Here is a 51,327-nt window from a genome sequence, read left to right on the forward strand (position 1 = left end):
CCAGGCTCCAGGATCAAAAAAGTATCAGTGCCAGGCGAAACCGGGGGTAGCGTATTGAATGCCTGTGCGCGTATTTTGAGGCGACTCAACAACTAAAAGAGGCATCACCATGCCCGTCAGTCGCGCCGAGCTGTTCGAGCACCGCCCCGCCGAACTGGAAGTCATCCTGCCCGAGCCGGACCACTGTTTCCGCTGGTTCGAACATGACTACCCGTATGACCTGGCACGCTGGAACCACCACCCCGAGTTCGAAATCCACCTGATCCGCCAAGGCAGCGGCAAGTTGGTGGCGGGCGACTATATCGGCGCGTTCGGTGCCGGGCATGTCGCGCTGATCGGCCCGGACCTGCCCCACGACTGGATCGGTGACCTGGCCCCCGGCGAATACCTGACCGGCCGCGACGTGGTGCTGCAGTTCGACGGCGCCGCCCTCCTCGCCCTGCGCAAGACCCTGCCGGAACTCGGCGATCTGCAGCCGCTGTTCGAACAAGCCCGGCGCGGCCTGCAATTCAGCGGTGACACCGCCGTGCAGGCGGCACGCCTGATGGAAAGCATCGGCAACGCCCATGGCCTGCAACGCTTGATCCTGTTCCTGCAACTGCTCGATACCCTCAAAAACGCTCCGCCACCGCACGTGCAGGCGCTGGCCAGCCCCTGCTATGCCCCCACCCTGGACGCACGCAGCGCCGAGCGCATCAATAAGGCTTTCGATTACCTGATGCGCGAGCTGACCGGCGACTTGCGCCTGTCGGTCATCGCGCGCCAACTGGAGATGAGCGAACCGGGCTTCTCGCGCTTTTTCAAACGCAACACCGGCCACGGTTTTATCGAGCTGATGCGCAAGTTCCGCGTGCAGCGCGCCTGCCGGCTGTTGCTGCAAAGCGAGATGTCAGTGGCGGATATTTGTTTCGAAGTGGGCTACGCCAACCTGTCCAACTTCAACCGGCACTTTCGGATCGAAATGAACCAGACCCCGAGTGAGTATCGGCGGGAAACCGCGATGCATCTGTTCAACCGCATCGCCGATCAGCCGTTGCCCTACACCATCGGCCATTGAGCCAACGCCCATTGCGCCAGCCCTGCTAACGAACGCTTTGGGTCGATATCAAGCCGCCGGCTGATGACTGGTCACACAGTGAATCCCCCCGCCACCCGCCGCGACGGCGTCGATGTTCAGCTGCACCACCTCCCGGTCCGGGTACAGCTGCGACAACAGCTCAAACGCTTTCGTATCCGCCGGCTTGTCACCAAACTCCGGCGCAATGACCGCGCCATTCACCAGGAAGTAGTTGATGTAACCGGCAGCAAAGTCCGGGTTGTCGCGGTTGAACTGGCTTTTGCGTGGATTGAGCGGTGGCGACAGGGTATGCACTTGCAGCTTTCGGCCGTCGGCATCGGTGGCGTTTTTGAGAATGTCCAGGTGCGCCAATGTCACTTCCCGATCGTATGACGCGGGGTCGTTGTCGAGATTGGCGACCACCACGCCCGGCTTGACGAAACGCGCATAGAAATCGACGTGGGCGTCGGTGATGTCCTTGCCCTTGATGCCCGGCAGCCAGATTATTTTGCGCAACCCCAAACGGTCTTTCAGTTCCTGCTCGACCTCGGCTTTGGTCCAGTCGGGGTTGCGGTTGCGGTTGATCCAGCTGCTTTCGGTCATGATCCCCGTGCCGTGGCCATCCACTTCGATACCGCCGCCCTCGCCCACCAGTTCGCTGCGCAGGTAACGGGCATCTGCCGTGTCAGCCACCAACGCGGCCAGTTGCGCATCCTTGTCATGCTGCTGCTTGTTGCCCCAGCCGTTGAAGTTGAAATCCACGGCGCCGAGCCCGCCTTCGCCATCGATGACGAAGTTGGCACCGATATCGCGCATCCAGATGTCGTCGAGCTCGGTGGTGACGTAGGTGATGTTGGTCGTGCCGCACTGTTGTTCGGCCAGACGCCGCTCGCGCTGGCGGCAGAACACGGTGACCGGTTCATAGCGCGCGATGGTGCGGGCGATCAGGCCAATGGCCGCTTGTACATCGGGCGTGAAATCCTCCCAGATGGCGCTCTGTGCGCCGAACGCGATGAAGGCTCGTTCGTGTCGGTCGCCCTCATCCGGCATGCGCCAAGGACCTTGTGTCGCCGCGTGCACGGGCGCAACGCTGAAACCGAGGGAGGCAGCGGCGCCGAGACCGGCAATGACCGACACCTGCTTGATGAAGTCCCGACGTGTCGGCCTGTGTTGATCTTTGTCTGAAGCACTCATTTTGCAGTGGCCGTCTTGAATTTGGTCCAGGTGCGCATCCGCGCCCGCATGTCGGATTGGGGAATGTCCTTGCCCGGAATCAGCCGCGCATAGGTCGCCTCATCGAGGTAAATGTCCGGGTTGTTGCGCATACTCGCATCGACACTGGGACGGGCCTTGGCGTTGGAAGTCGGGTAGCCGGTGAAGTTGCTGATGGCGGCCATGTTCTGCGGGCGCATGACGAAGTTGATGAACGCGTAGGCGTACTCCGGGTGTCTGGCGTCGACCGGGATCGCCATGGTGTCCATCCACACCGTCGTGCCTTCGCGGGGAATGCGGTACTCGAATCGGGTGTGCTTGCCGGCGCCGTCAGACGTACGTTGTGCCTGGGTCATGTCGCCGCTGTAACCGAGGGACAGGCACAGGTTGCCGTTGACCAGATCGGTCACGGGTTGCGACTGGAACTTGCGAATGTGCGGTCGCAGTTTCATCAGCAACTCACTCGCTGCGGCCAGGTCTTCAGGCTTGGCGCTGCGCGGTTCGCGCCCGAGGTAGTTGAGCACCACCGCCAGCACTTCGTCTGGCGAGTCGATCATCGAGATGCCGCAATCGGCAAATTTCGCCGCCAGTTCCGGTTTGAACAGCATGTCCAGGCTGTTGACCGGGGCGCTGGGCGAACGCTGTTTGACCTGTTCGTCATTGTAGGTCAGGCCGATGGTGCCCCAGGTGTAGGGAACGGTGGCCTGGCTCGACGTTTCGTACTGCCTGCGCAGCTTCTGCAAACCGGGTTCGATGTCGTCCACGGCGGTGAGTTTTGACTGGTCCAGCGGCAACAGACTGCCGGCGCGCATCAAGCGTTCGGCAACGGTGTCGCCGGGAAAAATCAGGTCATAGCCACTGCCGCCGGCGAGCATCTTGGCTTCCAGGGTTTCGCTGCCATCCATGACGTCGTAGATCACTTTGATCCCGGTTTCGGCGGTGAATTTGGCGAGGGTGTCTTCGGCGAAGTAATCGGCCCAGTTGTAGAGCCGCAGGGTTTTTTCTTCGGCGTGCAGCGACGACGAGGCGATTACCAGTCCCAAGGCGCCGAGCAACAGCTTGTAGGGAGTGCACATATCAAACTCCTTGAGTGTTCCAGCGTGCATGAAGGTGACGACCGTCCTGACTCAGCAACGCCCCGTACATGTCCGGGCGACGGTCGCGGTAGATGCCCCAACTCAGGCGTTCTTCGCGGATGGCGGCCAGGTCGAGGCTGCGCACCAGCACACCGCTGCTGTCACGGTCGGCTTCGGCGAGCAACTTGCCTTTGTGGTTGCAGATGAACGACGAACCGTAAAAGCTCATCTGCAACTCCGGATCGGTGGTCGCCACTTCCCGGCCGACGCGATTGGCCGCCACCACCGGCAAGATGTTTGCAGCGGCATGGCCGCGCATGGTCATCTGCCAATGGTCACGGGAATCCAGGGTTTCGCAGCCCGGCTCAGAGCCGATGGCGGTGGGAAACAGCAAGACTTCGGCGCCCATCAGCGCCAGGCAGCGGGCGGTCTCGGGGAACCACTGATCCCAGCAGATCCCCACGCCGAGGCGCCCGAACGCCGTGTCCCAGACACGGAAACCGGTGTCGCCGGGGCTGAAATACTCCTTCTCCTGATAACCGATGGCATTTGGGATGTGGGTCTTGCGATACACCCCCAGCAAGCGCCCGTCGGCGTCGGCCACACTCAGGGAATTGAAGTAGGCATTGCCGGCCTTCTCGAACCAGCTCAGCGGCAGCACCACCCCCAACTCCTTGGCCAGCCCAGCAAAGCGCTTGAGTAAGCCGCTGTATCGATACTCTTCGGCCAACGCCAAATGCTTATGGCTTTGTTCGATGCAGAAATACGGCGTGGCAAACAGCTCCTGCAACAGGATGACTTGGGCGCCCTTCGCCGCCGCCTCGCGGACCAACTGCTCGGCCTGATCGAGGTTCTTCGGCAAGTCCCAGGTGCACGGCATCTGGGTGGTGGCAATCGTCAAAAGGGTCATGGCATCACCCCTGCACTGGCCAGGCGGGCTGCTGCTGGGTGATGCAATGCACCCCGCCGCCGCCATGGGCCAGGTGATTGATCCGCACCGGCACCACTTCGCGTCCCGGGAACGCCCGGGCCAATACCTCGGCCGCCGCGTGGTCGGCGTCGATGCCATAGGCCGGCATGATGATCGCGTTGTTGGCGATGTAGAAGTTGGTGTACGAGGCACAGAACACTTCGGCTTCGGTGTCCACGGCGTCGGTGGCTTCATAGAGTTCGATCAGCTCGAACGTGCGCCCGAGGGCATCGGTGGCCAGTTCCAGCGCACGACGGTTTTCCCGTGCAACCTCGGCGTACACCGAATTTTTGTCGTGGGTGGCATCCACCAGCAACACGCCGGGGCGGGCGAAGGCGCAGACGCCATCGACGTGGCCGTCAGTCATGTCGCCGGTCACGTAGTCCGGGTCACCCGGCAGCCAGATGGTTTTCTTCACGCCCAATAACCGCGTGAAGATTTCCTCGATCTCGGCCTTGGTCATGCCCGGGTTGCGATTGGGGTTGAGCAACACCGATTCGGTGGTGATCAGCGTGCCCTCGCCGTCCACATGAATCGCACCGCCTTCGTTGCTCAGCGGAGTGCCGAAACATGGCACGCCGAGATGATTGAGTGCGCGGCGCCCCAGGCTTTCGTCCAGGTTATGCAGCGACTTGCCACCCCAGGCATTGAAACGCCAGCTCACCCCGCCCAGACCGTGTTGCGGATGGCAGACAAAGCTCGGGCCGGAGTCCCGACACCAACTGTCGTTGACCGCCAACGGGATGAGTTCGATGTTGGGTCCACACAGCGCTTTGGCACTCGCGACAGCCGTCGGGTCGACGACCATTTTCACCGGTTCGAACCGGGCGATGGCGTTCGCCACCCGGGCAAAATCCTCTTGCACCAACGGCAAGGTGACGCCCCAGCCCGACTCCCAAAGTGCCTGGTTGTGCGGCCAGACCATCCAGGTCGCGGCGTGCTTCACCCACTCTGCCGGCATCCACCAGCCACTGTTCTGAAGTTCGTTCTGCTGCATGACAAGCACCCTTGAGTTAAGTCATTGTGTTCAATGAAAACTGCCTTCGCGGTCTTGGCATGCATGCTACGGCCGTAAAACAAGGCCAACAAACGATGGATTTTGTAGACAAGTGATTAGAGGAACTTATCGATATGCTTAAGCACTGGCCTCCGCTCAGCACCCTTCGCGGCTTTGAAGCCGCTGCCCGCCTGGGCAGTTTTCACAAGGCCGCCGACGAGCTGCACCTGACCCAGTCGGCCATCAGCCAGCAGATCCGCACGCTTGAGGCGTACCTTGAGCAGCCGTTGTTCTTTCGCAGTGGACGCAGCGTCAGCCTGACCGATGCCGGTCACGATCTGCTCAGCACCACCCAGGCGTTATTGCAGCAACTGGCGGTCGGCATTCGTCGCCTAGGGCAGTATCAGAAACCCAACCAACTGGTGCTCAACACCACGCCGACATTCGCCCGTCATTGGCTACTGCCTCGACTGGGGGATTTTCGCCGGCAGCACCCGGAAGTCGACCTGTGGATTTTCAGCACCGATGAAGTCCCGGACATGACCACCCAGACCATCGACCTCGCGGTGCGCGATGACATCAGCTCCCAGGCCGAGTGCAGCTTCAAGGTGCTGCACGCCGACCGCCTCTACCCGGCCTGCCATCCAGACCTGCTGGCGGTGCCCGTCGAGCAGCGCACCACCCTTCACGGCGAGCGGGAAATGGACTGGAGTCATTGGGCGGTGGAGGCTGGGATTGATGTCGGGCAGAAGGATCAGGGGCTGAATTTCTCCGACCCCGGCCTGCTGCTGGACGCCGCATGCGCGGGGCTCGGCATCGCGTTGGTCAGCCAACTATTGAGTCGGCCAGCGAGGGACAGCGGACTGTTGCAACCGTTGGTGGAAGACACCATTCGCGGCCCGAACTGGGCCTTGCTGACCCACCGTGACAGCGAGAACAATCCGCTGGCGCGAAGCTTCGTCGAGTGGCTGTTGAGCAACCTGGGAGCAGCGAGCCAGACGCAGTAAGGGTCTTGAAGGCACCCGCGACCACCACTGGCTTTCCGCGCCGCGCGGTCTAACCGTTGATGAAGTTCATATTGAACAACAGAACACTCAGCCTAGTGCTATTGAGAGAAGTCGCTTACAAAAAACTTAATTAGTTCAAAAGAACTTCCAGTGCGCCATGACATTATTCAGGCGCCATTTAAGTGACTTGTATTTCACAAAAACCACTCGCTAATGCCGCCGACCGAGACTGCAACAATCATTCAAAAATTCAAACACACCGACGAATGGACTTTAAATATTAAAACCCTTTAAAAACAATAAGTTAATATTCTATTACCAACTAAAACAAAACCCCTTCAGAAAAACACAAAACCAAAAAAAGACAGGGATCAGTTATAAAAGTTTCAAACTCATTTAATAAATAATAAATCCCATGTAACGCTTTAAAACATCTCTCTTCAATGCTAATAATTCCGCCGCTTCCGGGCTTACAGGCGCTTTCCCCCTCACACGAAGTGAATATCAGCATCAACGCTGATCCCCGGCATTAATCAAATTCAAATAACACCGGCTTGCTCAAGTTCAATAAAACTTGGGCCTGCATTGTGCTGCGCACTGAAACTGCGCGAGGAAGGCATCATCGCTCGTCATCATTCAAGGATTAAAATCCTTTCGATCTTCGGTACCCGTCCAGAAGCCATCAAGATGGCGCCGTTAGTCAAAGCCCTCGCTGCGGAACCCGGCATTGATTCGCAGATATGCATCACCGGCCAACACCAAAGCATGCTCAAACAGGTGTTGGACCTGTTCGACCTCAAGGCCGATTACACCCTCGATGTCATGACCCCGCAGCAAACGCTCAACTCCCTGACGGCGGCGCTTTACGGGGCGATCGACCCGGTGCTGGAAATGACCTGCCCGGACCGGGTGCTGGTGCACGGCGACACGACCTCGGCCATGGTGGCCGCGATGGCGGCGTTCCATCGACGGATCCCGGTCGGCCATGTGGAAGCCGGGCTGCGAACCGGTGATATCTACAGCCCGTGGCCGGAAGAAATGAACCGTCGCTGCATCGACCTGGGGGCGGACATGCTGTTTGCGCCCACCCACGAGTCGCGCCAGAACCTGCTCGACGAACGCCTACAGGGTCGCACCTTCGTCACCGGCAATACGGTGATCGACGCGCTGCAGATGACCGCACGGCGCATTGAACAGGATGCCGACCTGCGCGCAAGCCTGGACCGGCAGTTTTCGTTCCTGCAGACCGGCCGCAAGGTCCTGTTGGTGACCGGGCATCGTCGGGAAAATTTCGGTGAAGGCTTCCTGGATATCTGCAAGGCCCTGAGTCATCTGGCTCGGCGTTCGGATATCCAGATCGTTTACCCGGTGCACTTGAACCCCAATGTCATGGGCCCGGTCACCGAGCATCTGGGCGGTCTGCCCAACGTGCACCTGATCCAGCCGCTGGACTACCTGGCCTTCGTGCGCCTGATGCAACGGGCCCATGTGATCCTCACCGATTCCGGTGGCGTGCAGGAAGAAGCACCGTCCCTGGGCAAACCGGTGCTGGTCATGCGTGATGTGACCGAACGCCCGGAAGCTGTGGCGGCGGGCACTGTGCGCCTGGTCGGTACCTCGCCGGGCTCGATCATCGCTGGCGTTAACGCGCTGTTCGATGACGACCTGTTGTGGCGCCGCTGCTCCCAGGCGGCCAACCCTTACGGCGACGGCAAGGCCAGTGCGCGCATCGTCGATGCCCTGATGGGCCGTCCGGTGGACGATTTCATCGTGGCCGGCCAGTCCTTGCCCAAGTTCCTGCAATACCCGTCTGCACAGCCTGCGCCCGAGAAGCATTACCCCGCTTTTACCTCTCGATAAACCAAACCGTTTCTCCCCTTATCAGCTCGAGATCTACCTGAATGAAGTCTTCCGTTGCCATCCATACGGGTGCCCTCAGCGCCCTTGCCTGTGGTGTGAGCCTGCTCGCGCTCATGCCGACCTTTGCCTTGGCCGCGGACAGTCCGCTCACCCAGGCGATCAACCGGCTCAACGCCGACACCCGACAAGAGCGTGAGGTGCGCTTGAGCGATCTGGGGATCGATGCACCGATCATCCTCGGCTCCACCGATGCCCGCCGCGAACTGTATCTGCCGGTGCCGGCAGGTGTTCCGCTGACGGATGCGACGTTGAATTTCGACGCCAGTTACCTCAATGGCGAAGGCGGCCGCAACACGCTGCTGCTGTCGCTGGACGGTTATCCGGTGCGTGCCGAAGGGCTGAGCGAAACCCAGGGTGACGCCAGCGTCACGCTGGGCGTGGACAAAAAAGCGCGGGACAGCGGCTCGCTGCGCCTGGGCATCGCCTGGTCGTCGATCGTGTCCCGTGTGCTGTGCGAAGACGAACGCGCCATCGGCAATGTTCTGCGTATCGAACCCGACACCCGCCTGACTTACAGCTATGACGCCAGCCAGTTGCGCGACGTCGGCGCTGCGTGGACGGCCTTGCCTGGCAAACCGGGGATCATGGTCGCGCCCGGCACCTTATCCGCTGAAAGCTACGATTCGGCATGGCGTCTGGGCGTGGCACTGGAGCGGATTGGCAAGCGCAGTCAAATCCTGCCCTTCCCTGCCGTACAAGACAGCGTCGACCTGAGCGGCCTGCGCATTCCGGCCGAACTGCAAGGTATTCCAGCGTTCGCCAGCCTCAACGGCAAAGGTCCGCACACGTTGGCAAACCCGGCGGAGATCGGCGCGTTGCTGGTATTGGGCCAGACGCCGAACGTCCAGGCGGATCTGGCGGTCAACGACCCGCAACTGCTCACAGCGATTAATGCGTCCCTCGACGCGCTGCAGAGCCAGATCCAGGGCTTCGATGCCACGGCGGCCAACGCGTTCACGCAATGGCGTGAGACGCATATCAATGCCGGCCTTGCCGCCGATGGCACTGACAATGTGCGCCTGGCCCTGGTGGGCACGCGCCCTGTTCTGATGATTGCGCCGCATGCCACCGGCAAGGCGCTGTCCTTGTTCAGTAGCGCCTGGAACAAACTGGCACGCAGTCGCCAATTGACCGTCAGCGAAGCGCAGCTGCCCTTGAGCAGCGACGGCCGTGTCGCCCTGTCTCGCCTGGGCGGCAATCCCGGCGCCATCGACGTGCTGGCCAAGTCTGACTGGAGCACGTCATTCCCTCTGGGCAGCGTGGCTTACGACGGTCGCTTGCCGGTGAAGGCTGTGGTCGACGTGTCTGCCGCGCCCGGCGCATCAGACACTGCGCCGGTGGCCTCGCTGTTTCTCAATGACTACCTGATTGGCGCGCAGCAGCTGGTGGCCAACGGTGAAAAACAACGCATCGAAGCGCGCATCCCGCGTTACGCCGTGGGCGCGACCAACGTGCTACGCGTGTCGTTCCAGCGCCAGCCCGTGAGTGATCGTTGCCTGGAAACGCCGCAAGCCTTCCCGGTTTCCGTGCTGCCGACCAGCCACATCGTGCTGGAAAAAACCGCGCTGGGTGATGACTTCTCCGGCATGGCCGCGCGCTTTGCCGTGGACACCCAACTCCTGGTGCCTCAGGCCTACCTCGATCATCCGGCGAGCAGCTTGCCGCAAGTGATTTCAGTCGCCGATGCCGCCGGGGTCTCGCCGCTGCGTTCACAATTGAAGGTCATCACAGATCCGAAAGCCTCGGTCACGCTGGACAAGGCCTTCCTCGCCTTCGAGCTGCCGATCAAAGACAGCAAGGAGTCCGTGCAGGTCGATGAGCAGGGGCGCCTGCGCATCAATCACAAGGATCAAGTGTTGCTTGACGTGCATCCGCTCAATCACCTTGCCTCGTTGCAAGTGGTCGATGCCGGCGGCCAGCGCGGTATGGTCTATCGCGCATTGGGCAATGACTCGCCACGCTTCGCCAAACAGATTCTGCTGACCCGCGGCGATGTGGCCATCCTGGGCGACAACGGTGCCCTGACCACCTTCGACACTCAGGATCCAAGCGGCAGCCAATTGATCGACAACGAAGAACCCAAGGGCCTCGACGCCTGGCGGACACCGTCGCTGTTGTGGCTGATTCCGGGTGGCATCCTGTTGGTTCTCATCCTGTTGCTGGCTGGCCGTAATGCCCGTCGCAATCGCCAGTAACGGAACCCTTCGATGACGTCGCTTTATTGGCCCTATTGGCTGGCTCACTACTACAGCTTTCTGGAGATCTCGACCATCGTGGTCGCGGTGCTGATCCTGATTTCCAGCCTGGACGATCTGTTCATTGACCTGTGGTACTGGTCGCGCCGCCTGTTTCGCAAGTTCACCGCCGACCGGAAATACCGGCCGCTGACCGCCGAGCAGTTGATGGCCCGGGATGAGCAGCCGCTGGCAATCATGGTCCCGGCCTGGCTGGAATATGACGTCATCGCGCCGATGATCGAAAACATGGTGTCGACCCTCGATTACCAGAACTATGTGGTTTTCGTCGGCACCTACATCAACGATCAGCGCACCATTGACGAAGTGGAGCGCATGCGTCGGCGCTACAAGCAGTTGCACCGCGTGGAAGTCCCGCATGCCGGGCCGACCTGCAAGGCCGACTGCCTGAACTGGGTGATCCAGGCGATCTTCCTGCATGAGAAAACCCACGGCATGACCTTCGCCGGCGTCGTGTTGCACGACAGCGAAGACGTGCTGCACCCGATGGAATTGCGACTGTTCAACTACTTGCTGCCGCGCAAGGACATGATCCAGTTGCCCGTGGTTTCGCTGGAACGCAACTGGTACGAATGGGTGGCCGGCACCTACATGGACGAGTTCGCCGAATGGCACGGCAAGGACCTGGTGGTGCGTGAAAGCATGACCGACACGGTGCCGTCTGCCGGCGTCGGCACCTGTTTTTCCCATCGCGCGTTGCGTGTGCTGGCCGGGGAAACCCAGAACCAGCCGTTCAACACTGACAGCCTCACCGAGGACTACGACGTCGGCGCACGCCTGGCCAAGGTCGGCATGAACGCGATCTTCGTGCGCTTCCCGGTGCAATTTCGCGTGCTGCGCAAATCCTGGTTTCGCAAGCCTTACGAATCGACGCTGAAGATGCCGTTGTGTGTGCGCGAATTCTTTCCCGACACCTTCCGCACCGCGTTCCGGCAGAAGGCTCGTTGGACGCTGGGCATCGGCCTGCAAGGCTGGGAGCAAATGGGCTGGAACGGTTCGCTGGCCAACCGATATCTGTTGTTCCGTGACCGCAAAGGCGTAGTGACGGCGTTTGTCAGCATCATCGCCTACGTGATTCTGGTCCAACTGTTGGGCCTGATCATCCTGCGCCAGAGCGGCCTGTGGGACGTGAGTTTCCCCACGCCGTTCGAAACCAACGGCTTCATCAAATACTTGCTGCTGGCCAACGGTGTTGCGCTGGCCTGGCGCATCGCGCATCGCTGTTACTTCACCACCGTGCTGTACGGCTGGCAGCACGGTTTGCTGTCGATCCCGCGCATGGTGGTGGGCAACTTCGTCAACTTCATGGCCGCGTCACGGGCCTGGCGCATGTTCCTGGTTGGCAAGGTCATGAACCGCAAACTGGTGTGGGACAAGACCATGCACGACTTCCCGTCCACCGACCTGGTCGCCGCCGCCCCGCGCAAGCTGGGCAGCGTGTTGCTGTCCTGGCAGGCGATCAACGAAACCGACCTGCAAAGCGCCCTCGCCGAACAGAAAACCCGGCACATGCCCTTGGGGCGGATCTTGCTCAGCAATGGCTGGCTGGACGACGAGACGCTGGCCGAAGCCATCGCCTTCCAGAATGACCTGCCGCGGGTGTTCGATGTGGCCCACAAGGCGCAGGCGTCAACCCTGACCCTGGACGATGAATTCGCCCTGCGCTGGCGGGTGGTGCCGGTGGGCTTGAACGCCGACGGCCGAGTGCAATTGGCCGTGGCCAGTCCGTTGCCGGCCGAAGGTCTGCAACAAGTCAGCGAGGTACTGGGCGGCGAGCCAGTGCAGCTGATTGCCCGTGAAAGCGAAATCGTTGCGCAGTTGCGCCTGATGAATGTGCGCGAAGGCCAGTCGGTACCAGATGCCCGCGCGCCACTGTTGGGTGACCTGTTGATCGAAATGGGCCTGCTGGATCGCGAAGTGTTCAACCGCACCATGTTGCAGTACCGCCCGCAGCGTCACGGTCGCATCGGCGACTATCTGGTCGACAGCGGCGTGCTGCCCCGCGCCACCATCGAAAAGGCCGTGGCACGTCAGCACAGCCACTACCCTGCGGAGCTTCCGGCATGAATCGCCCCTTGCTGACCCTCATGGCCACGGGGCTGAGCCTGATACCTGCGCTGGCTCATGCCGAAACACTGCCATTACCGTTGACCGGTCCGGCCTACGTCACCGCCAACGAGGCCTACAGCGCCTACGAGCGCAAAGACTACGACCTGGCCATCGCCAAGGCCCGCGAAGCGTTGCGTCAGCGCGCCGACATCACCCGTTTGAACAGGCTGATCGTGCTGGCTCAACGGGACAAGGATCTGCGTGATCAACCCAAGCGCTACCCACAGTCACGTCAGGCTCCAGGCTTCGGCGCCGCCGCCCAAGCCTTCAAGGCCTATGATCGCGATGATTTCGGCGCGGCGGCACAAGCGTCACGCAAAGCCATCGCTCAGGCACCCAAACGCATGGATTATCGACTGCTGCTGATCGAGTCGTTGCAGCGTCAACAACATCTTCAAGAAGCGGATCAGGCCACCACTCAGGCATTGGCCGTGTTCCCGGACGACGATACGTTGCTGATGCGCCGCGAAGCGATTCGTCGACAATTGGCCGCACCGCTGGCCGTCGAAAGTTATCGCGCCCTGGAGCAAGGCCAGGTGCCGTTGGCCGTGGATAAGGCCCGGAAAGCCGTCGCCTGGGCACCGGAAATCGGCGCCAATCAGCAACTGCTGATCAGCGCCCTGCTCGCAGCCAAGGATTACCGAGGGGCCGAGCTGGCCGCGTCTGGCGCACTGGCTCAGGACGATGGCGAAATCGCGCCGTGGATCCTGCGCAGCTACGCCCTTGATCGTCAGGGTAAAACAGCGGCAGCCGAGGCTGACCTGAATCACGCCCTGGCCATCGATGGCCTGCTGGAAACCGAAACCCGCGACATTCGCTTCTTCGCCGCCGACGCTGCGCTGGCCCATGGCGAGCCTCAGCGGGCGCTCGATCAGCTACAACCTTTGATCGATGACGAAGGCGGCGAAGTGGCCCGTCGACGCACTGCCGCCCGGATGGCCCTCAGGCAAAAAAACAACGGGTTGAACGCTGTCGCCCAGTTTCCGGCCCCGGCCCTGAACTGTCAGGAAACCGCTTTTGGCCTGGTCTGCGATATCTGGCCGGGCAACCAGCGCGACGGCGGCACCGACAAGGCCGGCCAGGCTTACGCCGCACTCGCCAGCAAGGACCCCGCCTCGGCCGTCGTCCTGGCCAACGAAGCCATTGCCCGTGCGCCGAAGAATCCGGCGTACCGACGGTTGCTCGTCAGCGCCTTGAGTGACCAGAAGCGAGTGCCCGAAGCCATCGCGGCAGCCAGCGAGGGCCTCAAGCTCAGCGGCGATGACGCCCGACTGCTGGCCCAACGCGGTCGTCTGCGCCAGCAATCGGGTGACGACGCTGGGGCTCGCGAAGACTTTACCCAGGCCTTGGCGCTGGGGAGCCTGCCTGCCTATGAAGAAGCCAGTTTGTATAGCGCCATCGGCCAGCGCCGAACCGCGCGCGAACGGCTGCAACAAGCGCGGGACACGGGTGAACTGGAATCGATGAGCGACCTGCAGATCGCATACTTATCGGTCCAGGCCGGCGACGATGACGGTGCCCACGCATCGTTCCGCAAGGCCGATGCCGAGACGCGACTGACGCCGACAGCCACTCAGGACGCGGCCTATAACGCGATGCGGGTCAATGATGACGAACAAGCCGTCAGCTACTTCAAGCGCGTCATCGACGCAAACAATGCCGGTGAACCGGACCTGTCCCCGCAGCAGCTGTTCGACACCCGTCGCACCGTGGCCGATGTGTCGCGCACCTGGGGTTTGACCAACACCACCAGTTACCGCGGCAACAGCACCAGCAGCGGCCTGAGCTCAGCGCCGAGCGGCGGCAATAGCAGCAATGACAGCCTGCAGAACAGCACCGAATTGTCCTGGCGCCCGTTGGGCTATCGCAATGCACGCTTTGTCGAACTCTACGGACGCGTCACCGACACGCTGTGGAGCAAGAACAGCGATTCGGACACCGGTTTCGATGCGCTGCAAGGCGCGGTGGGTGTACGGGTCAAACCCTTCACGTCGCTGAACGTGATGGCCGCCGTCGAGCGCACATTCCCCTTGGGATCGTCGGACGTCGACGGTGACTGGCTGCTGCGTCTGGGCTATGGCGCAAGCGTCGGGACCGATCTGCGGGTCGATGCCTCCAGCTGGTGGACTTCGCAGTTGTTCGCTGAAGCCGGACATTACGTCAACGACTCGCGGGACTATTTCAACAGCGAATGGCAGGTCGGCCGCAGCTATGCCATCGGTGGCGCGGGCTCACGCTGGGTGACATTCCCCCATGTGGTGGCCGCGTTCGATTACGACTCGAAGATGAACAGTGGCACCGACTCCGATGGCAAATCGGACTCATCGTCCGGCAAGGCCGGTGGCATCGGTGTCGGCAACAACGTGCGCTACTGGTTCCGCGAAGATGCGTACAACGCGCCCCGCTCCTATCTCGACTTCTCCCTGCAGTACCGCGTCAAGGTGCTGGGCGATGATCGCGCTCAAGGTGTCTTCGGTCGCCTGACTTATTCCTATTGAGGACTTGCATGAACATTCGATTCTGTTTGTGGTTGGGACTTGGCCTGATCCCGATGGGGGCAAACGCTGCCCCTGAAATTGCCCAGTTGTACGCGCCAAAACTGCCGGAGGGTTCGGCCTGGGTGCGGGTGGTCAACCCCTCCGACACTGCCATGCAGGTCCAGGTGGGCCAGGGCGCGAGTTTCGCCCTTTCGACCCAGGCGACGGTGGCCAGTCCTTTTCAGGTCGTGGACTCGCGACAGCCGCTGCAAGTGACCGTCAACGGTCGCGAAATAAAAGGCCTGAGCGCACCGAAAAGTGCGTGGGTCACGCTGATTCTCGACAGTGACCCGGCGCGGGCACCCCGTCTGGTCATCGACCCGCCGCTGCGCGGCAAAGACTTGCGCGCCGAACTCAACCTCTACAACCTGGCCAGCGGTTGCGAAAAGGCCGGGGTAAAACTGGCTAACCATGCCCCGGTGTTCAATCAAGTGCCGTTCAACGGTCAGGCCCAGCGCACGATTAACCCGGTGCAAGCAACGCTGGTTGCCAATTGCGAGCAGAACATCAGCCTGCCGTTCAAGCTGGCGCCCTTCAAGGCCGGCGATCGTTACAGCCTGTTCCTGGTCGGCTCCCGGCAGGCTCCACGCCTGATCGGCCTTGTCGACCAGACCGCGCCATGACCCTTCAATGGAAATCTCGCTGGCCGGTTTCCGCCCTGATCGCCGGTGTCTTGTTGAGCCTGTCGGGCACCGGCGTTGAAGCGGCCTCGGCGGTCATTACCGGCGAAGGTGGCTGGCTGTTCCCGGCCTGGGAAAGCCTGAGCAAGGTCGATAACCCCGGCATGACTCGCAACATTGCGCTGGTGAAACAACTCCAGCAGAACCTTGCGCGGGAACACATCAGTCTGGTCGTATTGGTAGTGCCGATGAAAGCGCCGTTTTATGCCTCGCGCCTGCCCGCCAATCAGCCCTTGAGCCCGGCCGTGATGCAGCGCTACGACCACTTACAGAGCGAGCTGACTCAGGCAGGCCTGACCACGCTGAACATCAAGCCCGTCCTGCAACGCACTGAACACGGCAAACAGACCGCGTTTTATCGCGCCGACTACCACTGGACCGCCTGGAGCGCGGAAAACACCGCCGACGCCACGGCGCAACTGATTACCTTGCGTTACCGCCTGCAAGGCGAACCCGGCGGTGGCGCGGCGCTGGGCGAGTGGTTCGACCGACGCGCGTTCGGCGATCTGGCGAGCAATTTCCTGCCGGCGATCAAACGTAAATCGATTGGTCGCGACATCTACACCGTTCGCCATCAGGCCCAGAACGACTTGCTGATCGATGACGCACCGGCACCGGTTCAGGTGATCGGCAACAGCTTTGTCCAACCTTACCTGGGCTTTACGCAAAAGCTTTCCAATGCCCTGGACCGTCCCGTCGCGCTGACCTGGAATCCTGGCGATGTCGGCCCATGGGCTACGCTGCTGCAATACCTGGAGTCTGCGGATTTCGCCCAACACAAACCGCAAGTGATCGTCTGGCAATTCAACGAGGGCCAGTTCCACCTCGGCCCCGATGCCGCAGCTAACTGGAACGCCAAAGGCGTCACCTCGCTGAGCCAATGGCATCAGCGCATCAATAAGGCGCTTCCGTGAACATTCTTGGTTACACCGCCAGTCGCGCGACCATTGCGGGTCTGTTGTTTGCCGCCATTCTCGGCACCGGGACCGGCGTGCTCTACGTGACGGACAAAAAGGCCCAGACCCCAGGGATCGTCGGCATCGTCTGGCAGCCGGACAACAAGACCGTCGGCATCAATGGCCACTGGGAAAAGCTGGGGGCCCGCGAGCTGCTGGTGCAATGGACTGTCGTCGACGATCAGGCATTCGTTGCCGGTTCCGGCCTGCCCAGCGTGCCGGTTCTGCCCGATTGGGCACGCATTGCCAAGGCCCCGTGGGCGCAAGACGTCATCCTCGGACTGGCCGGCTATTTCAGCGAAAACCGCTCACGGGACAACATCGAGCAACTGGCGGCAGTCTCGGCACACATCGCCAAATTGCCGACGCCCTTGCACGTCACCGGCTGGTATTTCCCCGCCGAAGTCGACCCCAGCTGGACCCGCGCCAAAGAACTGCCCGCCCTGCTGGCCAAGCTGCCACGACCGTTATGGATCAGCGTGTATGACGGTGCGAACATCGGCCCTGTCGCCACGGCAGAATGGCTCAAGCAGTGGCTGCCGAATGATATTGGCGTGTTCTTCCAGGACGGCGTCGGTGTCTACGCCCGCACCGCACCGGTCGCCAGGACCTACGCCGACGCGTTGCGCGAGCGTCTGGGCAAAGACCGGGTGCGCATCATCGTCGAAGCCTTTCGCCCCAACTTCGGCGGCGGATTTCGCTCCGCCACCGCCGCCGAGCTCAAGCCGCAATTGGCGGCCTATGACGGTTATCCGCTGTACCTGTTCCTGGGAGCAGCGAGCCAGACGCAGTAAGGGTCTTGAAGGCACCCGCGACCACCACTGGCTTTCCGCGCCGCGCGGTCTAACCCTTGACCGCCGCTTCGATCGCCGCGACGTCGATTTTCCCCATCTGCATCATGGCGTCGAACGCTCGCTTGGCCGCCGCTGGATCAGGATGGTTGATGGCGTTTGTCAGGACGCGGGGCGTGATCTGCCACGACAGTCCCCACTTGTCCTGGCACCAGCCACAGACGTTTTCCTGGCCGCCGTTTCCGACAATCGCGTTCCACAAGCGATCCGTTTCGGCCTGGTCGTCAGTCGCCACCTGGAACGAGAACGCCTCGTTGTGTTTGACCCCAGAGCCCCCGTTCAGGCCGAGACACGGGATGCCCATCACCGTGAATTCGACCGTCAACACATCGCCCTGCTTGCCCGCCGGATAGTCGCCAGGCGCGCGAAGGATGGTGCCCACCGCGCTGTCGGGAAACGTTTTGGCGTAGAACGTCGCGGCGTCCAGCGCGGCGCCGTCGTACCAGAGGCAAATCGTGTTTTTGCTGACCATTCTGGTTCTCCATCAATGGGGAATGAATGCTCATTCTAGCTGAGCGACCAGCGGGACCACGAAGAGGGCCCTGCCCCTTGTCGGCAGATCAATGCGGCGACGAAGTCCAGAGTGCTCATTACTGGAAACTCGGCTCGGCACAAACCGCTGACGTGGCGCGAAGTGTACGCAGCCCCAACAGTACGATCACCACCATCACCAGCCCCGCACCGATGGCGACGCCGAACCCTGCCCGTGCGCCATAGGCGTCGATGACCAGACCCGCGAGTACGCCACCGAGCGCCACGCCGATGCTGATGCCCGTCGTCATCCACGTCAGGCCTTCGGTGATCCTGGACGGTGGAACGATGATCGTACCAAGGTTCATGACGACGACCATCGTGGGTGCGAATGACATGCCTGCCACAAACAGCATCCCGGAAAGGATGTAGACGTCTGGCGAGAAAATAGGCAAGACGGCTGTAACTGCCGTGATCAGAACCCCAACGAAGAACTGCTTTTCAATCGCCAAGGAGACCCTCAACGCGCCGAACGTCAGGCCCGCGATCATTGAGCCGAGCGCATAGGCTGCGAGGATGAAACTGGCGGACGCTGGCCAGTCTTGTGCGTTGGCGAAGGCCACCACCGCCACATCGATTGATCCGCCAATCACCCCCATCGCCAGGAGTGCCAGAACGATGGTGCGAACGCCGGGAATCAGCAAGGTCGAGCCGGTGCTTTTCCTGACGCCCACGACGACCTTCGGTTCTGTCTGCTTTTGCAGAAGAAAAGCGCTCACGCCGATGACCAGCAACAAGACCGCCACAAGAGGTCCGGCTTCGGCGAAAAAGCTGACGCTCAGACCGATGGCCAGGGGTGGACCGATAATGAACGCGAGCTCAGTCAGCACCGTGTCCAGGGAGAAGGCCGTGTGCAGCTGCGGCTTGCCACGGAAAAGCTGTGTCCAGCGTGCTCTTATCATCGCGGGCATGCTGGGCATCGTGCCCGCCAGTGCCGCAAGAATAAACAACAGCGGGGTCGGCGCCCTCATAGAGACGGCAACGATCAGCGCCAGCAACATGCCAATGCTGAAGGTGGTCACTAAGGGCAGCACCCGACTCTGCCCCCGCTGATCGACGAGTTTTGACACGTGCGGGCCGATCAGCGCATTCGCCAGGGTAAAGGTACCGGCGACCGAGCCAGCCAGCCAATACAGACCCGTCTGCTGCACCAGCATGGTAATGATGCCGATGCCGATCATTGCCTGCGGCAGCCGGGCAATGGAACTCGCGATCACCAACCCCATGACCCCCGGGGTGGTGAGCAGTTCGCGGTAGGGATTTGCCATGATTTCTCCTTTTTATAATGCTTCGCTGATGGGTACCCCGCTGCACGCCCGCAAACTGTTGCGGGCGGTTTATCGGCGACTCAATGGCACATGTGAACCAGCAAGCGAGGCTGTTGTTCGCCATAGCTGAGCGTCTCACCCTCAAAGACCAGCGCCGTGGCTTGCGGACTGCATGCAACCTGGGCTTCGAATAGTTGATGAATACACAGATGAACAGAAAATTCAGACGTAACTTGGTCGTGCATCCTTGCCTCCAGAAGTGAATAAACTCACTTCTATCGATTGTTCGCACTTACATCATGCAAGTGCAGTCCTTGGAATATTATCTAATCAATCCAACCTGCCATCTGCCGCGAACTATCCAATGGCAACGCGTCGATCATTAGAACTAACTATTTAGGGCAGACCTATCCGCCAACCCCTCTTACCCGTGTTATCACACATAACTAACGTCAACCGAAACGCCCATCCCAGAGAGCTCGCAGCTAACAAATACGGTGTATTCATGGCGCATGAAAAACAACATTCACGGTCATAAAACCAGAATGTTTTTTTTCTGCACTAGAGATACACGATGATCTTTGAGTCTATTTGGCAAGAGCATTTCTTTCCGGTTTCAGCTACGGGGTCCAGCGACGCCAAGAGTCTACCCCTGAAACATCGAAGTCAATACCGGGGAAAAACTGACACATCCTAACGAAGTAAAACCGCCCCATTCGGCGGTTATCCAGTTCAATTATGAGTGTGGAAAATCATGGTTTCTTGAGTTTTTGTAGGTGCCTTCCTACATATAGATCGCCCTGGTACGCACGTCGCCTTGCTGAGGGTGGGTCCGAGCGTTTGATCGAAAGCCGCGCTGCGTTCAATGAAGTTCTCAGAAAAAATCTTCGGCGGACGATCAGGCTGCATCACGCAGCACTTCTCTTATGCCTAGCCGCGAACACCTGAGCCCTGCCTCCTTGAGGCCTTTTGTCGTTCAATGCCTTGACGTCGATAGCCACCATCAACACACTACTCGATGGCACATTCGGCCGGGGCCTCCGGGCTTTTTTACGCAAATGAAACCTATCTCCGCCTGATCTTTTTTTATCAAATTTAATTTGTCACTTATCGCAAAATGATATTAAAAACTGTCAGATTTAACAGGTTCCCACCTTAACATCATCGTCTACCCTCTCACTGAAAAAACCAATACCCAAAAGGCGCTACAACACAAGGACAATTCCAAATGAATTTAACTCCCGAACAACTCTCAACACTATCCCCCAAAGAACTTGAAACCTTATTATTATTAGAAGAACTTGAAGCCTTATCAAAAGCAAAAGAAAACCTACCGAAATCAAACATCCACCTCGAAGAGGTCGGATCCAACAAAGTTAGCGTAATCAAATCATTAAGAAGGTTGACTGAAATGGAAATGAGCTTGACCGACGCCAAGAATCTCGTTGACCGCGCACCGACTGTTGTATTGACCGTACCGACAGAGGAGGCTGAAAAGGCAAAAATCGAGCTTGAGGCGGCTGGAGCGAAAGTTTCGATTAAGTCCGTATGAACGCGAAGCGCGCCCCGTCTAAAGGTGAGAAAAGGAAATATCCAATTCGTCTCGCTGAGGTGCGCACCCACTGGCCACGACTGTGTGATAAACAAAACTCGGCGCCTGCCCCGGTACGTCATCGAGCACATCGACACGTTGCATACCGACCTTTTCCAACACGCCTATCGAGGCGGCGTGGGCAGGCCTGACCAGCGCAAAAACCTCAGTCACCCTCAGCTCTTCAAATCCATATTCAAGCGCCGCCCTGCTCAACTCAGTCGCGTAGCCCTGGCCCCAGGCGGTCACGGCAAATCGATAACCGAGGTTCAGCAGCTCGACCTCGCCAAACGCTCGCAAACCAACTCCGCCAAAACCAATGACATCATCCGGGTCAGTGCGGCTAGCGACGGTCCACAGCCCGTAGCCGTGGACGGACCAATGGCGAATCCAGTCATCCAGCAGCGTTTGAGCCTGGTCAATATGGATCAAAGGCCCGGCCGGGTTGTATCGGTTCGTCGCAAGGTCGCCGTAGATCGCGAACCCTTCCTACATATAGATCGCCCTGGTACGCACGTCGCCTTGCTGAGGGTGGGTCCGAGCGTTTGATCGAAAGCCGCGCTGCGTCAGTTCAGGGTGCCCTACTGCGGCTGAAAGGTCTGAAGATACGCCAACAGGTTTTCAATCTTCTCCGGATCGCTGAGCCCCCAGAAAATCATCCGGGTACCGGGTACTACTTCCTTTGGATCTTCGAGGTACGCGATCAGGGTTTCGCGGGTCCAGACGATGCCGGCCGATTTCATGGCGTCGGAATATTGATAATCCGTCGTGCTACCTGACGGGCGTCCAAAAATGCCATTGAGATGCGGCCCGAACGAACCCCGCGCCGACTCCCCCACTTGATGGCAGCCACCGCATATCCGTTTGAACAGTGTCGCGCCGGCTTCAGCATCGCCGACTGCTTGTGCCTGCGCGCTGAACAACCCGGCAGTGAGTAGCAAGACCAGGGTGAGTGCTGCGGCTTTCTTCATGTACTGCTCCAGATCTTCTGTGGCTTATCCCGTGTGAATCAACTCATACCCGATTGAAACTTCTTCCTGNNGCCCGACGCCCGCAGGCAGTCGAGGAGGTTTGAGGCTCCGCTGACAGCGGCAAGCGCAGGCTCTATTCTGTGCACCCCCGCGATTTCACCGGAGATACCTTGTGCCACCCCTGACCGCCCGCGAGGTTTACCAGCAATTGCGCGACGCCGCGCTGGAAGTCCGGCCTCTGATACGGCTCGGCGAACAACCCGAGCCCGGCCACGTGCACGTCGATATCGAAGGCTGGCGCCTGAGCCTCGGTGTCGACGGTAATCGCCTGCTGCATTGCCAACGTTGCCAAAGCCCGGACGGCCGCGAGGGTGAACTCGACCGCTGGCAACGTTACGGCACCGACCCGGTCAGTTTGCTCAGCACCTGGGAGCTGGCGCAGATCGAGCACTTGCTGTGCCTTCAGCGCCAGCCTTAGAGATCAACGATCACCGTTCCGGCAATGCTCTCGGCAAACCCCACACCGAACAGACGACCCGGCGTTTCGAANNCGCCGTTTGAACGTCGGGCGTGAAGGTGCGATAGGGCACGTTCAGTTGCCGGGCAAGCGCGGCCAATCTTGTCGCATCGCGTCCGGCGATTTCGAAGTCCAGCCCGGCTGCCTTCGCCTGTGCCGAGACCATCCGACCGGTGTACCCGGTTGCGCCATAAATCAGAAGTCTGCTCATTGTGGGTGCTGCCAGTTTTTATAGACGAACTCGAGGCTGTACCCATCCGGGTCCAGGACGTTGGCCGCGTAATAATTCGGGTCGTAATGCAACCGTGCGCCGGGAGCGCCGTTATCGGTGGCGCCTGCTTTCATTGCAGCGGCATAGGCCGCATCGACCTCGCCCCTGCTGTTCGCAACGAACCCGACATGCGCAGCCCGCCCCTCCACCACGCCTTCACGCAGCCAGAAAAACACCCGGCCATGCGCGCCGAACCCCTTGAGGTCCGGGTGGCCCGGCGGGCCATCCTTGCCGTCGTAATCCAGCCGGTCAGTGATGCCGAGCGGTGTGAGCGCCGAGGTGTAGAAATTGACGGAGCGTCGGGTGTCGCTGACTGAGATAAAAACATGATCAAGCATGGAATGCGCCTCGCTGATTCAGATGATGTAACCGCCGGAAACCTCAATGGATTGCGCGTTGACCCAGGCACTTTCTTCGGACATTAGCGTGGCGATTACTCGACCGACGTCGTCCGGTTCGCCGATGCGACCGAGCGCCGTTTGCGAGGCCAGCAGCGTCTCGAATTCTTCGCTCAAGCCACCGCCCAGTTCGGTGCGAATGGCGCCAGGCGAGACGGCATTGGCACGGATGCGCCGCTCACCAAACTCCTTGGCCATGTAACGGGTCAGTACTTCCAGCCCGCCCTTGAAAGCGGCATAAGGCGCTACGCCCGGGGTGACCACCCGTGTCGTCGCGCTGGTCAGGTTGACGATGCTCGCGCCCTCCTCCATCAGCGGCAACAAGGCCTGTGTCAGGAAGAACGGGCCTTTGAGGTGAACGTTCATGAGGTCGTCGAACTGCGCCTCGGTGACCGTCTCAAGTGGGTTGAACAGGCCGTGGCCGGCATTGTTGACCAGACCACCCAGGGTGGTGGTTTGCCAGTTCGATTGCAGCGCCTGCCGTACTGCATCGACGAACACGCGAAAGCTCCCGGCATGGCAGACGTCCAGTTCGAGGGCGACGGCATGACCACCTTCGGACTTGATGCGCTGAACAACCGAATCGGCCGCCTGCACGTTGCTCTTGTAGGTCAGGATGACGCCCATTCCACGCCGGGCACAGTGCACTGCGGCGCTGGCACCGATGCCTCGACTGCCGCCGGTGATGACGATAACGCTCATGGCTTGCTCCACTGTCAATCAGATGAGCAACCACGGTAACCATAGACCGTCGAGCGAGCGCAGCCGTTACTGCTCCAATCCTGCCTGTTTCTGCTTTTCGCTTGCGTCGTGCGTCACCCTGCGGTCAGATGTCTCCCCATGGAAAACCAACTGCATGAACTCAGAACCCTCGCCGCCAGGGCCGAAAACCGGCGTACAGAGACGGGCATCCCGCGCGTGGCGATGGTCCAGGGTGCGATTCCCGAGCATCAGTTGGCCGCTGTCTATGAGCCGATGATCAACCTGATCCTGCAAGGCAGTAAGTCGATGACCGTCGGCGATCGCACCCTGCGGTACGACCCGGCGACCTATTTCGTGATGTCGATTGAACTGCCTGCGGTCGGCAGTGTGCATCCAGCCACGTCCGGCGAACCTTACCTCGCCGTCGCCTTGACACTGGACCCTGCCGTTCTGGCGCCGTTGCTGACAGACCTGCCAAAACCTGCCGCTCCGCCTGAACAATCACGGGAGGCCGGTTTTTCGGTGGCCGCGGTCACACCCGAGCTGATGGACGCCTGGGTGCGCATGCTGCGATTGATGGACCGGCCGGCGGACATCCCGGCGCTGAGCCCGGTGTACGAGCGGGAGATTCTCTATCGGGTTTTGCAAGGACCGCACGGCTGGATGCTCCGCGAAATCGCCGCGCCCGATACGGCCATGGCCCGTGTCAGCCTCGCCATCCAGTGGATCCGCCGCGCCTTCGCCGAGCCGCTGCGGGTGGAGGACATGGCCCGCACAGCGTCAATGAGCGTGTCTGCGTTCCACCGCCATTTCAAAGCCGTCACCACGCTCAGCCCCTTGCAGTATCAAAAACGCGTGCGGTTGCTCCAGGCGCGGACTTTGTTGGTGGCGAACGCTAAAAGCGTCACCAGCGCCGCGTTCGATGTCGGCTATGAAAGCGCTACCCAATTCAGCCGGGACTACGTTCGTGTCTTCGGTTTGTCTCCGGCCCGGGATGCTGCGCGGATCCTAGCGCAAATACGCGGTCGTGCCGACTGAAGGCGCTTCAGTCCGACTTGTACCACCGACTTTGTTTCACGTCATAGCGTTGGCGAATGCGGGTACCGAGCGATGGCCATGAAAGCGCCGCCACTGGCACCCACCCAACCATTGCGCATACCATGCTGCGACTTCAAACCGTCAGGTATCGCCCATGATCAAAGCCAGTTTGCGAAGCCACCTGACACTCTGGTTTGCCGGTCTGTCGTTGCTCACGCTGGTGAGCGTGGGCTTCTATGTCGGTCAAATCGCCACAGAGCAGATGAAGCAGGCCAGTGGCAATACGCTGCTCAGCACGGCAAGGTCGGCGGCCGAGCTGTTGGGCGCGCAACTGCATGAGCGTCAGCTCGAAGTGTCCCTGCTCAGTCGAGCGCCGTTTTTCAAGCATGGCGACCTGGACGATCCGGATATCTTGTCGTCGATGGAGCTGCGTTCACAGTCCCGCGCCGAGTACGCCTGGATGGGCGTGGCTGACGCCAACGGGCGTGTACGGCAAGCGGTGAACGGCCTGCTGGTCAATCAATCGGTGAAGGAGCGCCCCTGGTTCCAGGCCGGGCTGCGCGGTGCCTATACCGGCGATCCTCATGAGGCGGTCCTGCTGGCCAAACTGCTGCCCGGAACCGCCAGTGGCGAGCCTTTGCGCTTCATCGATTTCGCCGCGCCGATCCGCAATGCCGAGGGCCAGGTAATCGGTGTGCTCGGCGCGCATGCCCATTGGAGCTGGGCGACGCGGATTGTCGACTCGGCCGTGCTGCGCAAGGACATGACGCCCGAAGTGGAGGCGCTGATCGTCGACCATGACGGCAAAGTGCTCTACCCGGAATCACTCATGGGGCAACGCGTGGCGGACATGCCGGTCGCCCGGGAAAATCATTCCGACACGGCCGGCTGGTCAGTGGGCAACGGTTACCTGACCAGCGTTGTCGCGGTGCCCACGCCATCGAGCACGGACCTGACGTGGTACATCGCGGTCCGTCAGCCACTGGATATCGCGCTTCAACCCGCACGTATCCTGTTTTACAAATTGCTGGTGTTGGGGGTCATTGCCGCGGTCGTGTTTGGTCTGGTGGCGTACTACCTGGCGCTGTACCTCAGTCGCCCGATCGAGCAACTGGCAAAGTCGGCCCACCGGGTACAGCACCATCAACCCGGCGTGACCTTCCCCCGGGATCATTCGGTGCGAGAAATCGCCCAACTGGGCCAATCCCTCCAGGGCATGACGGAGTCCTTGCTCGGCAAGGAGCGCGAGTTGCAGGAAGCCAATGCGTCGCTGGAAGCCACGGTCGCGCAACGCACCGCCGCCCTCACCCAGGCCAACGCCGATCTGTTGAAACTGGCCACCCACGACGCACTGACCGGCGTGTACAACCGGCGCCGATTCGACGAGAAACTGGATGAGTGCAACCTGCTGTTTCAACGCACCGGACGGCCCTTCGCGTTGCTGTTCATCGACGCCGACCACTTCAAGCAAATCAATGACACCCACGGCCACGCGATCGGCGATGAAGTGCTGCACCAACTCGCCCGGGTAATCCAGGACAATACCCGCGCCACTGACTTCGTGGCCCGTTACGGTGGCGAGGAGTTTGCGGTGCTGCTGCCGGAAGTCGAGGAACCCGAGAGCCCCGAGGTCGTTGCCGAGAAGATTCGCGCCGCGATTGCCGCAGCCACTTTTGCTACGGTCGGGCACGTCACGGTCAGCATCGGCATCGGCCTGGCCGAGTTATCGGACAGCAATACCACCGCGCTGATCAAACGCGCCGATCAGCAGCTCTATCAGGCGAAGTGGTCGGGAAGGAATCGGGTGGCACAGCAAGCCAGAGTGACGGAACGCCAATGACCTCCAGCTTCCACTGATGAAAACCCGGTTCAACCGCAAGGCCATTACTTAAGAACATCTTCAGAGGAGCAAAAACCTGTGGCTAGGGGAGTTATCCCCTCGCCACAATTGCGCATCCGCAATCAAGACCGGGTACTGGGCTTACTGAACGTTTTTCAGCTTGACCACATCACCGGAGATCTTGGTGGTGTAACCGCTCAATACCCATGCCCAGAACCAGTTTTCCTGCACTTGGGTGTTGATCAGCGCGTCGCCGCCCTTGGCTTTGATCGCCGCATTCTGAGCGCGAACAAAACGGTTGTTCTGCTGGATCGGGATCACGCCGAACAGCAGCAGGCCAGTGGCGCTTGCTTCACTGTGGCCCAAGACGGTGTATTGACTGCTTTCATAATGCTGGGTGTTCATCGGCGTGCCGGTGCAACCCGCCAGAACCAGACCGAACAGCGCAACCGCGACAACTTTACTAACGTACTTCACTGAAAAAACTCCATGAGATAGTGCCCGGGATCCATCTCTCGGGCGGCGCACACTCTAACGGATGAGATGGCCAATTGGTATCAGCTAAAGCAGGCAATTTGCCACCCCTTGGTTGGCGGCGGCTTTTGTTCGAGAGGTGTTGAGCGCGACGGCAGCGTTAATCAACGCCTTCAACGCTTTCTCATTAATTTCATCCCCTTCATGCACGTCTATCGCCCGTCTTGATAAACATCGCCAGCACCGGCCCCATCAGCACCACGGCGATGGAAGCGCCGAACGCCACGGCCCAGTTGTTCCCCGTGATGTCCAGCAACCAGCCGATCACCACCGGTGACACGGCGCCCGCCAAGGCCATGCCGGTGAAGGTGCACGCGCTGGAGGTCGCCGAATGTTCGTGGGACACCTCGGTGCCAATGACCCAGAGCGGCGAGTCGGCCAGTTCCGAGCAGAAGAACGAGAAGCTCAGGCCGCAGGCGCAGATGATCAGGTCGTGGGTGAACATCAGCGGAATCAAGCCGATGATCGAGGCCAGGAAGCCAAAGATGATCAAGTCACGGCGTGAGCGCAGACGGTTGCCGGTGACTTTGAAGCGCCAGTCCGAGAGCATGCCGCCGACCGCGGTGCCGACGGTCCCGCCGAGCAACACAAAGGTCGAAAACAACGCGGTGTGGGTCAGGTCCATGCCGTAGCGCTGGGTGAAGAACGATGGAATCCAGTTGAGGAAGAACCACAGCACCCAACCGTGACAGAAACAAGTGGCAGCGGCCGGCCACACTTTGCGCAGCATCTGCGGCCAATTCACCGGTTTGGCCGCCACGGGTGGTAGCGGCACGGCGGCGGTTTCGAGCAGTTTCTTCGATTCGCTCAGGCTGAAATACATGACGAACATGTAGATCAACGTCACCACGCCGAGAATGACGAAGGTCAGTCGCCACGAAAACTGAATGATCATGAACGTCACGATCAAAGGCGCCAGTGCATTGGCCAGGCGTCCCGACGCATGCATCATGCCCTGGGCCGTGCCGCGTTGGGTGATAGGGATGGCGCGGGCAATCATGCGCGCCGCTGTCGGGTAGATCGGCGCTTCGCCGATACCGACCACGAAACGTGCAATCACCAAGACCACCAGACCACTGACCAGCCCTGTGGCAATGGTCGCGGCCGACCAGATTATGCCGTACAGCAACATCGCCTTGCGCGAGCCGATACGGTCACTGAACCAGCCGCCGGGAATCATGAAGCAGCTGTAGGCGATGGCGAAGGCTGAAAACATCATGCCCAGGTTGGTGTTGCTGAAACCCAGCTCCTTGCTGATCGTCGGGGCGGCGACGGCCAGGTTGGTGCGGTCCACGTACATGATGAACGCCATGATGCAAAGCAACACGAACGTCAGCGTTGCCCTGCGTTTTTGCGCGAGCGTAGTCGGAATCATTTTTTCCACCTTTTTTTATAGTTCTAGTGGGCAGGCGGTCATCCCGGACCGCCTGTCATTGCGTTACTTGAAGAAGCCGTGCAACACCTCGTAGGTCTCGTCCGGGCATTCTTCCTGCAGGTAGTGGCCTGAGGGCACGGTGGCGGTCTGCACGATGTTGGTGGCGTAGCGGCTCCAGATTTCCGCGGCGTTATGGTTGCGCCCGACGCCACCCTTTTCGCCCCAGAGAATCAGTGCCGGATTGTCGATCCGCCGGCCCGCGTCGAAATCGGCGGTGTCCATGTCCAGGTCGATGCCGAAGGTGGCGCGATAGTCTTCGCACATGGCGTGGGTGGTGGCCGGATTCTTGATGCAGCGGATGTAATCGGCCAGCGCTTCGGGCCCAAAGAAACTGGTGCCCTGATCGGTCTTCGACAGCTTGCGGCGGATGAAGAACTCCGGATCGGCGTCCATCATTCGCTCTGGCGTCGGGGCGTCCTGGGTCATGAAGAACCAGTGCCAGGAAAACTTGCCCCACTGGCGTGTCACGTTATTCAACAAATAATGCTGCGGCAGCATGTCGACGAAACCGGCCTTGAGCACCTTGTCGCCGTGATCCAGGCACATGCGATGCAGGACCCGCGCGCCACGGTCGTGACCGGCGGCGTAGAACTGCTCGAAACCCAGCGATTGCATGACTTCAACCTGGTCCTGGGCCATGGCACGGAAGGAATAGGCCGAATGATCGCCACCGCCCTCGGGCTTGGAGCTGTCGCCGTAACCGCGCAAGTCGGTGCAGACCACGGTGAAATCCCTGGCCAGGCGCGGCGCGATCTTGTGCCAGGACAGGTGATTGAACGGGTTGCCGTGCATCAGCAGCAACGGTGGGCCTTCGCCGCCCACGACGGTGACAATCTCGGCACCGCTGGTTTTGGTAATGGTCTTGGTGAAATGCTCGAACATGGTGTCAGCCTCGATTTTCTTCTCGATCACTTGGCGGGTGTTTAGCGCTTGGATTTACGCGCGGCAGCGTTGTCAGCGGCGACCCGGAACGCAGCCGCCATCGCGCCGACGTCTGCAATGCCTTTACCGACGATGTCATAAGCCACGCCGTGTGCCGGAGTTGCGTAAACAGTCTTCAGGCCGCCGGTCAGGGTCACGCCGGACGAGAAGCCCAGCAGCTTGGTCGCGATCTGGCCCTGGTCGTGATACATGATCACCACTGCGTCGAAATCACCGTTGCGCGCCTTGATAAACACCGTGTCCGATGGGAACGGCCCCTCGCAGGCCAGGCCTTTGAGGCGCAAGGCTTCGAGCGTCGGGCGGATGATCGTGATCTCTTCATCACCAAACAGGCCGTTCTCGCCGCCATGGGGATTGAGTGCCGCGACGCCGATACGCGGCGCGTTGTTGCCCAGCGCTCGCAACGTGTCATGGGCCAGTTGCAGCGCCCCTTCGATGCGGTCCGGTTGCACCATGTCGACGGCTTTGCGCAGCGCTACATGGGAGGTCACGCGGAAGGTCGAAAACTGCGGGATGATGTTCACTTCGCCGAAGTAACCGACGTGTTCGGTCCAGGCGGCAAACATCTGGTGTTCGTCGTGGTACTTCCAGCCACCGCGATGCAGCCCGGCCTTGTTGAGCGGCGCGAAGCAAATGCCATCGAGCTCACCGGCCAGGGCCATGTCGGTCATGATCTTGAGGGTTTCGCCGGTCAGACGACCCGACTCCGCGTTGACCAGACCGCGCTCATACAACGCAGGATCCACGTTATGTAAATCGATCAAGGGCACGGCGGCCTGGGAATGGTCGGCCTCGCGCAGGTGCACAATCTTCTGGTAAGGAATGCGCTGCCCGGCGTCACGCATGCCGAGCTCGAGCACTCGCTCGTCACCAATGATCACCACATCCGCCCGCTCACGTGCTTCAGGCGTCGACAACAGCTTGACGACCAACTCAGGGCCAATGCCGGTGACATCGCCCAGCATAAGTCCAATCAGGGGTTTCATCAGTTCTTCTCCAGTCCAGGCAAGGTGTGTCTTTTATTGTTATGGGCAGCGCCGATGGCGGAACGCAGGCCAGAAGTCCGGTGCAACCACTGAGGCCCATCCTAGGCCGACGGGCCGGGCCTTCAAGGTGCAAAACGTGGGGTGGGGGTTCACAGCTCCTTGATTCTCGCGTCTATCAGCGAAGAGGCACTTTCTCCGTCTCCGTCCTTTGCACGGATGGCTTCCTTTGTCTGCCTTTGTCACGCTCTTTGATTACCGATGTATTTAACGCGAAAGCTATAGCCAAAAATTCTTAAAAACTGTTATTTGTTACAGTTGCCGATTCGCACATGCAGCTCTATCTTCTTTTACGTAATAAAAGAATTAGTCGTATGAATTATCAACTTCCTTGTACGTCTATTTTCCGGCAGAAATGCAGCAAGACCTCATTATCTACTTATAACTGGAGTCCATCATGACAGATAAAAAAAACGGCCAGATAGACCTGACCCTCGGGACGCCTATTACGTCAGACAACAAGTCCTTCGAAATCAATCCCAAATTTGACNNNNTATTAACTGCCGCCAGCCCAGAGTCAGCAGCCACGAAGATAGATAATGCCATTACTGCTATAGATGCAGCCATCGCATCGATAGGAGGTATTCGGGCAAGTCTAGGAGACTCTGAAAGTCGATATCGACCATTCAATCTTTCAGACGAAAACGGTGTAAACCATATAATCAGCCAGAAAAACAGCACCTACTCGCACCGATTCCCAGAAGGCTCGACACTCGAAGACGACAAAATTTACGCCATTGACATCCTCATCGAGTTAAAAAATGGAATTTACCAGGACGGAGAAGGCAAACCTTGCTTATATAAAGATTTTTTAAGAGACTTAGACAACATCAGCAAAAACAATAAAAACGATAATTGACAGTTGTGAAAGGACGACAGACTTATTGATAGCTACAAACACGTGACGGATTGATTTCAGGAGCACTAACTAAGCACTGCTTAGACGTCAGTTAAGCCGACACACGATCTGTTACAGCTGGCGAAGCCTGCTGCTACAAGAAGTGCGATTCATTGATCGAAATTAGTTCTTGCTCTCACTTCGCCGGTTTGGCACGCGCGGCCGCTCGCGAGGTGTTGAGCGCGACGGCAGCGTTAATCAACGCCTTCAACGCTTTCTCATTAATTTCACCCCCTTCATGCACGTCTATCGCCCGTCGCGTATTGCCTTCAAGACTCGCGTTGAAAAGCCCCGAAGGATCCTCCAGCGACGCCCCCTTGGCGAAGGTCATCTTCACGGCGTTCTTGTACGTCTCGCCAGTGCAGATGATGCCCGCATGCGACCACACCGGAATCCGCCACTTCCATTCTTCGACCACGTCAGGGTCGGCCTGTTGGATCAGCGCCCGGACCCGGGCGAGCGTTTCGCCCCGCCAATCACTCAGTTCCTTGATTCTCGCGTCTATCAACGAAGAGGCATCTTCACCCTCTCCGTCCTTTGCACTGATGGTTTCCTTCGTCATGGGGTACCGCCTCCTTCAGGATGGTTTCGCCCGGTTCATGATAGTTGGCATTCGCCCGCGCTTGAGTAGCGCTGACTGACGGCTTGCATCCCTGACCGATAATGACTGCAGTCAGTCGACAGCACCCCATCAGTGCCTGGCCATCAACCCATGAAGCACGCCGACCCTTAACCCCGCTTCGGAAGGTGTCATTTGCGAGATGCCAAAAACCTTGAACGCGGCCAGCATGACCACCAGACCGCCCGGCAAACTACTCAGCCGATGGGGTTGCAAGCTCGCCAACCTGAGCGAATTGACCTGCCCCGCTTCAAGCAGGCGCAATGACAAGCGCAGCAAACCGCCGTAGGTGATTCCGCTTTGGTCATCGTCGTTCAAGCCGTTGGCCTTGAGGACTTTGGCGAGCATCCGCGCGGTGCCTGAAGAGCCGATGGCCTGCTGCCAACCCAGTGCACGGTAACGACGCGCGACCTTTTCAAACTGCACAGTGGCGACACGCTCGGCTTCCAGCAGGGCCTGAGCCGTAATGCGCCCACCCTGGAAGTACCGCGTGCCAAAAGTGCTGCTGCCAATGGCAATGCTTTCGGTCAGCAGGGGCTGGGCGCCCTGCCCCAGAATCAACTCGGTGGACCCGCCGCCAATATCCACCACGAGCCGCATACTCGCGGCACTCGGTGTCGCGTGGGCAACCCCGGCATACACCAGCCGGGCTTCTTCATGCCCGGAGATAACGTCGATTCGAAAACCCAGATGACGCTCGGCGCTGGTCAAAAACAGTTGCGCATTGTCGGCTTCGCGCACCGCGCTGGTCGCCACGGCCCGCACCCGTCCAGCCTCAAAGCCGCGCAGCTTTTTGCCGAATCGCGCGAGCGCTTGCCACCCCCTATCCAACGCCAACTCATCCAGCGCGCCGCCCTGAAATCCTTCGGCCAAGCGGACGGGCTCGCGCAGGGTTTTGACTTCCTGGATCACGATCTGCTGGTTGCGTCTGACCGACTGGCCAATCATCAGGCGAAACGCGTTGGAGCCCAGGTCAATGGCCGCAAACAGAGAGGCGTCTCCTTTCATGGTGAGGATTCCTGGAAAATTCATCAGCCCGTGGGCGGGGGTTGCGCTGGGTGTTCAGGACGGTTTGCGATGATCTTGCCATGCCTTAGGTGACACCAAGATGACACCGCCCTTCACCGCGCCGGCGTGTATCACAGTGTGTACGACTATCCTCTTGATACATCCGTTTTCACCGGGCCTGGGTTTCGACACAGGCCAGATACGTCACCGCGTTGAAATGCATTCAAGGTTTCAAGGGGCTCAGCCAGATCCCCTGGCCAACGGCTTGCAACGGAGACATCACCATGAAGATGGCAATGCAAAACAACATCGGCAATACCCGCCGCCGCTTGGCCAGCTCGTCGATCCTGGCGTTTGCCCTGTTCGGCGCGCTCGGCGTGGCGCACGCGCAAACGCCTGCCGCCGCACAGCAGGCGGCAATCACGGCAGAAGCCACTTATTCAACACCCTCCCCGTTCGGCCCGCTGAAGCACATCAAGGCTGGACTGCTGAACGTGGCCTACGCCGAAACTGGCCCGGCCGACGGGCCGGTGGTGATTCTTCTGCACGGCTGGCCCTACGACATTCACAGTTATGACGAAGTCGCCCCGCTGCTTGCGGCGAAGGGGTATCGCGTATTGATGCCGTATGCGCGTGGCTACGGTGATACACATTTCCTGTCCGATAAAACCCTTCGCAACGGCCAACCGGCCGCGTTGGCCAGTGACGTCATCGACTTCATGGATGCCCTGAAGATCAAACAAGCGGTGCTCGGTGGCTACGACTGGGGCGCGCGCTCCGCCGACATCGTCTCGGCGCTGTGGCCGGAACGGGTCAAGGCGCTGGTTTCGGTCAGCGGCTATCTGATCGGCAACCAGGCTGCCGGCAAGAACCCGTTGCCGCCCAAAGCCGAATTGCAGTGGTGGTACCAGTTCTATTTCGCCACCGACCGCGGTCGCGCCGGGTATGAGAAAAACACCCATGACTTCGCCAAGTTGATCTGGCAACTGGCTTCGCCAAAATGGGCGTTTGACGACGCCACCTTCGAGCGCAGCGCCAAGGGCCTGGACAACCCCGACCACGTCGCTATCACGGTCTTCAATTACCGCTGGCGCCTGGGCCTGGTGCAGGGCGAGGCNCNCTACGACGCGCTCGAACAGAAACTGGCCATGGCGCCGTCCATCAGCGTGCCGACCATCACCCTTGAAGGCGATGCCAACGGTGCACCGCACCCTCTGCCGGAAGACTATGCGAAGCGCTTCACCGGCAACTACCAATTCCGCCTGATCAGTGGCGGCATCGGTCACAACTTGCCACAGGAAGATCCACAGGCGTTCGCCAAGGCGGTGATTGATGCGGATCACCTTTGAGGCCGATCTGAAATAGCCCTTTCACAACGACGGCTCGTTTTATCAACGAGCCGTTTTTTGTTAGAAAAAACCCCAGACATTATTCGAGCAACGAGACCAGACGCGGCTCCAGGGACATTTCGAATACATCCAGCACCGCCAACGTCACCGGCAACTTGAAACGCCGCCGCCCCGCACTGCCGGGATTGAGGTAAAGCTGTTCGCCACGCCACTCTATCCTTGGCTTGTGCGAATGACCGGTAATCACCAGTTTGATGGCTGAGTCGAGCGCGGCCGGGAGATCGGCGATGTCATGCACCAGCAGCGTTTCCCATCCGTCGAGATCGAAACGAAGAAGGTCGGGGATTTTTTCTGCCCATGGGGCGTCCAGGTCATTATTCCCGCGGACGACGTAAAGCGGGGCGATAGCGTTGAGTTGATCGAGAATGTCGGCGTTGCCAATGTCGCCCGCGTGAATGATCCGCTCACAACCCGCCAAGGCAGCCAGGGCTTCAGCGCGGAGCAAGCCATGGGTATCGGAAATCACACCAACTTTCATGCGCCGCTCCAGATCAGGTTCAAGGATGAGTTACAGCTCCGTCCCGCAACGTCCGCCTGACCTCAGCCTGTATGGCATAAGCCGGCGCCTCCACCGCATTGAAATCTTGTGTATAGCGCTGGGCAAATCCTTCTACCCCCCATTCCTGAAACTGCTGCACATGCTTGAGTTCGTGAGCCCAGAGCACGATGTTCTGTTCTGCGGTTTCAGCATCCCGGAAGAGGATGATGTCGATCAGCGTCACGGCACCGACATCGGGGTTTTGCAGCATGGCAGTGGCGGCGTTGAACTGGCCGTTATCGCTGACTTTGTAGCGTGCGGCATCGAGGACGCTGGGGTCGTACCAGCGCAGCAGTTGCTCCCGGATGTGCGGTGGAATGGGTTGCAGGCCGGTGATGGCGGCGTCAGCGCGGGCTTGGGTCAGCCACAGTGCCAAGGCCGGCGCGGCGATCTGGTAGAGGTCATCGGTCAGCCCCATGTCTGGCAGGCAAATGCAACTGTCCAGGCACACTTGCTTCTCGCCAGCCGGGCAGGTGCCGGTCTGGGCTGGCACTTCAAGCGTCAGGCACAGAACAAACAGCGCCACCAGGCGCGTGATGATGGGCGGCATTGGACGCTCCTGGGACGGATGCGGCGCGAACAGTGAATCGGCGTGCCGGCAAACAATCGCTGGACACGACAGACCGCTGTTTCCTGCAACTCACTCGCTCTCAGAGGAGGTGATGGGATCGAGACTGGATTCAGCCGCGAGCTTCAATCGGTCAGCCTTGCTGATGTATTTAGACTTGCTTGCCGGTGCCAGTTTGGCACTGGCCTTTTTGGCGTGCGCCTTTAATAGCTGCTTGATTTTTTTTTGACGATTCATGATTTTCCACTCGGTGTGTCAGCGCCCGAATGATATCAGCTTAAATGGCCGGACCCGATCCCCGGGGTGCGCACAGGGAGCACAACGCGGCAATTGACGGCAAATCGCAGGCGCTGGCAGAACCCGCCACCGAACGCCTGCCACCGCCGCAGTCAGTCTAAGGCTGCGTAAAGCATTACCCGAGTGAATAGGCGGGGAAGTCCGTATAACCGACCTCGCCGCGTCGGGTGTAATACGTTGATCGGTCCGCTTCGGCTAACGGCCAGCCGTGTTTGAGACGCTCTGCAAGGTCCGGGTTGGCGATAAAGGGTCTGCCGAAGGCAATCAAGTCCACCAACCCGGTATCGAGCGCAGCCTGCGCGTTGTTGCGATCAGTGAATCCGCCACACCAGATGATTGTGCCAGTGAACGCCGCCCGAACCTTGGCCAGCAGAGCGTGGTCGAGGTGGTTCGTTTTGAATTCGGCCAACTCCATGTTTTCCTCAGGCATCAGCTCGTAGACCAAGTGCAGATAGGCGACGCCGAGACGACCCAGACGCTCAGCCACGTACAGCAAGGTTTCCTCGGTCAGCGGGTCCGCCGGAATACCGTTGAACTTGCCGAACGGCGACAGGCGTACACCCACACGCCCCGGCCCCCATTCACGCACCGCCGCTTCAACGACTTCCAGCAGGAACCGTGTACGGTTTTCCACGCTGCCGCCTCCATATAAATCGCTGCGCGTATTGAGCACCGAGTTCATGAACTGCTCGAACAGATAGCCATTGGCACCATGGATTTCGACACCGTCAAACCCGGCCTCCCGAGCGTGGATGCAGTCCTGGGTAAACGTGTCGACCAACGCCATCACTTCCTCTGGCCTCAGGCGCCGAGGTTTACCTGCCGGGATATGGTCCAACTTGCCGTCCGGGCCGTGGGCAAACACCTGCGATTCAGCTCTTTCGTCGGTCACGCCCCAAGGCGCCTCGCCGTTCGGCATGAGCGATGGATGAGCCATCCTGCCGACGTGCCACAGTTGCAGAAATATCGTGCCGCCGTTGCGGTGAACCTGATCGGTGACCAGACGCCAGCCCTGCCGTTGGGCTGACGTGTAGATGCCGGGTGTCATGGCGTAGCCATTGCTGGACGGAGCAACGTCCGTTGCCTCGGCGACGATCAGGCCGGCACTGGCTCGCTGCCCGTAATAGGTGGCCATCAATTCATTGGGGACGTCCCCCTCGGACGTCCGCGTGCGCGTCATAGGGGCCATGACGATGCGGTTTTTCAGCAGTACGGTGCCACCAACCAACTGAGATTCAAACAGGTCTATCATTGGGCTTCCTTCGGGTCGGATCTGATCGGAGGGAAAGCGTACTGTTCGTAAATCGAGCCTATCTACACACCGTTTAGTCAGTGGTACCCAATGAAGACAATCAATAGACTGCCGGGCTTGCCGATCGAGCGCACGCTGGCTGTGCTCTCCGGGCGCTGGAAGGGAGTCATCCTTCATGTGCTGCTGGACGGACCGCAACGCACCTGTGATCTGGAGAAGCGCATCGTCGGCGTTTCACAGAAGGTGTTGATCGAGCAACTGCGAGCGCTTGAGGAACACGGGATGGTGAGCCGGCAACCCAGCGCCCAGGATCGTCAGGGGATCGAATACCTGCTCACCCCGCTGGGTGAAAGCCTGCGGCCCATCCTCGAATCGTTGATCGAATGGGGTGTCCATCACGCTATGGAACTCGACGAGGCCCATCGGCTGCTGCCCTGTGAGGCGGTCGTTCGATGAAACAGCTGCTGACTATTGGCAAAGCCAGGGCTGGCAGCTCAGGTCTGATATCGATCGGTACTCGTTTACCCGATCGGATAATGAAAACGTATGACCGAGAAACCCCGCTCGGCCTGCCTTGGCCTGAACGGAGGTCCGGCTCCCGCGAGCGATCAATAGTCCCAGATGGCCGCGATCCAGCGAAAGGCATCTCCGTCGATGGCCACTCGACCAACGGAGGGGAACGGCAGGTGCGTAGCGACAAACAGCTCGCCGCTCGCCGCCGCCTCGCGCATCAGGCGAACGCGCACGCGATACGCTTCCTCCGGGTCATGTTCAAAGCCGTTGTGCCATTCAGGGTGCTCGAAGGCGACCGGGAACAGCGCGTCGCCTGCGAACGTCAACCGCTCACCGCCGGAGTTCACGTAGACCACACTGTGCCCCGGAGTGTGGCCGCCGGTCAGCTTGACGACCACGCCCGGTGCCACCTCATATTCGTCTTCGAACGTCTTCAGCTGGTTGTGGAAGGCATCCATGAACTGCTGGGCCGTGGACCGCAAAACGTCGGGCACCGGCGTCGGCATGGTGGTTTGGGTGAAGTCGGGAGTCGCCCAGAAATCGACCTCGGTCGCCGAAACGTGAATTCGCACATCAGGACGCAACCGGTTCTTCACCTCATCGACGAGCAGCCCGCCGATATGGTCCATGTGCATGTGGGTGATCACCACGTCGGTCACCGACGCCAGGTCAATGCCGGCCGACTCCAGACGCTTGGGGAACTGCCCGGCCCGCGGAAAGCCGGGGAACTGCCCACCCAGCCCAGCGTCGACCAAGATTGTCTGGTCGCCGCTGCGCAGCACCAGAACGTTGAGCGGCCAATCGAATGCGTCCGGCCCCAGGTATTGATCCTTGAACCAGGCCTCGCGATCGGCGGGGTCGACATTGGTGGACATCGTCGACGTCGGCAGCGGCAGCACCCCATCGCTGATCACCAGTACGTCAATCTCGCCGACTCGCAGGGCATAGCGCGAAGAAACCATCTCTTGCGCCCCCGTTCCGCCGAAATTCGAGGTGGTGTACAAGCTTAAGCCGGAGTCCGGCTGACCGCTCACTGGCTGAGATGCTCCATCCTTTGGGGTGGGGATGTTCAGATGCGTCGTCATGGTTTTTCTCCGATTGCCTGACTCAAGGGGTCTTAAGCGAAAGCCACTCTCTCGAGGTGAAAGGGACTGATCGTTCAGGAATCGAGTCATTGGCAAAGCCAGGGCTGGCAGCTCAGGTCTGATATCGATCGGTACTCGTTTACCCGATCGGATAATGAAAACGTATGACCGAGAAAGACCGGCATAACGCCAGTGACAGTACTAAGCCGCTGTTTCGCCGCCTTGCGGTTTAACCGCGCCATACCTGACACCAGCCCGAAGCGCATGACGGAGTTTCAGCGCCGGTCGCTCGATGGAGTAGTACGAAACGCAACTGAACCCGAACGACAGGACCAGAACGGCTGCAACGATGTGCGCGTCGTAGGCAACCGGCCAGAAAGCGCGCAGGAAGTACATCACCACAAAGTGGTTCAAAAACACGCCGTAGCTGATGTCCCCGAGGAACTCGTCAACCCGATGAAACTTGAGTTTCGTCAGCACGTACACGGCCGGAATGCCTAACGCTATGCCCGCTGTCACCTCCGCGTTAAACGGCCGGCGCTCGATCAATCCCGCTTCGATTGCCGCAAACGTCAAGGCAGCCGCCACGGCAGTGCCAGCAGCGATCGCTAATCCCTTCGCCTGCGGTTTGTACAGGTAGCTGCCGCACAGGAACATGAACAAGGCGCCCGGCAACAGGCGATAGCCGTACACATCGGTGTTGATGAAACCAAGACACGCGGTCATAAACACGGCGACAGACACGGCAAACGCAACGCCCCTCACCTTGTAGATCATCAGGAAAGGAATCACCAGGTAGAAACACATCTCGAGCCCCAGTGACCAGGCCGGCGGCAAGATCAGCGACCCTGCGATTCCGAACATATAGAAACCGAGGGGCACCATAGTGAGGCTCGCCGCGATGTTCCCGAGCGTCAGCTCGGCGGCTTGAGGCGTGCCGGGCAGCAGGCAATAGATCACGGCGCAGGATGCCAGGAAGTAGAACAGGAACTGCGGGTAAAGCCTCAAGGCCCTGTCCATGTAGAACAGGCCGATTTTCTCCGGCGCCTTATAATTGCGCTCGATGAGCGAGGTCATTACGAAGCCGCTGATGATCAGAAAGGAAATAACGGCAACCACGCCGGGGTTAAGCCCCGCGAACGTCTTGCCCATATGAGAAACGGCCACAAGAATAGCCAACAGCAAACGATAAGCGCCCATTTACACCCCAGACGTCCTTGTATTTATGGCGCGTAAACTACGATGCTTTTCGTCCAGAGGACAGGATTATTTCGTGCTGCACAAACCTGCCTACATCTGCGCGATATCGACCAGGCGATCCGGGCCGTGTTGGGCCATTCAAATTGGCCCGCGCAAAAAAAGCCCCGCAACCGAAATGCGGTGCGGGGCAGAAAATTGGTTGGTTGCGGCCAACCAAAGGAGCGCTTGAAAAACGTTTACAGGCCGGGGTCAGATGCAATCCTGGGCGGCGCGTCCAAAACTCGAAGGCAGTAAATTCGAGGCCAGCAGGTGTCGCTCGTAGATGAACACCTTGCCGCCACTGCCGGCCTTGTAGGCTTCCAGCACGTTGTCCGCAGAGACTTTGCTCGGCACCACGATCCGGTAGCTGCGCTGGGTCTGCGAGACGGTCGGGTTCAACGCACTGCCCTGCAATTTCGGTACGACGCATTCGGCGTACTGGGCGGGCGTCTTGCGGGTCTGCAAGGTCAGCGTCGGGTCGTTCGGCGCAGAGGCGCAACCGCTGAGCAACAGAGAGGCAAACGCCATGGCAGGCACAAATAAAGGGCGCATGGATGTCATCCTGAAAATAAAAAGTCCGGGTTCATCACGCGACGGGACAGCGTCACGGGCGGTGTTCGATGGGGGCGATTTTCCGGTTAATTGCGCCAAAGCAGAACTTGTGTTTCTTGATTGTCACTATTGCCTCCAGCAATAGTTGCGCACCGTGCAGACTCGTACACACTCAATCACAACCGAAAAAGATTGATGAGGCCTCTCCTTGAGAACGTTTGACCTGATCCGCGACGCCGTTCTGCCCGATTTCCGTGACCGGGTAGCCGAGTACTTGATCGAGTACGAAACCGTACTGCTGTGCGAAAACCCACCCGACCCGGAGCTAACCCGTGCCACCGCCAACCAGTTGCGTGGTTATTTGCGCGGGTTGAACACCACGCGGGTGTTGGGCATGGCGGATTGGGAAGAGCTGGATCGTCGGGTGGTGAATACGTGGCTGTAGCGCCCGACCAATGACAGGCTCGGCGATTCGCGCCTGATGCTGTCCAGACCCAGGCTCGCTTACAATCGCCCCGTCCTTNCTCTACGAATCCAAACGTGGCGGACGCGACAGCCTTCGGCTGACCGGGCTCTTATTGCCGGTGGAGTCGCTTAATCGGGACTGAAGCAATAGGCCGCCAGTTTGTTGCCGTCCAGATCACGGGCATAGGCCGCGTAGGCATTCGGTGCCCAGCCACGCGGTCCCGGCAGGCCTTCACAGGTACCGCCAGCGGCCAATGCGGCAGCATGAAACGCGTCGATGGCGGCACGCGTCGGCGCTTCGAAACTGATGGTCACCCCATTACCGACACTGGCAGGTGCGCCGTTCGCCGGTTTCAGAACGAAGAAAGACGGCGCGTTTTCGCCCCAGATAGAACCGTTGTCGCCGAGGTCGGCAATGCGCTTCTGGCCCAGTTCGCCCAGTACGTTGTCGTAGAAACTGCGGGCGTTGTTCAAATCATTGGTGCCGACTGTAACGTGAGTGAATAGATCAGTTTGCGAAACGTCAGCACGGTCTCCTGGCGTCGATATAGAAAACCAAATCTGACGTTTTTACACACTCTCGGCCAGAAGCTGCCGGTCAAAAGTACAGAAAACAAATCTGTCCCTTTCTTCTTTCTGGCCGGTTGGCTGACCGGATTGCGGGTTACGCGGGATGGTCACGTTGTGGCTGAAGGCCTTCTGGACGCAATTCGACGCAGAGTCCTTCGCAGCCGCCAATTGCCAGCAGGTCTGTTCGATCAGTGAGACACAATCGCTCCATGGCGGAGCAGGCCTGCCTGGAATCAAGCCCGGACGTACTGCTCAGTACCTGAACCACACAGTCCGTGCTGGATCGCCCGCGCTTGCGTGGCGCCGATCCGGGTCAATTTTCATATTGAGCATCATCTGATGGCGTCAGCGCCCTATTTCCGCGTGCCTAAATTGCATGCACTTTTGCGCCTGCGCGGCATCGTGCCGAAACCACCCACCTACTTGCAGGTGCTCAAGCGTGTGAGCATGCGAGCTCACAACGTCTGATTGATAAACCGGGGGGATTCAGGGATTTAACGGGCTATAAAAGTAGACGTTCAAGAACGCACAGCGACGTTATTGAGCTATACCCAATAGTCCCCCCACCGCACTACTTCCAATATTGGAGGTTGGCAATGAAACTCCGTCTCCCCCTGTCAGTGCTATTGACTACCGCAAGTCTCTTCGGCTGCACCAGCTCCTCACACCAATCAATGAATCTTCCGTTGGCAGCGACCCATAAAAACCCTGGTCATACCGCCACGACTACATTAACTGGCGAAGGCAATCAAACCAACTTTGACTTCTACATTACCGGCGTTCCAAACGGGACCATCCTGCCGCCGCGCATCTACACCTTCATCAACAAAGGCAGTTGCCAGCAACCCGGGCCAGTCGCGTACGCAATGAACGATAAGGTCAACACCGAACCCAATGCAGGCACCGGTGGATGGACCTTTTACAGAAGCGCGCCCATTACAATGCCAGACCTGCTTTCCGGCAAGTACGCCGTTGTCGTGCGTACTTCACCCGAGGATGGCAGCGCCGATATTTTCTGCGGCGATATTGCACACGCGACTCGATGAACCGTCGGTAGTCATTTTTAAGTCGAGTCGCGCTTTGTGGCGATTGTGTTTACCGCGTTCATGGTTGGTATCTAGTCAGTTTGTAATCCTGGCGTTACATACACCAACAAAACACGGCTATCACCCCGTTCATTTGAAAAAAAACGCACTAGACTCTTTCCTGCGCCTTAACCCGTGCATGGTCATGCCACAGGGGGAAATGATTCTGTACGCAGTACCTAGGCTAATTACTCGGTGGTCAATGCACCATGGGTCAATGTTGATGTGCACCATCACCGGTTGCCAGCACCATGAAACAACGAGGAATCCTGGTATGGAACAGCTATCGGATCGTTTCAAACTATCAATAGTGTTTGCTGCGCTTTTGTCACTGAACGGACTTGCCCATGCGGCTCAGACGGAAAAGACCAATATTCTGTTTATCGTCTCCGACGATACCGGCTATGGCGACCTGGGCCCTTACGGCGGAGGGGTCGGTCGAGGCATGCCGACGCCCAGCATCGATGAGCTGGCGGCGGAAGGGGTCACTTTTTACTCTTTTTATGCCCAGCCAAGCTGCACACCGGGTCGGGCAGCCATGCAAACCGGGCGTATTCCTAATCGTAGCGGCATGACCACCGTGGCCTTCCAGGGCCAGGGCGGTGGCCTGCCTGCAGCCGAGTGGACGCTGGCATCGGTGCTGAAAACCGGTGGCTACGACACCTATTTCACCGGCAAATGGCATTTGGGCGAAGCCGATTATGCGCTACCCAATGCGCAAGGTTATGACGTGATGAAATACGTCGGCCTGTATCACCTCAACGCTTACACCTACGCCGATCCGACCTGGTTCCCGGACATGGACCCGGAAACCCGCGCCATGTTCCAACGGGTGACCAAGGGCGCATTGTCCGGCAAGGCCGGGGAAAAACCGATCGAAGAATTCAAGGTCAACGGCCAGTACGTGGACACGCCTGTCGTGGATGGAAAACCCGGCGTGGTCGGCATTCCGTTCTTTGACAACTATGTCGAAAAAGCTGCCCTGGAGTTTCTCGACACGGCAGCCAAATCGGACAAGCCGTTTTTCATCAACGTCAATTTCATGAAAGTGCACCAGCCGAACATGCCTGCACCGGAGTTCGTGCATAAATCCATGTCTAAGTCCAAGTACGCCGACTCGGTGGTCGAACTCGATACCCACATCGGCCGCATTTTGGACAAGCTCAAGGCACTGGGCCTGGATAAGAACACGCTTGTGGTTTACACCACTGACAACGGTGCCTGGCAGGATGTTTATCCGGACGCCGGCTACACCCCGTTCCGTGGGACCAAGGGCACAGTGCGTGAGGGCGGTAACCGGGTACCAGCCATTGCCGTATGGCCAGACAAGATCAAGCCCGACACAAAAAACCACGAGCTGCTCGGTGGTCTGGATTTGATGGCGACCTTCGCCTCTGTCGCTGGCGTGAAGCTGCCGGAAAAAGATCGCGAAGGTCAGCCAATCATCTTCGACAGTTACGACATGACCCCTGTACTCACCGGCAGTGGCCCTTCTCCGCGCAAGGAGTGGTTCTACTTCACCGAGAACGAACTGTCCCCGGGTGCGGCGCGTGTCGGAAACTACAAGGCCGTATTCAACCTGCGCGGCGATGATGGCGCGCAAACTGGCGGCCTGGCGGTGGACACTAACCTGGGATGGAAAGGCGCAGAAAAATATGTAGCTACCGTGCCGCAGGTCTTTGACTTGTGGCAAGACCCGCAAGAGCGCTATGACCTGTTCATGAACAACTTTACTGAGCGTACCTGGACGATGGTGCCGATCACAGGCGCGATCATGAAGCTAATGAAAACCTACGTCGATTACCCACCACGCAAACTGCAAAGCATGGGTTATGACGGGCCGATCGAGCTGTCGCAATACCAGAAATTCCAAACCGTGCGTGACACCTTGAAAAAAGAAGGCATCAACCTGCCGATGCCAGCAGGTAACTGATCAGACAGGAGAAACATGGCGGCTTCATCAGAGGCCGCCACTTCACCATTTTGACGTTTGCGAGCAGCGACCACTCGTGACGCCTACAGATGCATCAGCGGAGCTGGAATCATTTTGGAAACAACAGCGTATACGCCACCCGAAACCCCCAGCCTTGTGCGCCATCTTTCGGACTTTCAGCCCAATACCGTGGGCCCACTTGCAAGCTCATGGGTTGATGACCCACTTTGAACAGCTGGGTCACGAACAGGTTGATTGGCACTGACCATTCGCGGGTTTGCCAGTCGTAGGTGGACTCAGTGTTGATGCCGAAGGTGGTGTAGGTAGGGGTGGTGTAGCTGAAGAACGGTTGCAGGAAGGTCTGGTTGATTTTGTCTTTGTCATCGGGAGGGCTGTGGTCCAGCGACCAAATGTGATTGGCCAGGATACCGCGGGTCCAGCCGTTACTTTGCTTGAGGGCAACCACGGTAGGACCCGCCCCCCACTGCTCACCACTCAACAGCTCATCACTGCCGGTTGGCACCAGGATTACCGGTCCTGCCCCCCAAATCCAGCCGCTCGCGGTCGGGTGTTTGGGTGAAAAAAAGAAGCTCTGGGTCACATCACCGACCCCGGACTTGTCCGCCTGCCCACCCGGTACCAGACCGTGTTGATCGATAACTGGCAGGATGGTTCGGGAAATAAGGTTCCACTCGTCATTGAGGGTGAAGGGCAGCACCGGCTGGATATTGGTGACGCTTTGGTAGCCCTCGCCACTGGGGCCGAGTTTCTGGTTCCAGTTGTACTGAATCGGCACGCTGTACAGCGCAGCAACCGGGTTCAGTGATTGTTTGGCCAGCTCGGCCTGGCTATCGCCAGTTTTGCCGGTATCGGGCCAGATAATTACCAGGGCAATGACAGGCATGAGGTGGACGACTTTGCTCATCAGTAGCTCCTTCTCGATAACGAGAATATGCACTACCACTGCGGTTGTGCCGCCTCGATGCGAAGCGACCCGGAGAGCTTAGTTCAGGTTTTCTCGACTAGTATCAATTCGACTTGAGAAGGCGCGTGGGATGCCTGCTGTTACTCCATGGACATGCGGGCGTGCGCTACGTTAATTCGAAAATGGATAGAGGTTAACCATGCCAACCAAAACCACTGCCCTGCCTGCTTGTACGCTCCTCGCGCTGTGCTGCCAGCAAGCCTGGGCCGGCGGCATCATGCTCTACGAAATCGGCACCGATAACGCTGGCCTGGCCAACGCCGGTGCCGCCGCCCGGGCCCAAGGCCCAGCGACCATCGCCAGTAACCCGGCGGGTATGAGTTACCTGCCGGGCACGCAGATCACCGGCGGCTTGCAAGTGCTGTATGGCGACCTGAGCTTCGATCGCGACGCCGGCAGCAATGTGGCCGGCAGCGGCAGTGGCAATGCCCTCGAACCGATCCCCGGTGGCAGTTTCTTCATCAGCCATGAACTGGATGAACATTGGAGCGTCGGCTTCGGCCAGTACGGCGACTTCGGCTTGGCGGTCAACTACGACAACGATTGGTCCGGCCGCTACTTCGCGCAGAACTCCAGCCTGCTGGGTCTGTCCCTGGTGCCCAGCGTGGCGTATCGCTTCAACGAGCAATGGTCGGTGGGCGTTGGCGTCAAGGCCATGTACGGCATGTTGCAGGCGCAAACCGCCATCGACCGCTCTCCCTTCGGTTTCACCGATCGCGCTGACGGTCAGTACAAGTACAAGGATGGTGCCTGGGGTTATGGCGCCAACGTCGGGGTGATTTATGCCCCGCAACCCGGCACCCGCGTTGGCCTGGCCTACACCAGCAAGGTCGACCTGGACTTCGAAGACCGGCTGGATGTGAAAGGCGACGGCCGTTTGCTGGAACGCATCAGCGACACCAACACCAAACTCGACACCACCGTGCCGCAGACCGTGACCCTCAGCCTGTTCCAGCAACTGGACCGGCAATGGGCCTTGCTGGCCTCGGCCAACTGGCAGGACTGGTCGGAATTCGGTGAGATCGGCGTACAGGTCGACACCACGGCGTTTGGCGCGCAGTCGAAATCGGTCGATGCCGGTTTCAAGGACACCTGGCACCTGTCCCTTGGCGCGCAGTACCAGGCCACCGAGCAATGGCTGTGGAATGTCGGCGTGGCCTACGACAGCAGCGCTGTCTCCGATAGCAAACGCAGCGTGATCGTACCTATGGGCGAGTCCTGGCGCATCGCCACAGGCGCCACCTATGCTCTGAACCAAGACACCGACATCAACGTCAGTTGGGCCATGGTCTGGCTCGGCGACATGCCGGTGGACCAGACCAAGTCGATCTCGGGCAACCGAGTCTCCGGTCAGTTCGACTATGGCTACAAAAATGCACTCAAAGTTGTCGGCTCGCCGGAAGGCCTTACGTACATGGGTAAGCGCGTTTCTCTGTAGGGCTGAGAAGCATATGGGTCTGGTTTGGGTCGAAAACGGACGCTCGTGAGTGTCTGCTTTTGGCCCAGAGTGTGTAAAAACGCTTCGCCAAAATTGAAGTGTGCGCGTCTACGTTAAATCTGAAATTTATCGGCACGTCTGCAGATGTGGATTTCGCTTAGAAACGCGATTTCCAGTCCGGTTTTGAGCACTTGGCGCGCTCAAAAACGTTTTTACACAGCCTCGGCCAATTACTGCCGCCGTCGAGCTTTTGTTAGCGGCTATTCCGTTTTTTAAATCACGGCCCGCGTTTTTAGGAACGCGAAATACTTGGGGTCGTCGTTGTCAAAGTCTACATACGGGAAATAGACTTGTGCAGATTCAAATTATTTACACTCAAACAGGCATGTTGCTCTCCAAGCATCCTTACCCATCGTGGAGAGAGGTTCAAAATCAGTACCCTGACTACGTGACTTCGCTCGGACCCTGGGATGCAGATGCGATTATCGAATATCTAGCAGATGAATACCCCGAACTTTTACCGCATCCAAAAGAGCAAGTGGTCCTTTTCCCTGTCGTGACTTCGAAGCCTAGATTAGGCACCTCGCGATCAAGTGTCTATCGTCAACTCTTCGCTGATTTATGCCCGTCGTGAGCGACCAATTGGTCCCAGGCTTGGTGAAAAACTCCCCAGATTGTCTAACCTTCTGATCGTCGAGATCGTATCGGGGGCGATCATGAAGCGATTCATTGAGGGTGAGACTCGGACGCAGGTGACGCTGCTGCCAGAGTGCCTGGACGATTACGTAGTCGAAGAAAATCCAGTCCGCGTGGTCGATGTTTTCGTCGATGAACTCGACCTGGGCGCACTTGGTTTTGAGGGCGTCGATCCTGCCGCTACGGGTCGTCCTGCCTACCACCCAGCGGTGTTGTTGAAGATCTATATCTACGGCTACCTCAATCGGATTCAGTCCAGCCGCCGGCTTGAACGCGAGGCCCAGCGTAACGTCGAGTTGATGTGGCTAACGGGGCGTTTGGCTCCAGACTTCAAAACTATTGCCGACTTTCGCAAAGACAATGGCAAAGCCTTTCGCAGCGTATGCCGTCAGTTCGTAGTTCTTTGCCGCAACCTCAATCTCTTCTCTCAGTCGATCATCGCCATCGACGGCAGCAAATTCAAAGCCGTCAACAATCGTGACCGTAACTTCACCCAGGGCAAAGTAAAGGCACGCATGCAGCAGATCGAACAGAGCATTGACCGTTATCTGGCGGCGATGGATTCGGCGGATCGGGCAACGCCCGAAGTGGCCGAGGCCAAGGCCGAGCGGCTGAAAGAAAAAATCGAAACGCTGAAAAAGCAGATGCAGAAACTCAAGGATATCGAGGTGCAGCTCCACGACAGTCCAGACCAGCAAATCTCCCTCACAGACCCAGATGCACGCTCAATGTCCACGAGCGGACGAGGCACTGGAACGGTTGGCTATAACGTCCAAACAGCCGTCGACGACAAGCACCATTTGATCATTGCCCATGAGGTGACCAACGTTGGTAATGATCGTGGGCAACTGAGCAATATGGCGAACCTGGCGCGTGAAGAAATCGAGGCTGAAACGCTAACGGTGGTGGCCGACCGAGGCTACTACAAAGGTCTGGAAATCCTTGCCTGCGAGCAGGCGGGCATCACCACCTTTGTACCAAAACCCCTGACATCAGGCAGCAAAGCCGAAGGCCGATTTGGTAAGCAGGACTTCATCTACGTTGCTGCATCGGACGCGTATCGATGCCCTGCGGGCCAGTTGCTGACCCGACGGCATTCGACGATGGAAGACGGCATGTTGTTGCACTGTTACTACTTCTCGGGCTGCCAGTCCTGCGCAATGCAAAAGCAATGTACGACGGGTAAGGAGCGCCGAGTGAGGCGCTGGGAACATGAGGCGGTAATCGACGCGATGCAGGTTCGACTAGAACATGATCCAGCGATGATGAGGGTTCGTCGACAGACCGTTGAACACCCTTTTGGAACGCTCAAGTACTGGATGGGAAGTACCCACTTCCTGACCAAAACCCTGCCGAGGGTGAGCACTGAGATGAGTCTTCATGTGCTCGCCTACAACCTCAAACGAATGATGAGCATCTTCGGTATCGCAGGACTGCTGGAGGCGATCAGGGCTTGAATCCAGTCGCTTGGCTCGCCCGTTAGTAGCCGTTTGGGCCGCTGACGCGGCCCAAACGGAATTACAAACGCCTATGTAGATGGTTAGGGCAATTCGCGCTTCCGCCCGCTTACTCCACAGGCAATCCTCGCGACTTTCAGCTTTCGACGTATTCAGTGCGTTTTCACACAGCCTGGGTTGTTTTCTGCCTCTCGCGACGGGCAGAAAACGGCCAGAAGCGGCCAGTCAGATCATCCGTTATTCGACATCGCGTTGCTGTATTGGAGCAATGCACTAAGTCATATGGCTGACCAGCCCAAGAAAGCNNTGAACTGGCGCAGGAGTTGCGGCCCACTGTGGTTTGATCATGTTTCGCCCACTTTTTATCGTCCAAACTGTCCAGGGAGGATGCCAGCCGCTCGGCAGAAGTCGCCATTCAATCCCGGGCAATCTTGTCATTTGCCAAGGCTTAGGGCAGGGTCGATACCACTGACATCTCTGCCAAAGGAGTCACTCCATGTCAAAGCTATATCCCAGTATCGATCCTGAGGGGCTGGTCGAGTACTCAGTGGTCTACACCGATCGCTCGCTCAACCACATGTCGCAGTCATTTCAAGGCGTGATGAAGAACATTTCCAACACCCTGAAACAGGTCTACAACGCCCAGGCTGTTGCGGTCGTCCCGGGCAGCGGCACATTCGGCATGGAAGCGGTGGCGCGACAGTTTGCCACCGGCCAGCAATGCCTGGTGATCCGCAACGGCTGGTTCAGTTATCGCTGGAGCCAGATTCTTGAGATGGGCAACATCCCGGCGGCCACCACGGTGCTGAAAGCCCGACCGGTCGACACGGGTCGCCAGGCTGCCTACGCCCCACCCCCTCTGGACGAAGTGCTGGCAGCCATTCAGGCGCAGAAGCCGCAGATTGTCTTCGCCCCCCACGTTGAAACCTCATCAGGGATTATCCTGCCCGACGAGTACCTGCGGGCCGTCGGCGACGCCGTGCATGCGGTGGGTGGCCTGTTCGTGCTGGACTGCATCGCCTCAGGCACGCTTTGGGTCGATATGCAGCAATGCGCCGTCGACCTGCTGATCAGCGCACCGCAGAAAGGCTGGAGCGCCTCCCCTTGCTGCGCCCTGGTGATGCTCAGTTCTTTGGCCCTCGAGCGCATCGAGCAGACGCAAAGCAGCAGCTTCGCCTGCGACCTGAAAAAGTGGCTTCAGATCATGCAGGCCTACGAACAGGGCGGACATGCCTACCATGCGACCATGCCCAGCGATTCCCTCGCGCGATTTAACGAAGTGATGAAAGAGACGCAAGCCTACGGTTTCGAAAAGGTCCGCGGCGAACAACAGGCTCTGGGCGATCGGGTGCGCGCAATGTTGACCGGCAAAGGCATCAAAAGCGTGGCCGCCGCCGGCTTTCAGGCGCCTGGCGTAGTGGTGAGCTACACCGATGATGCCGACATCAAGAGCGGCAAGAAATTTGCCAACCACGGCCTGCAGATCGCCGCCGGAGTGCCGCTGCAATGCGACGAGCCGGCCGACTTCCAGACCTTCCGCATCGGTCTGTTCGGACTCGAAAAGCTGCACAATATCGAGCGCACGGTCAGCACCCTCGAGCAGGCACTGGACGAGGTGATGGTTAACTAAGCCCTCATCGTGCCCGCAGCACATGCCGGATTTGTGAATTCCAGGAAGGCATCTCGCTCTGGGCACTGCCGACCCATGGCGCTGATCTTCGACGAATATGATGCTGGTCGCCCGGACGTCATGTTAGAACCACAAGGGAACGCCCGTTCACGCGTCTTACTGACACGTGCACCCTTCAGCGCTATCAGAAAAGGTTTCCAACGAAGCCTTTCACGGGGTGGATGCTTGGCGGCTGTATGACTTGGATCAACCCATAGCTGCCGGTGGTGATAGTCATAAAACGGCCAGAAGCAATCATGGGGCAGACTCGGGGGGCAAGGTAGATTCGGCCCCTGCAAAGTGTGGAGAGTTTCCGAAGTACTCGATCAGGAGCTCGGTGAGG

47 protein-coding genes and 1 pseudogene are annotated in these 51,327 nt (G+C 59.1%); 23 read left to right on the plus strand and 25 right to left on the minus strand.

All coding sequences use genetic code 11. The annotated features are described in order from the left end of the window. Positions 1 to 109 precede the first annotated feature (109 nt). Positions 110 to 1,057, plus strand: a complete 948-nt coding sequence (locus B7L09_RS04720; RefSeq protein WP_064452771.1) for an AraC family transcriptional regulator — start codon at positions 110 to 112, stop codon at positions 1,055 to 1,057. A 48-nt stretch (positions 1,058 to 1,105) separates the two neighbouring features. Here the strand turns inward: B7L09_RS04720 and B7L09_RS04725 are convergent, their stop codons facing one another. From B7L09_RS04725 to B7L09_RS04740, 4 genes are read right to left on the minus strand one after another with little or no spacing between them, the layout of a single operon-like run. Next, on the minus strand, positions 1,106 to 2,251 hold the full coding sequence (locus B7L09_RS04725; RefSeq protein WP_094467921.1) for an agmatine deiminase family protein: 1,146 nt from the start codon (positions 2,249 to 2,251) through the stop codon (positions 1,106 to 1,108). Next, positions 2,248 to 3,345: an extracellular solute-binding protein gene (locus B7L09_RS04730; RefSeq protein WP_094467922.1), complete on the minus strand. Its 1,098-nt coding sequence runs from the start codon at positions 3,343 to 3,345 to the stop codon at positions 2,248 to 2,250. Before B7L09_RS04730 ends, B7L09_RS04725 begins: the two co-directional genes overlap by 4 nt. A 1-nt stretch (position 3,346) precedes the next feature. After that, complete coding sequence (gene aguB, locus B7L09_RS04735) at positions 3,347 to 4,255, minus strand: N-carbamoylputrescine amidase (protein ID WP_094467923.1); 909 nt, start codon at positions 4,253 to 4,255, stop codon at positions 3,347 to 3,349. 4 nt (positions 4,256 to 4,259) lie between these two features. Further along, positions 4,260 to 5,312, minus strand: a complete 1,053-nt coding sequence (locus B7L09_RS04740; protein ID WP_094467924.1) for an agmatine deiminase family protein — start codon at positions 5,310 to 5,312, stop codon at positions 4,260 to 4,262. Between the two features lie 134 nt (positions 5,313 to 5,446). On the opposite strand from B7L09_RS04740, the gene B7L09_RS04745 reads away from it, so the two are divergent. The 8 genes from B7L09_RS04745 (at position 5,447) to B7L09_RS04780 (ending at position 17,570) form a co-directional block, all read left to right on the plus strand. Continuing rightward, complete coding sequence (locus B7L09_RS04745) at positions 5,447 to 6,319, plus strand: LysR substrate-binding domain-containing protein (RefSeq protein WP_094467925.1); 873 nt, start codon at positions 5,447 to 5,449, stop codon at positions 6,317 to 6,319. A 621-nt stretch (positions 6,320 to 6,940) separates the two neighbouring features. Next, on the plus strand, positions 6,941 to 8,179 hold the full coding sequence (wecB, locus tag B7L09_RS04750) for a non-hydrolyzing UDP-N-acetylglucosamine 2-epimerase (protein ID WP_081854013.1): 1,239 nt from the start codon (positions 6,941 to 6,943) through the stop codon (positions 8,177 to 8,179). Between the two features lie 41 nt (positions 8,180 to 8,220). Further along, positions 8,221 to 10,434: a membrane protein gene (locus B7L09_RS04755; protein WP_010459140.1), complete on the plus strand. Its 2,214-nt coding sequence runs from the start codon at positions 8,221 to 8,223 to the stop codon at positions 10,432 to 10,434. 12 nt (positions 10,435 to 10,446) lie between these two features. Further along, positions 10,447 to 12,561, plus strand: a complete 2,115-nt coding sequence (locus tag B7L09_RS04760) for a glycosyl transferase family protein (RefSeq protein ID WP_010459139.1) — start codon at positions 10,447 to 10,449, stop codon at positions 12,559 to 12,561. Continuing rightward, positions 12,558 to 15,101 (plus strand): bacteriophage N4 adsorption protein A, encoded by a 2,544-nt coding sequence (locus B7L09_RS04765; protein ID WP_010459137.1) that lies wholly within the window; start codon positions 12,558 to 12,560, stop codon positions 15,099 to 15,101. The genes B7L09_RS04760 and B7L09_RS04765 overlap by 4 nt, the downstream gene beginning before the upstream one ends. 8 nt (positions 15,102 to 15,109) lie before the next feature. Beyond that, positions 15,110 to 15,763 carry an alginate O-acetyltransferase AlgF gene (locus B7L09_RS04770; RefSeq protein ID WP_010459136.1) on the plus strand — a complete coding sequence of 218 codons (654 nt, stop codon included), beginning with the start codon at positions 15,110 to 15,112 and terminating at the stop codon, positions 15,761 to 15,763. After that, complete coding sequence (locus B7L09_RS04775) at positions 15,760 to 16,734, plus strand: alginate O-acetyltransferase AlgX-related protein (RefSeq protein WP_010459135.1); 975 nt, start codon at positions 15,760 to 15,762, stop codon at positions 16,732 to 16,734. Before B7L09_RS04770 ends, B7L09_RS04775 begins: the two co-directional genes overlap by 4 nt. Then, entirely contained in the window at positions 16,731 to 17,570 is an 840-nt protein-coding gene (locus B7L09_RS04780; RefSeq protein ID WP_094467926.1) for an alpha-amylase family protein, read from the plus strand. The genes B7L09_RS04775 and B7L09_RS04780 overlap by 4 nt, the downstream gene beginning before the upstream one ends. A gap of 49 nt (positions 17,571 to 17,619) precedes the next feature. On the opposite strand, the gene B7L09_RS04785 is transcribed toward B7L09_RS04780, so the two are convergent. Both B7L09_RS04785 and B7L09_RS04790 read right to left on the minus strand, forming a co-directional pair. After that, positions 17,620 to 18,099, minus strand: a complete 480-nt coding sequence (locus tag B7L09_RS04785; protein WP_094467927.1) for a VOC family protein — start codon at positions 18,097 to 18,099, stop codon at positions 17,620 to 17,622. 118 nt (positions 18,100 to 18,217) lie between these two features. Next, on the minus strand, positions 18,218 to 19,426 hold the full coding sequence (locus B7L09_RS04790; protein ID WP_094467928.1) for an MFS transporter: 1,209 nt from the start codon (positions 19,424 to 19,426) through the stop codon (positions 18,218 to 18,220). Positions 19,427 to 20,654: 1,228 nt separating this feature from the next. On the opposite strand from B7L09_RS04790, the gene B7L09_RS04795 reads away from it, so the two are divergent. Beyond that, positions 20,655 to 20,978: a ribosomal protein L7/L12 gene (locus B7L09_RS04795; protein ID WP_010459131.1), complete on the plus strand. Its 324-nt coding sequence runs from the start codon at positions 20,655 to 20,657 to the stop codon at positions 20,976 to 20,978. Between the two features lie 18 nt (positions 20,979 to 20,996). On the opposite strand, the gene B7L09_RS04800 is transcribed toward B7L09_RS04795, so the two are convergent. Further along, positions 20,997 to 21,494 carry a GNAT family N-acetyltransferase gene (locus B7L09_RS04800; RefSeq protein ID WP_094467929.1) on the minus strand — a complete coding sequence of 166 codons (498 nt, stop codon included), beginning with the start codon at positions 21,492 to 21,494 and terminating at the stop codon, positions 20,997 to 20,999. 104 nt (positions 21,495 to 21,598) lie between these two features. After that, positions 21,599 to 21,988 carry a c-type cytochrome gene (locus B7L09_RS04805; protein ID WP_094467930.1) on the minus strand — a complete coding sequence of 130 codons (390 nt, stop codon included), beginning with the start codon at positions 21,986 to 21,988 and terminating at the stop codon, positions 21,599 to 21,601. Between the two features lie 172 nt (positions 21,989 to 22,160). Here B7L09_RS04805 and B7L09_RS04810 point away from each other — a divergent pair, with 172 nt between their 5' ends. Continuing rightward, complete coding sequence (locus B7L09_RS04810; protein WP_094467931.1) at positions 22,161 to 22,466, plus strand: DUF7693 family protein; 306 nt, start codon at positions 22,161 to 22,163, stop codon at positions 22,464 to 22,466. Positions 22,467 to 22,712: 246 nt separating this feature from the next. Here B7L09_RS04810 and B7L09_RS04820 read toward each other — a convergent pair whose 3' ends face one another. Together B7L09_RS04820 and B7L09_RS04825 are read right to left on the minus strand one after the other, a co-directional pair. Next, positions 22,713 to 23,114 carry a VOC family protein gene (locus tag B7L09_RS04820; protein ID WP_094467933.1) on the minus strand — a complete coding sequence of 134 codons (402 nt, stop codon included), beginning with the start codon at positions 23,112 to 23,114 and terminating at the stop codon, positions 22,713 to 22,715. 18 nt (positions 23,115 to 23,132) lie between these two features. Continuing rightward, complete coding sequence (locus B7L09_RS04825; protein ID WP_094467934.1) at positions 23,133 to 23,876, minus strand: SDR family NAD(P)-dependent oxidoreductase; 744 nt, start codon at positions 23,874 to 23,876, stop codon at positions 23,133 to 23,135. Positions 23,877 to 24,014: 138 nt separating this feature from the next. Here B7L09_RS04825 and B7L09_RS04830 point away from each other — a divergent pair, with 138 nt between their 5' ends. Together B7L09_RS04830 and B7L09_RS04835 are read left to right on the plus strand one after the other, a co-directional pair. After that, on the plus strand, positions 24,015 to 24,914 hold the full coding sequence (locus B7L09_RS04830) for an AraC family transcriptional regulator (protein ID WP_094467935.1): 900 nt from the start codon (positions 24,015 to 24,017) through the stop codon (positions 24,912 to 24,914). Between the two features lie 154 nt (positions 24,915 to 25,068). After that, the gene (locus B7L09_RS04835; protein ID WP_094467936.1) at positions 25,069 to 26,754 is read left to right on the plus strand and encodes a sensor domain-containing diguanylate cyclase; all 1,686 of its coding nucleotides are present in this window, start codon (positions 25,069 to 25,071) and stop codon (positions 26,752 to 26,754) included. Positions 26,755 to 26,895: 141 nt separating this feature from the next. Here B7L09_RS04835 and B7L09_RS04840 read toward each other — a convergent pair whose 3' ends face one another. From B7L09_RS04840 to B7L09_RS04875, 6 genes are all read right to left on the minus strand, one after another. Continuing rightward, positions 26,896 to 27,231 carry a hypothetical protein gene (locus B7L09_RS04840; RefSeq protein WP_094467937.1) on the minus strand — a complete coding sequence of 112 codons (336 nt, stop codon included), beginning with the start codon at positions 27,229 to 27,231 and terminating at the stop codon, positions 26,896 to 26,898. Positions 27,232 to 27,430: 199 nt separating this feature from the next. Next, positions 27,431 to 28,663, minus strand: coding sequence for an MFS transporter (locus B7L09_RS04850; protein WP_094467938.1), 1,233 nt, complete (start codon positions 28,661 to 28,663; stop codon positions 27,431 to 27,433). A gap of 63 nt (positions 28,664 to 28,726) precedes the next feature. Further along, positions 28,727 to 29,605, minus strand: a complete 879-nt coding sequence (locus B7L09_RS04855; RefSeq protein ID WP_010459117.1) for an alpha/beta fold hydrolase — start codon at positions 29,603 to 29,605, stop codon at positions 28,727 to 28,729. Positions 29,606 to 29,646: 41 nt separating this feature from the next. Next, positions 29,647 to 30,651, minus strand: coding sequence for a PdxA family dehydrogenase (locus B7L09_RS04860; protein WP_010459116.1), 1,005 nt, complete (start codon positions 30,649 to 30,651; stop codon positions 29,647 to 29,649). A gap of 1,091 nt (positions 30,652 to 31,742) precedes the next feature. Then, the gene (locus B7L09_RS04870) at positions 31,743 to 32,168 is read right to left on the minus strand and encodes a DUF1801 domain-containing protein (RefSeq protein WP_094467940.1); all 426 of its coding nucleotides are present in this window, start codon (positions 32,166 to 32,168) and stop codon (positions 31,743 to 31,745) included. Between the two features lie 129 nt (positions 32,169 to 32,297). Beyond that, positions 32,298 to 33,233 carry a Ppx/GppA phosphatase family protein gene (locus B7L09_RS04875; protein WP_094467941.1) on the minus strand — a complete coding sequence of 312 codons (936 nt, stop codon included), beginning with the start codon at positions 33,231 to 33,233 and terminating at the stop codon, positions 32,298 to 32,300. A gap of 284 nt (positions 33,234 to 33,517) precedes the next feature. Here B7L09_RS04875 and B7L09_RS04880 point away from each other — a divergent pair, with 284 nt between their 5' ends. Next, positions 33,518 to 34,582: an alpha/beta fold hydrolase gene (locus B7L09_RS04880; protein WP_094467942.1), complete on the plus strand. Its 1,065-nt coding sequence runs from the start codon at positions 33,518 to 33,520 to the stop codon at positions 34,580 to 34,582. Between the two features lie 79 nt (positions 34,583 to 34,661). On the opposite strand, the gene B7L09_RS04885 is transcribed toward B7L09_RS04880, so the two are convergent. From B7L09_RS04885 to B7L09_RS04900, 4 genes are all read right to left on the minus strand, one after another. Continuing rightward, positions 34,662 to 35,120 (minus strand): metallophosphoesterase family protein, encoded by a 459-nt coding sequence (locus B7L09_RS04885; RefSeq protein ID WP_094467943.1) that lies wholly within the window; start codon positions 35,118 to 35,120, stop codon positions 34,662 to 34,664. 19 nt (positions 35,121 to 35,139) lie between these two features. Then, positions 35,140 to 35,730 (minus strand): eCIS core domain-containing protein, encoded by a 591-nt coding sequence (locus B7L09_RS04890; RefSeq protein ID WP_094467944.1) that lies wholly within the window; start codon positions 35,728 to 35,730, stop codon positions 35,140 to 35,142. 90 nt (positions 35,731 to 35,820) lie between these two features. Continuing rightward, complete coding sequence (locus tag B7L09_RS04895; RefSeq protein ID WP_094467945.1) at positions 35,821 to 35,985, minus strand: DUF2986 domain-containing protein; 165 nt, start codon at positions 35,983 to 35,985, stop codon at positions 35,821 to 35,823. A 175-nt stretch (positions 35,986 to 36,160) separates the two neighbouring features. After that, positions 36,161 to 37,297, minus strand: coding sequence for an alkene reductase (locus B7L09_RS04900; RefSeq protein ID WP_094467946.1), 1,137 nt, complete (start codon positions 37,295 to 37,297; stop codon positions 36,161 to 36,163). 90 nt (positions 37,298 to 37,387) lie between these two features. On the opposite strand from B7L09_RS04900, the gene B7L09_RS04905 reads away from it, so the two are divergent. Both B7L09_RS04905 and B7L09_RS32255 read left to right on the plus strand, forming a co-directional pair. Then, positions 37,388 to 37,753 (plus strand): winged helix-turn-helix transcriptional regulator, encoded by a 366-nt coding sequence (locus B7L09_RS04905; RefSeq protein ID WP_094467947.1) that lies wholly within the window; start codon positions 37,388 to 37,390, stop codon positions 37,751 to 37,753. 1 nt (position 37,754) lies between these two features. Further along, positions 37,755 to 37,847: pseudogene (locus B7L09_RS32255) on the plus strand (GNAT family N-acetyltransferase); the annotation flags it as partial. Between the two features lie 58 nt (positions 37,848 to 37,905). On the opposite strand, the gene B7L09_RS04915 reads toward B7L09_RS32255, so the two are convergent. From B7L09_RS04915 to B7L09_RS04930, 3 genes are all read right to left on the minus strand, one after another. Further along, positions 37,906 to 38,895, minus strand: coding sequence for an MBL fold metallo-hydrolase (locus tag B7L09_RS04915; protein ID WP_042932166.1), 990 nt, complete (start codon positions 38,893 to 38,895; stop codon positions 37,906 to 37,908). Between the two features lie 201 nt (positions 38,896 to 39,096). Next, positions 39,097 to 40,095 carry an acyltransferase family protein gene (locus B7L09_RS04925; protein WP_094467948.1) on the minus strand — a complete coding sequence of 333 codons (999 nt, stop codon included), beginning with the start codon at positions 40,093 to 40,095 and terminating at the stop codon, positions 39,097 to 39,099. Positions 40,096 to 40,344: 249 nt separating this feature from the next. Then, on the minus strand, positions 40,345 to 40,686 hold the full coding sequence (locus B7L09_RS04930) for a YajG family lipoprotein (protein ID WP_094467949.1): 342 nt from the start codon (positions 40,684 to 40,686) through the stop codon (positions 40,345 to 40,347). 208 nt (positions 40,687 to 40,894) lie between these two features. Here B7L09_RS04930 and B7L09_RS04935 point away from each other — a divergent pair, with 208 nt between their 5' ends. Continuing rightward, the gene (locus B7L09_RS04935) at positions 40,895 to 41,131 is read left to right on the plus strand and encodes a hypothetical protein (protein ID WP_094467950.1); all 237 of its coding nucleotides are present in this window, start codon (positions 40,895 to 40,897) and stop codon (positions 41,129 to 41,131) included. Between the two features lie 149 nt (positions 41,132 to 41,280). Here B7L09_RS04935 and B7L09_RS04940 read toward each other — a convergent pair whose 3' ends face one another. After that, the gene (locus B7L09_RS04940) at positions 41,281 to 41,700 is read right to left on the minus strand and encodes a VOC family protein (protein WP_094467951.1); all 420 of its coding nucleotides are present in this window, start codon (positions 41,698 to 41,700) and stop codon (positions 41,281 to 41,283) included. Positions 41,701 to 42,060: 360 nt separating this feature from the next. Here B7L09_RS04940 and B7L09_RS32260 point away from each other — a divergent pair, with 360 nt between their 5' ends. The 3 genes from B7L09_RS32260 to B7L09_RS04955 all read left to right on the plus strand — a co-directional run bounded on the left by B7L09_RS32260 (position 42,061) and on the right by B7L09_RS04955 (position 44,739). Next, positions 42,061 to 42,189: a hypothetical protein gene (locus B7L09_RS32260; RefSeq protein WP_010459102.1), complete on the plus strand. Its 129-nt coding sequence runs from the start codon at positions 42,061 to 42,063 to the stop codon at positions 42,187 to 42,189. A gap of 128 nt (positions 42,190 to 42,317) precedes the next feature. Next, on the plus strand, positions 42,318 to 42,767 hold the full coding sequence (locus B7L09_RS04950) for a hypothetical protein (protein ID WP_010459101.1): 450 nt from the start codon (positions 42,318 to 42,320) through the stop codon (positions 42,765 to 42,767). Between the two features lie 313 nt (positions 42,768 to 43,080). Then, positions 43,081 to 44,739 carry an arylsulfatase gene (locus B7L09_RS04955; RefSeq protein WP_010459100.1) on the plus strand — a complete coding sequence of 553 codons (1,659 nt, stop codon included), beginning with the start codon at positions 43,081 to 43,083 and terminating at the stop codon, positions 44,737 to 44,739. 109 nt (positions 44,740 to 44,848) lie between these two features. On the opposite strand, the gene B7L09_RS04960 is transcribed toward B7L09_RS04955, so the two are convergent. After that, the gene (locus B7L09_RS04960; protein WP_049870764.1) at positions 44,849 to 45,643 is read right to left on the minus strand and encodes a hypothetical protein; all 795 of its coding nucleotides are present in this window, start codon (positions 45,641 to 45,643) and stop codon (positions 44,849 to 44,851) included. 220 nt (positions 45,644 to 45,863) lie between these two features. Here B7L09_RS04960 and B7L09_RS04965 point away from each other — a divergent pair, with 220 nt between their 5' ends. From B7L09_RS04965 to B7L09_RS04980, 3 genes are all read left to right on the plus strand, one after another. Continuing rightward, entirely contained in the window at positions 45,864 to 47,162 is a 1,299-nt protein-coding gene (locus B7L09_RS04965) for an OmpP1/FadL family transporter (protein ID WP_255141760.1), read from the plus strand. A 716-nt stretch (positions 47,163 to 47,878) separates the two neighbouring features. After that, complete coding sequence (locus tag B7L09_RS04975) at positions 47,879 to 49,315, plus strand: IS1182 family transposase (RefSeq protein ID WP_094467955.1); 1,437 nt, start codon at positions 47,879 to 47,881, stop codon at positions 49,313 to 49,315. Positions 49,316 to 49,811: 496 nt separating this feature from the next. Continuing rightward, positions 49,812 to 50,945, plus strand: coding sequence for an aminotransferase class V-fold PLP-dependent enzyme (locus B7L09_RS04980; protein WP_094467953.1), 1,134 nt, complete (start codon positions 49,812 to 49,814; stop codon positions 50,943 to 50,945). Positions 50,946 to 51,327: the final 382 nt, after the last annotated feature.

Origin of the sequence: Pseudomonas mandelii (assembly GCF_002251635.1) — a bacterium.
Taxonomy (GTDB): domain Bacteria; phylum Pseudomonadota; class Gammaproteobacteria; order Pseudomonadales; family Pseudomonadaceae; genus Aquipseudomonas; species Aquipseudomonas mandelii_B.

Bases quoted from the DNA above. Each gene is read 5' to 3' on its own strand.
- B7L09_RS04770 (WP_010459136.1), top strand. From the start codon at position 15,110: ATGAACATTCGATTCTGTTTGTGGTTGGGACTTGGCCTGATCCCGATG.
- B7L09_RS04825 (WP_094467934.1), bottom strand. From the start codon at position 23,876: ATGAGCGTTATCGTCATCACCGGCGGCAGTCGAGGCATCGGTGCCAGC.
- aguB (WP_094467923.1), bottom strand. From the start codon at position 4,255: ATGACCCTTTTGACGATTGCCACCACCCAGATGCCGTGCACCTGGGAC.
- B7L09_RS04765 (WP_010459137.1), top strand. From the start codon at position 12,558: ATGAATCGCCCCTTGCTGACCCTCATGGCCACGGGGCTGAGCCTGATA.
- B7L09_RS04905 (WP_094467947.1), top strand. From the start codon at position 37,388: ATGAAGACAATCAATAGACTGCCGGGCTTGCCGATCGAGCGCACGCTG.
- B7L09_RS04760 (WP_010459139.1), top strand. From the start codon at position 10,447: ATGACGTCGCTTTATTGGCCCTATTGGCTGGCTCACTACTACAGCTTT.
- B7L09_RS04930 (WP_094467949.1), bottom strand. From the start codon at position 40,686: ATGCGCCCTTTATTTGTGCCTGCCATGGCGTTTGCCTCTCTGTTGCTC.
- B7L09_RS04830 (WP_094467935.1), top strand. From the start codon at position 24,015: ATGGAAAACCAACTGCATGAACTCAGAACCCTCGCCGCCAGGGCCGAA.
- B7L09_RS04975 (WP_094467955.1), top strand. From the start codon at position 47,879: ATGAAGCGATTCATTGAGGGTGAGACTCGGACGCAGGTGACGCTGCTG.
- B7L09_RS04965 (WP_255141760.1), top strand. From the start codon at position 45,864: ATGCCAACCAAAACCACTGCCCTGCCTGCTTGTACGCTCCTCGCGCTG.
- B7L09_RS04720 (WP_064452771.1), top strand. From the start codon at position 110: ATGCCCGTCAGTCGCGCCGAGCTGTTCGAGCACCGCCCCGCCGAACTG.
- B7L09_RS04955 (WP_010459100.1), top strand. From the start codon at position 43,081: ATGGAACAGCTATCGGATCGTTTCAAACTATCAATAGTGTTTGCTGCG.
- B7L09_RS04835 (WP_094467936.1), top strand. From the start codon at position 25,069: ATGATCAAAGCCAGTTTGCGAAGCCACCTGACACTCTGGTTTGCCGGT.
- B7L09_RS04855 (WP_010459117.1), bottom strand. From the start codon at position 29,605: ATGTTCGAGCATTTCACCAAGACCATTACCAAAACCAGCGGTGCCGAG.
- B7L09_RS04775 (WP_010459135.1), top strand. From the start codon at position 15,760: ATGACCCTTCAATGGAAATCTCGCTGGCCGGTTTCCGCCCTGATCGCC.
- B7L09_RS04875 (WP_094467941.1), bottom strand. From the start codon at position 33,233: ATGAAAGGAGACGCCTCTCTGTTTGCGGCCATTGACCTGGGCTCCAAC.
- B7L09_RS04900 (WP_094467946.1), bottom strand. From the start codon at position 37,297: ATGATAGACCTGTTTGAATCTCAGTTGGTTGGTGGCACCGTACTGCTG.
- B7L09_RS32260 (WP_010459102.1), top strand. From the start codon at position 42,061: ATGGCGTCAGCGCCCTATTTCCGCGTGCCTAAATTGCATGCACTTTTG.
- B7L09_RS04960 (WP_049870764.1), bottom strand. From the start codon at position 45,643: ATGCCTGTCATTGCCCTGGTAATTATCTGGCCCGATACCGGCAAAACT.
- B7L09_RS04740 (WP_094467924.1), bottom strand. From the start codon at position 5,312: ATGCAGCAGAACGAACTTCAGAACAGTGGCTGGTGGATGCCGGCAGAG.
- B7L09_RS04745 (WP_094467925.1), top strand. From the start codon at position 5,447: ATGCTTAAGCACTGGCCTCCGCTCAGCACCCTTCGCGGCTTTGAAGCC.
- B7L09_RS04725 (WP_094467921.1), bottom strand. From the start codon at position 2,251: ATGAGTGCTTCAGACAAAGATCAACACAGGCCGACACGTCGGGACTTC.
- B7L09_RS04820 (WP_094467933.1), bottom strand. From the start codon at position 23,114: ATGCTTGATCATGTTTTTATCTCAGTCAGCGACACCCGACGCTCCGTC.
- B7L09_RS04895 (WP_094467945.1), bottom strand. From the start codon at position 35,985: ATGAATCGTCAAAAAAAAATCAAGCAGCTATTAAAGGCGCACGCCAAA.
- B7L09_RS04805 (WP_094467930.1), bottom strand. From the start codon at position 21,988: ATGAAGAAAGCCGCAGCACTCACCCTGGTCTTGCTACTCACTGCCGGG.
- B7L09_RS04950 (WP_010459101.1), top strand. From the start codon at position 42,318: ATGAAACTCCGTCTCCCCCTGTCAGTGCTATTGACTACCGCAAGTCTC.
- B7L09_RS04925 (WP_094467948.1), bottom strand. From the start codon at position 40,095: ATGGGCGCTTATCGTTTGCTGTTGGCTATTCTTGTGGCCGTTTCTCAT.
- B7L09_RS04850 (WP_094467938.1), bottom strand. From the start codon at position 28,663: ATGATTCCGACTACGCTCGCGCAAAAACGCAGGGCAACGCTGACGTTC.
- B7L09_RS04795 (WP_010459131.1), top strand. From the start codon at position 20,655: ATGAATTTAACTCCCGAACAACTCTCAACACTATCCCCCAAAGAACTT.
- B7L09_RS04860 (WP_010459116.1), bottom strand. From the start codon at position 30,651: ATGAAACCCCTGATTGGACTTATGCTGGGCGATGTCACCGGCATTGGC.
- B7L09_RS04870 (WP_094467940.1), bottom strand. From the start codon at position 32,168: ATGACGAAGGAAACCATCAGTGCAAAGGACGGAGAGGGTGAAGATGCC.
- B7L09_RS04915 (WP_042932166.1), bottom strand. From the start codon at position 38,895: ATGACGACGCATCTGAACATCCCCACCCCAAAGGATGGAGCATCTCAG.
- B7L09_RS04890 (WP_094467944.1), bottom strand. From the start codon at position 35,730: ATGCCGCCCATCATCACGCGCCTGGTGGCGCTGTTTGTTCTGTGCCTG.
- B7L09_RS04730 (WP_094467922.1), bottom strand. From the start codon at position 3,345: ATGTGCACTCCCTACAAGCTGTTGCTCGGCGCCTTGGGACTGGTAATC.
- B7L09_RS04790 (WP_094467928.1), bottom strand. From the start codon at position 19,426: ATGGCAAATCCCTACCGCGAACTGCTCACCACCCCGGGGGTCATGGGG.
- B7L09_RS04785 (WP_094467927.1), bottom strand. From the start codon at position 18,099: ATGGTCAGCAAAAACACGATTTGCCTCTGGTACGACGGCGCCGCGCTG.
- B7L09_RS04980 (WP_094467953.1), top strand. From the start codon at position 49,812: ATGTCAAAGCTATATCCCAGTATCGATCCTGAGGGGCTGGTCGAGTAC.
- B7L09_RS04755 (WP_010459140.1), top strand. From the start codon at position 8,221: ATGAAGTCTTCCGTTGCCATCCATACGGGTGCCCTCAGCGCCCTTGCC.
- B7L09_RS04885 (WP_094467943.1), bottom strand. From the start codon at position 35,120: ATGAAAGTTGGTGTGATTTCCGATACCCATGGCTTGCTCCGCGCTGAA.